Here is a 42,896-nt window from a genome sequence, read left to right on the forward strand (position 1 = left end):
GCGCGGCCGTTGGCGAGGACGTCGTCCGTCTCCGCGGCGAAGCCGACGATCACCTGTCCGGTGCGGGCCCGGTCCCCGGAGATCTCCGCGAGGATGTCCGGATTTCGCACCAGGGTGACCGGCTCCGGTTCCTGGCCGTCCTTCTTCTTGATCTTCCCCGCCGCGTACGCCGCCGGGCGGAAGTCCGCCACGGCGGCCGCCATCACCACGGCGTCGGCGTCGGGGGCGGCCCGCAGCACCGCCTCACGCAGCTCCACGGCGGTGCCGACCGGCACGACGTCGACGCCCGCCGGGGCCGGCAGGGTGCTGTTGGCCGCGATCAGTGTGACGCGGGCGCCGCGGGCGGCGGCGGTACGGGCAAGGGCGTAGCCCTGCTTCCCGGAGGAGCGGTTGCCGAGGAAGCGGACGGGGTCCAGGGGCTCACGGGTGCCACCGGCGCTGACCACGACATGCCGGCCCGCGAGGTCGGGCTCGGTGACGCCCCGGGCCAGCACGCGGCGGCAGACCTCGAAGATCTCGCCCGGGTCGGGCAGCCGCCCCTTGCCGGTGTCGACGCCGGTGAGGCGGCCCACGGCCGGCTCGAGGACGAGGGCGCCGCGGCGGCGCAGCGTCGCCACGTTCTTCTGGGTGGCCGGGTGCTCCCACATCTCCGTGTGCATGGCGGGGGCGAAGACGACCGGGCAGCGGGCGGTGAGCAGCGTGTTGGTCAGGAGGTCGTCGGCGAGGCCGTGGGCCGCCTTGGCGAGCAGGTCGGCGGTGGCCGGGGCGACGACGACCAGGTCCGCGTGCTGCCCGATGCGGACGTGCGGGACCTCGTGCACGTCGTCCCACACCTCGGTGGAGACCGGGTGGCCGGAGAGCGCGGACCAGGTCGCGGCGCCGACGAAGTGCAGCGCGGAGGCGGTGGGCACCACACGCACGTCGTGGCCCGACTCCGTCAGCCGCCGCAGCAGCTCACAGGCCTTGTACGCGGCGATGCCCCCGCTGACCCCCAGAACGACCTTCGGCTTGTCCACGTCTCTCCCCGGACCTCGGCAACCGGCACACCGTACGACTCCATGACACACCACAGGCCCGGCAGTCGGCCTGCCGGGCCTGTGGACAAGTCAGCGTCAAGCTGTAGATCCTACTTACTGCGCCGGGCCCTCGACGGCCTCGGACGTCAGGAGCCCCGCGTTGATCTCGCGGAGGGCGATCGAGAGCGGCTTCTCGTGGACGTGCGTGTCGACGAGGGGACCGACGTACTCGAGGAGACCCTCGCCGAGCTGCGAGTAGTACGCGTTGATCTGGCGGGCACGCTTGGCCGCGTAGATCACGAGGCTGTACTTCGAGTCGGTGGCCTCGAGGAGCTCGTCGATCGGCGGGTTGATGATGCCCTCGGGCGCGGAGATGGAAGAGGACACGCTCTACCTTCCGATGGATGGGAAAGAATCTGTCGGGCTGATCGGCCGACCGTAACGATCGGCGATGGTCACACGACGTCCATCAAGGCTAGCAGCTCGCGAGCCACGTCCTCGACGGAGGTGTTGACCAGGGTGGTGTCGAACTCCGGCTCGGCCGCGAGTTCGATCTTCGCCGCTTCCAGCCGGCGCTCGATCACCTCGGGCGGTTCGGTGCCCCGCCCGGTGAGTCGGCGCACGAGCTCCTCCCAGGAGGGAGGAGCCAGGAACACCAGCTGGGCCTCGGGCATCGACTCACGGACCAGGCGAGCGCCCTGGAGGTCGATCTCGAGAAGCACGGGCTCGCCGTTCTCCAGGCGCTCCTGCACGGCCGCTCGCGGCGTGCCGTAGCGATTGCCGGCGAACTCGGCCCACTCCAGCAGTTCCCCGTTGGCGATCAGCTTGTCCATCTCGTCGTCGGAGACGAAGAAGTAGTGGACTCCGTGCTGCTCGCCGGGCCGGGGCTTGCGTGTCGTCGCCGACACGGAGAGCCAGACCTCGGGGTGTTCCTTGCGCATATGGGCGACGACCGTGCTCTTGCCGACCCCGGAGGGGCCGGAGAGCACGGTCAGCCGCGGACGTACGTCCGGGGGTACGGGGGTCGTCCCCCGGGGTGTTGCAGCCATGCAGCGATTATCCAGCAATCGCGGAGTGCCCGGGACTCGCTTCCCCGCAGCGCCCGGTTCAGGAGCCGGTGCTGCCGAACTCACGCTCCAGGGAGGCGATCTGGTTGGAACCGAGGCCCCGCACGCGGCGGCTCTCGGAGATACCGAGTCGCTCCATGATCTGCTTGGCGCGGACCTTGCCCACGCCCGGCAGCGACTCGAGGAGGGCGGAGACCTTCATCTTGCCGATGACGTCGTTCTCCTGGCCCTGCTTGATGACCTCGTGAAGGGAGGCGCCGGAGTGCTTGAGTCGATTCTTGACCTCGGCCCGCTCCCGGCGAGCCGCGGCGGCCTTTTCGAGCGCGGCTGCGCGCTGTTCAGGGGTAAGGGGCGGAAGAGCCACGCCTACGTCACCTCGGATGTCGAACTGTCGGATACGGACCGGTGAGGAACCTAGTCGCCCCACACCTGGGGAGTCACGAGCAACACACGCTTGCCCGTTCTCTCGTCGGAGACTAGCGGGCAAGTCCGCCAGAGTCAGCGAGAACAGCGGGAAAGTCCTGGTCAGCCTTCATCTGGACGGACATTTAGGACATACTGCCCCGGATTTGAGGATGTATTCAGACTCAAGCGGGCCCCTGACCACTCATCGGAGGTCTCGCGGTAAGGTCTGGACCGCCTCACGAGCCCGTCACGGCGTGACGGATCTCCTCCGCGAAGCGCTCGGCGGCGTCACGCAGAGCGACCGTGTCGGGACCGTGGCGTAGCACTCCCCTACTGACGTTCGGCACGACGTTGCGCACCGCCGCCCCGAAGACCCCGGGAAGATCGGCCGGCGTGGCGCCCTGGGCGCCGATGCCGGGTGCGAGGAGCGGGCCGTTGACGTCCAGGTCGTACGTCGACAGATCACCGAGGGTGGCGCCGACGACCGCGCCGAAGGACCCCAGGGGCTCCTCCCCCGTGTTCTCGGCGGCCAGGTGCGCGAGCATCGTCGCTCCGACGTTCCGGCCGTCCGGCCGCACGGCGTGCTGGACCTCGCCGCCCTCCGGGTTGGAGGTCAGCGCCAGCACGAACAGTCCCGCGCCGCTCTCCCGGGCCAGCGCGACGGCCGGGCTGAGCGATCCGTAGCCGAGGTACGGCGAGACCGTCAGGGCGTCGGAGAACAGCGGTGCGTCCTTGTGCAGGAAGGACTCGGCGTACGCGGCCATGGTCGAGCCGATGTCGCCGCGCTTGGCGTCCATCACGACCAGCGCGCCCGCCGCCCGGGCCTCGGCGACCGACTTCTCCAGCACGGCGACGCCGCGCGAGCCGAACCGCTCGAAGAACGCGCTCTGCGGCTTGAGCACGGCGACCCGGTCGGCCACCGCCTCGACGACCGTGCGGCTGAACCGTTCCAGGCCCGCCACATCGTCGTTCAGGCCCCACTCGGCGAGCAGGGAGGCGTGCGGGTCGATGCCGACGCACAGCGGGCCGCGCTCGTCCATGGCGCGGCGCAGGCGCGCGCCGAAGGGTTCGAGACCACTCATGCCGTCTTCCTCACGTCGGCGCCCACCGCGTCGGCGAGCGTGGCGTAGGGGCTGGTGGCCAGGCGTGCGGCGAGCCCCTTGTGGATGGAGCGGCCCCAGAAGGGCCCCTCGTAGATGAACGCGCTGTAGCCCTGGACCAGCGTGGCACCGGCCAGGATGCGCTGCCAGGCGTCCTCGGCGTTCTCGATGCCGCCGACGCCCACCAGGGTGATCCGGTCGCCCACGCGCGCGTAGAGGCGGCGCAGGACCTCCAGGGAGCGTTCCTTCAGGGGTGCCCCGGACAGACCGCCGGTCTCCTTGACCAGCGTGGGGTCGGACTTCAGGCCGAGTCCCTCGCGCGCAATGGTGGTGTTGGTGGCGATGATCCCGTCCAGGCCGAGCTCCACGGCGAGGTCGGCGACGGCGTCGACGTCCTCATCGGCAAGGTCCGGCGCGATCTTGACCAGGAGCGGGACGCGCCGCGCGGACACCGTACGGTCGGCGGCCTCGCGGACGGCGCTCAGCAGGGGGCGGAGCGCTTCCGTCGCCTGGAGGTTGCGCAGACCCGGCGTGTTCGGCGAGGAGACGTTGACGACCAGGTAGTCGGCGTAGGGCGCGAGCCGCTCGGCGGACTTCACGTAGTCCGCCACGGCCTCCTCCTCGGGGACGACCTTGGTCTTGCCGATGTTGACGCCGACGACCGGCTTGAAGACGGGCGTCCGGGAGGCCAGGCGGGCGGCGACCCGGAGCGAGCCGTCGTTGTTGAAGCCCATGCGGTTGATCAGCGCGCGGTCCTGGACCAGGCGGAACAGCCGCTGCTTGGGGTTGCCGGGCTGCGGTTCGCCGGTCACGGTGCCGATCTCGACGTGGTCGAAGCCGAGCATGGCCATGCCGTCGATGCCGACGGCGTTCTTGTCGAAGCCCGCGGCGAGCCCGAAGGGGCCGTGCATGCGCAGCCCGAGGGCCTCGGTGCGCAGCTCCTTGTGGCGGGGCGCGAGGGCGGCCGCGAGGAAGGTCCGCAGCACGGGCACGCGGGCGGCCAGGCGGATCCAGCGGAAGGCCAGGTGGTGGGCCTGCTCCGGGTCCAGCCGCTTGAAGACGAGACGGAAGAAGATCTTGTACATGGTGTCCTCACGAAGACATGGCGTCCTCACGAAGAGGGGGACACCGTTTCCGGTGTCCCCCTCGGGGCTGCTAGTCGCGGGCCGCGGTCAGGTGTTCCGCGTGTTCCTGGAGCGATCGGACGCTCACGTCGCCGCGGTTGAGGGCGTCGATGCCCTGGACCGCCGCCGCGAGGGCCTGGACCGTCGTCAGGCAGGGCACGGAGCGCGCCACGGCCGCCGTACGGATGTCGTAGCCGTCGAGGCGGCCGCCGGTGCCGTACGGGGTGTTGACGATGAGGTCGACCTCGCCGTCGTGGATGAGCTGGACGATGGTCTTCTCGCCGTTCGGGCCGGTGCCCTCGGACTGCTTGCGCACGACGGTGGCGTTGATGCCGTTGCGCTTGAGGACCTCGGCGGTGCCGGACGTGGCGAGCAGCTCGAAGCCGTGCGCGACCAGCTCGCGGGCCGGGAAGATCATCGAGCGCTTGTCGCGGTTGGCGACCGAGATGAACGCGCGTCCCTTGGTGGGCAGCGGACCGTAGGCGCCGGCCTGCGACTTGGCGTACGCCGTGCCGAAGACGGAGTCGATGCCCATGACCTCGCCGGTGGAGCGCATCTCCGGGCCGAGGACCGTGTCGACGCCGCGGCCGTGGATGTCGCGGAAGCGCGACCACGGCATGACGGCCTCCTTGACGGAGATCGGCGCGTCGAGCGGCAGCTCACCGCCGTCGCCGTTGGCCGGGAGCAGGCCCTCGGCGCGCAGCTCGGCGATGGTCGCGCCGAGCGAGATGCGGGCGGCGGCCTTGGCCAGCGGTACCGCCGTCGCCTTCGAGGTGAAGGGGACGGTCCGGGACGCGCGCGGGTTGGCCTCCAGGACGTAGAGGATGTCGCCGGCGAGCGCGAACTGGATGTTGATCAGGCCGCGGACCCCGACGCCCTTGGCGATGCCCTCCGTGGAGGCGCGCAGGCGCTTGATGTCGAAGCCGCCGAGCGTGATCGGGGGCAGGGCGCACGCCGAGTCGCCGGAGTGGATGCCGGCCTCCTCGATGTGCTCCATGACGCCGCCGAGGTAGAGCTCCTCGCCGTCGTAGAGGGCGTCGACGTCGATCTCGATCGCGTCGTCGAGGAACCGGTCGACCAGGACCGGCCGCGAGGGGCTGATCTCGGTCGACTCGGCGATGTACGCCTCCAGGCGCGTCTCGTCGTAGACGATCTCCATGCCGCGCCCACCGAGCACGTACGACGGGCGGACCAGGACCGGGTAGCCGATCTCGTCGGCGATGGACTTGGCCTCGGTGAAGGTGGTGGCGGTGCCGTGCTTGGGGGCCGGGAGACCGGCCTCCGCCAGGACCCGGCCGAAGGCGCCCCGGTCCTCGGCGGCGTGGATGGCCTCCGGGGAGGTGCCGACGATCGGCACGCCGTTGTCCTTCAGTGCCTGCGACAGGCCCAGCGGGGTCTGCCCGCCGAGCTGCACGACGACGCCCGCGACCGGTCCGGCCTGCTGCTCGGCGTGCACGATCTCCAGCACGTCTTCCAGCGTCAGCGGCTCGAAGTACAGGCGGTCGGAGGTGTCGTAGTCCGTGGAGACGGTCTCCGGGTTGCAGTTGACCATCACGGTCTCGTAGCCCGCGTCGCTGAGCGCGAAGGAGGCGTGGACGCAGGAGTAGTCGAACTCGATGCCCTGGCCGATGCGGTTCGGGCCGGAGCCCAGGATGATGACGGCCGGCTTCTCGCGGGAGGCGACCTCCGTCTCCTCGTCGTAGGAGGAGTAGAAGTACGGCGTCTTCGCGGCGAACTCGGCGGCGCAGGTGTCGACCGTCTTGTAGACCGGGCGGATGCCGAGCGCGTGCCGGACCTCGCGGACGACGTCCTCGCGCAGGCCGCGGATCTCGCCGATCTGCGTGTCGGAGAAGCCGTGCCGCTTGGCCTCGCCGAGCAGGTCGGCGCTCAGCTCGGGGGCCTGGGCCAGCTCGTCGGCGATCTCCTTGATGAGGAAGAGCTGGTCGACGAACCAGGGGTCGATCTTCGTGTACTCGAAGATCTCCTCGGGCGTGGCGCCGGCGCGGATGGCCTGCATGACGGTGTTGATGCGGCCGTCGGTGGGGCGGACCGAGTCGCGCAGCAGCTGGTCCTTGTCGCCGGGCTCGCCGACGAAGGTGAACTGGCTGCCCTTCTTCTCCAGCGAGCGCAGCGCCTTCTGGAAGGCCTCGGTGAAGTTGCGGCCGATGGCCATGGCCTCGCCGACCGACTTCATGGTGGTGGTGAGGGTGGCGTCCGCGCTCGGGAACTTCTCGAAGGCGAAGCGCGGGGCCTTCACGACCACGTAGTCGAGCGTCGGCTCGAAGGAGGCCGGGGTCTCCTGCGTGATGTCGTTCGGGATCTCGTCCAGCGTGTAGCCGACGGCGAGCTTGGCGGCGATCTTGGCGATCGGGAAGCCGGTCGCCTTGGAGGCCAGCGCCGAGGAGCGGGACACGCGCGGGTTCATCTCGATGACGATGACCCGGCCGTCCTCGGGGTTCACCGCGAACTGGATGTTGCAACCGCCGGTGTCGACACCGACCTCGCGGATCACGGCGATGCCGATGTCGCGCAGGGTCTGGTACTCGCGGTCGGTCAGCGTCATGGCGGGCGCGACGGTGATCGAGTCGCCGGTGTGCACACCCATGGGGTCGAAGTTCTCGATGGAGCAGACGACCACGACGTTGTCGTGCTTGTCGCGCATCAGCTCCAGCTCGTACTCCTTCCAGCCGAGGATGGACTCCTCCAGGAGCACCTCGGTGGTCGGGGAGAGCGTGAGGCCCTGGCCTGCGATGCGGCGCAGCTCCTCCTCGTCGTGGGCGAAGCCGGAGCCGGCGCCGCCCATGGTGAAGGAGGGGCGGACGACGACGGGGTAGCCGCCGAGCGTGTCGACGCCGGCGAGGACGTCGTCCATGGAGTGGCAGATGACCGAGCGGGCGGACTCGCCGTGCCCGATCTTGGCGCGGACGGCCTCGACGACGTCCTTGAAGAGGTCGCGGTCCTCGCCCTTGTGGATGGCCTCGACGTTGGCGCCGATCAGCTCGACGCCGTACTTGTCGAGGGTCCCCGCCTCGTGCAGCGAGATGGCCGTGTTGAGGGCCGTCTGGCCGCCCAGGGTGGGCAGCAGCGCGTCGGGGCGCTCCTTGGCGATGATCTTCTCGACGAACTCGGGGGTGATCGGCTCGACGTAGGTGGCGTCGGCGATCTCCGGATCGGTCATGATCGTCGCCGGGTTGGAGTTCACCAGGACGACCCTGAGGCCCTCGGCGCGAAGGATGCGGCACGCCTGGGTGCCGGAGTAGTCGAACTCGGCGGCCTGGCCGATGACGATCGGGCCGGAGCCGATGACCAGGACGGACTGGATATCGGTGCGCTTAGGCACGCTGGCCCTCCATCAGGGAGACGAAGCGGTCGAACAGGTAGGCGGCGTCGTGCGGGCCGGCTGCCGCTTCGGGGTGGTACTGGACACTGAAGGCGGGGCGGTCGAGGAGCTGGAGCCCCTCCACCACGTTGTCGTTCAGGCAGACGTGCGACACCTCGGCGCGGCCGAACGGGGTCTCGGAGACCTGGTCGAGCGGGGCGTCGACGGCGAAGCCGTGGTTGTGCGCGGTGACCTCGACCTTGCCGGTCGTGCGGTCCTGCACCGGCTGGTTGATGCCGCGGTGGCCGTACTTCAGCTTGAAGGTGCCGAAGCCGAGCGCGCGGCCGAGGATCTGGTTGCCGAAGCAGATGCCGAACAGCGGCGTGCCGCGCTCCAGGACGCCTCGCATCACGGAGACGGGGTGGTCGGCGGTGGCCGGGTCGCCCGGGCCGTTGGAGAAGAACACGCCGTCCGGGTTCACCGCGTAGACGTCCTCGACGGTCGCGGTGGCCGGGAGGACGTGCACCTCGATGCCGCGCTCGGCCATGCGGTGCGGGGTCATGCCCTTGATGCCGAGGTCGACGGCGGCGACGGTGAACTTCTTCTCGCCGATGGCCGGGACGACGTACGGCTCGGTGGTGGCGACCTCGGCGGAGAGGTTCGCGCCCTTCATCTGCGGGGCTTCCTGGACGCGGGCCAGCAGTGCGGCGTCGTCCCGGACGGCGTCGCCGCTGAAGATGCCGACGCGCATGGCGCCGCGCTCGCGCAGGTGGCGGGTGAGGGCGCGGGTGTCGATGCCGCTGATGCCGACGACGCCCTGGGCGTCGAGCTCCTCGTCCAGCGTGCGCCGGGAGCGCCAGTTGGACGGCACGCGCGCGGGGTCGCGCACGACGTAGCCGGAGACCCAGATCTTCCTGGACTCCATGTCCTCGTCGTTCACGCCCGTGTTCCCGACGTGCGGGGCGGTCATCACCACGACCTGGCGGTGGTAGGAGGGGTCGGTGAGGGTCTCCTGGTAGCCGGTCATGCCGGTGGAGAACACCGCTTCGCCGAAGGTCTCCCCCACGGCCCCGTAGGCACGGCCGCGGAAGATCCGGCCGTCCTCCAGGACGAGTACGGCGGGAGTCCTGGCAGCTCCCCTGGTGGAGGTTGTCATCGTTCGACGCCTTCCCTGGTGTTCGTTTCGATCATGGAGTTGATGGCCTGGACCCACTCGTTGTGCTCGGCCGCGTGGTCGGAGCGGAACCCGGAGTCGATCAGCCGGTCGCCGTGCTCCCAGGTGACGATCAGCAGGCCGCCCTCGGTGAGGACCTTGCCGGCGATGCCCTTGTCGAGCCGGGCCTCACGCAGCTGTGCGGCCGGGACGAAGAAGTCGCTCGCCCCGGGCCGTACGACGTCGAGGCCCGCGTCCGTGAGGGTCAGCTCGGCACGGCTGCGGGTGCCCAGGCCCCGGGCGACGATGCGGTCGAGCCACTGACCGGCGGTGGTGGAGCCGTGGTAGCGGCCGCTGAGGCTGAGCTTCTCCGGGCCCGGGTCGGCCGGGGTGGTGGGCAGCTCGGGCAGGTCGCCCTGGAGGGTGCCGCGCCACTTCCAGCCCTCGCGCATCAGCCAGTAGACGAGCGTGACGAACAGGCCGAGGCCGACGACCCAGCCGATGCGGGCGGCCCAGTCGGTCACTTGCGCCGATTCCTTCTCGGCGGCCAGCAGGAGTACAGGTGTCACGTGAGCTTCCCGTCGACGAGCGTGGCCTTGCCCCGCAGCCACGTGTGCGTCACACGGCCCGGCAGCTCACGCCCCTCGTAGGGGGTGTTGCGGCTGCGCGAGGCGAAGCCCGCGGGTTCCACGAGCCCACGGTATGCCGTGTCGACCAGGGTGAGGTTGGCGGGCTCACCTGCCGAGACGGGGCGTCCGTGGCCCGTGGCCCGACCGATCTGCGCGGGCTTGACGGACATCCGGTCGGCGACGCCGGCCCAGTCCAGCAGGCCCGTGTCGACCATGGTCTCCTGCACCACCGACAGGGCCGTCTCCAGGCCGACCATGCCCATGGCGGCCGCGGCCCACTCGCAGTCCTTGTCCTCGTGCGGGTGCGGGGCGTGGTCGGTGGCGACGATGTCGATCGTGCCGTCGGCGAGGGCCTCGCGCAGGGCCATGACGTCGCGCTCGGTGCGCAGCGGCGGGTTGACCTTGTAGACGGGGTTGTAGGTGCGCACCAGCTCGTCCGTGAGGAGGAGGTGGTGCGGGGTGACCTCGGCGGTGACGGCGATGCCGCGGGACTTGGCCCAGCGGACGATCTCGACGGAGCCGGCGGTCGACAGGTGGCAGATGTGGACGCGGGAGCCGACGTGGTCGGCGAGCAGGACATCCCGGGCGATGATCGATTCTTCGGCCACCGCGGGCCAGCCCCCGAGGCCCAGCTCGGCGGAGACGATGCCCTCGTTCATCTCGGCGCCCTCGGTCAGCCGCGGCTCCTGCGCGTGCTGGGCGACGACACCGCCGAAGGCCTTCACGTACTCCAGGGCCCGGCGCATGATCACGGCGTCGTGGACGCACTTGCCGTCGTCGGAGAAGACGGTGACGCCGGCGGCGGACTCGTGCATGGCGCCCAGCTCGGCGAGCTTGCGGCCCTCCAGGCCGACGGTGACGGCACCGATCGGCTGGACGTCGCAGTAGCCGTGCTCCTTGCCGAGCCGCCAGACCTGCTCGACGACACCGGCGGTGTCGGCGACCGGGAAGGTGTTGGCCATGGCGAACACGGTGGTGTAGCCGCCGGAGGCCGCGGCCCGGGTGCCCGTGAGGACCGTCTCGGAGTCCTCGCGGCCGGGCTCGCGCAGATGGGTGTGCAGGTCGACCAGGCCCGGCAGCAGCACCTTGCCCTCGGCCTCGACGACCTCGGCGCCTTCGGCCGACAGCCCGCTGCCGACCCTCGCGATCGTCCCGCCGTCGATCAGCACGTCCTGCGGCTCGCCGCCGAGCACCTTGGCACCACGGATCAGGATCTTGCTCATCTGTCTTACTTCTCCTCGGTGCGGGGGTGGGTGACGGCGGGTTCGTTCCCACCGAGCAGCAGGTACAGGACGGCCATCCGGATGGACACTCCGTTTGCGACCTGCTCGACGACGGTGCAGCGGTCGGAGTCGGCGACCTCGGCGGTGATCTCCATGCCGCGGACCATCGGGCCGGGGTGCATCACGATGGCGTGCTCGGGCATCCGGGCCATGCGGTCGCCGTCGAGGCCGTAGCGCCGGGAGTACTCGCGCTCGGTCGGGAAGAAGGCGGCGTTCATGCGCTCGCGCTGGACGCGCAGCATCATCACCGCGTCGGACTTGGGCAGCGTGCTGTCGAGGTCGTAGGAGACCTCGCAGGGCCAGGTCTCGATGCCGACCGGCAGCAGGGTGGGCGGGGCGACGAGGGTGACCTCCGCGCCGAGGGTGTGCAGCAGGTCGACGTTGGAGCGGGCGACCCGGCTGTGCAGGACGTCGCCGACGAGCGTGATGCGCTTGCCCTCGAGGTCCCGGCCGAGTCCGGCGTCTCGCCCGATCAGGCGGCGGCGGATGGTGAAGGCGTCGAGCAGGGCCTGGGTGGGGTGCTGGTGGGTGCCGTCGCCGGCGTTGACGACGGCGGCGTCGATCCAGCCGGAGTTGGCGAGCCGGTACGGGGCTCCGGAGGCGCCGTGCCGGATGACCACGGCGTCGACGCCCATGGCCTCCAGGGTCTGGGCGGTGTCCTTCAGGGACTCGCCCTTGGAGACGCTGGAGCCCTTGGCGGTGAAGTTGATGACGTCCGCGGACAGCCGCTTCTCGGCTGCCTCGAAGGAGATCCGGGTCCGGGTGGAGTCCTCGAAGAAGAGGTTGACGATCGTGCGGCCGCGCAGGGTCGGCAGCTTCTTGATCGGCCGGTCGGCGACCCGGGCCATCTCCTCGGCGGTGTCGAGGATCAGGACGGCGTCGTCGCGGGTGAGGTCGGCGGCCGAGATGAGATGACGCTGCATCTGTCAGGCTCCGTAAGGCAGTTCATTCGGGAGAATTGGGGCAGACGGGCGCGCGAGGGCGCGACTAGCGGGCGTACGAAGGCGGCGTACGCCGGGAGCGCTACTGAGAGGTCGGCTTGGCACCGAGCAGCACGGTGTCGCGACCGTCCTCCTCGGCGAGCTGGACCTTGACCGTCTCCCGCAACGACGTGGGGAGGTTCTTGCCGACGTAGTCGGCGCGGATGGGCAGTTCGCGGTGTCCGCGGTCGACGAGGACGGCGAGCTGCACCGCGCGCGGGCGCCCGATGTCGTTCAGGGCGTCGAGGGCGGCGCGGATGGTGCGGCCGGAGAAGAGCACGTCGTCGACGAGGACGACGAGCTTGCCGTCGAGGCCGTCACCGGGGATCTCGGTGCGGGCCAGCGCACGCGGCGGGTGCATGCGCAGGTCGTCGCGGTACATGGTGATGTCGAGCGAGCCGCACGGGACCTTGCGCTCGGTGATCTGCTCAAGCTTTTCCGCGATCCGCCGGGCGAGGAAGACACCCCGGGTCGGAATGCCGAGGAGCACCACGTCGTCGGCGCCCTTGGCGCGCTCGACGATCTCGTGGGCGATGCGGGTCAGTACCCGCGCGATGTCGGGCCCTTCGAGAACGGGCCGGGCATCGGACTGCGTGTCGTGCGTGTCCATACGAAACGGACCTCCTTCTCCGCCTCACGGGACGGACCTTAAAGGACGTCGGGATTGCGCCATACACGGTAGCAGGTCCCCGCGATCGCCCGTATGGCCCCCTCGGATCACCCACTCGGCCCAACGGAACGCCGATACCACGGAAGAGCCGGTGCGGACCATTCGGCTTGACGCGGCAGAGTAACGCTGCGTAACCTCACAGTGAGTTACCAGCCGCGCGGCCTGGCACCCACGTCAGACGCGTCGACACAGTGCCGGGGAGCTATATGTCCAGCGAATACGCCAAACAGCTCGGGGCCAAGCTCCGGGCGATCCGCACCCAGCAGGGCCTTTCCCTCCACGGTGTCGAGGAGAAGTCCCAGGGCCGCTGGAAGGCGGTCGTGGTCGGTTCGTACGAGCGCGGCGACCGTGCCGTGACCGTACAGCGCCTTGCCGAGCTCGCGGACTTCTACGGCGTTCCGGTGCAGGAGCTGCTGCCGGGCACGACCCCGGGCGGTGCCGCCGAGCCGCCGCCGAAGCTGGTCCTGGACCTGGAGCGGCTGGCCACGGTGCCGGCCGAGAAGGCGGGCCCTCTTCAGCGCTACGCGGCCACGATCCAGTCGCAGCGCGGTGACTACAACGGCAAGGTGCTGTCGATCCGCCAGGACGACTTGCGCACACTCGCCGTCATCTACGACCAGTCGCCGTCCGTCCTCACGGAGCAGCTGATCAGCTGGGGTGTCCTGGACGCGGACGCGCGCCGCGCGGTGGCCTCCCACGAGGACGCCTGACCCGCTCGGCGGGTCCAGCAGAAACGTGCCGCCGGGGTGGCCGAAACCGTATGGTTCTCGGCCACCCCGGCGGCGTTGTGCGGCTCTGGCGTCCCTGCGCCGCACGAGGACGCACGGGAACGCACCCCGGCGTCGTCATGCGGCTCTGCCCCCTGCGCCGCACGAGGACGTAGCCCTCGGCGGACTTGTTGGTACGGGAACGCCGGAGGGCCCGCAGCGGTGACGCTGCGGGCCCTCCGGCATGTGGTCCGTCTCAGACCTCGTCGCGGCGGAGCGAGGGCTTGAGCTCCTTGAACCGGCCGAGCAGGCCGTTCACGAACGAGGGCGACTCGTCCGTGGAGAACTCCTTCGCCAGCTGCACCATCTCGTCGAGGACGACGGCGTCCGGCGTCGCGTCGACCCAGATCAGCTCGTAGGCGCCGAGCCGCAGGATGTTGCGGTCGACGACGGGCATCCGGTCGAGGGTCCAGCCGACGGCGTACTGAGCGATCAGCTCGTCGATGCGCTTCGCGTGCTCCGCGTAGCCCTCGACCAGCTCCATCGTGTACTCGCTGACCGGCGGCTGCCGGGTGTCCGCCCGGGACAGCCGGACCCAGTCCGCGAGGACGGTCAGCACCTCGACACCGCGCTGGTCCCCCTCGAAGAGGATCTGGAAGGCGCGCTTACGGGCCGTGTTGCGGGCAGCCACGGTTAGCTGTTCACCCGGCCGAGGTAGTCGCTGGTGCGGGTGTCGACCTTGATCTTCTCACCGGTGGTGATGAAGAGCGGGACGTTGATCTGGTGGCCGGTCTCCAGGGTGGCGGGCTTGGTGCCGCCGGTGGAGCGGTCGCCCTGGACGCCCGGCTCGGTCTCCTGGATGACGAGCTCGACGGCGGCCGGCAGCTCGACGAAGAGCACCTCGCCCTCGTGCTGCGCGACGGTGGCGGTGAAGCCCTCGATCAGGAAGTTCGCGGCGTCGCCGACGGCCTTCTTGTCGACGTGCAGCTGGTCGTAGGTCTCCATGTCCATGAAGACGAAGTACTCGCCGTCCATGTAGGAGAACTGCATGTCGCGCTTGTCGACGGTGGCCGTTTCGACCTTGACGCCGGCGTTGAAGGTCTTGTCGACGACCTTGCCGGAGAGCACGTTCTTGAGCTTGGTGCGCACGAAGGCCGGGCCCTTGCCGGGCTTGACGTGCTGGAACTCGACGACGGACCAGAGCTGGCCGCCTTCGAGCTTGAGCACCATGCCGTTCTTGAGGTCGTTCGTGGAAGCCACGGTTGCGGAATCTCCTGGACTGACGTACGACCCCGGGGCACGCACCTGCCTGGCTACAGGGCGAGCAGCTCCTTGGTCGTGATGGTGAGTAGCTCGGGTCCGCCGTCCGCCTCGGGGCGGACGACGAGCGTGTCATCGATCCGGACACCGCCCCGGCCCGGGAGGTGGACCCCCGGTTCGACGGTGACTGGCACGCAAGCGTCCAGTTTACCCATGGCCGCAGGACTCAATTGAGGGTCCTCGTCGATTTCGAGCCCTACACCGTGTCCGGTCAGGATCGTGAGGCCCTCCGTGTACCCCGCGGAGTCCAGCACCTGACGGGCCGCGCGGTCGACGTCCCGGCAGGCGGCGCCGGGTACCAGGCTCTCACGCCCGGCCCGCTGGGCCGCGAAGACCAGGTCGTACAGTTCGATCTGCCACTCCGCGGGAGCGGTGCCGATGACGAAGGTGCGGCCGATCTCGCAGCGGTACCCGCGGTACGTCGCGCCGAGGCAGACGGAGAGGAAGTCGCCCTCCTCGACCCGGCGGTCGGTGGGCCGGTGGCCGGGACGGCCGGCGTTCGGCCCGGTGCCGACGGACGTCGGGAAGGCCGGCCCGTCCGCCCCGTGGTCCACGAGTCGTCTTTCGAGTTCCAGGGCGAGATGGCGCTCGGTGCGGCCGACGAGGATCGACTCCAGCAGTTCGCCGAGGGCCTGGTCGGCGATCTCGGCGCCGATGCGCAGGCAGGAGATCTCCTCCTCGTCCTTGACGACCCTGAGCTGCTCGACGGCGCTGTTGAGGTTGGCCAGGCGCAGCCGGGGGGCGACCGAGCCGAGGGCGCGGTGCCGGGCCACGGTGAGGTGGTGCTCCTCCACGGCGAGGGAGTCGGCGCCCTGGCCCGCGGCGAGGCCGGCGGCCGCGACGGCCGGGTCACCACCGCCGACTCCGGGCAGGGTATGGACGCGCAGGGCCTCGTCGGGGCGCTCCTGCGTGGGACGGTCGGCCGCCGCTCCGGTACTGACCAGGAAGTCCTGCTCCTCGGTCCTGCCCAGCAGCAGAACGGCGCCCTGCGGGGCGGCGCCCGCGAGATAGCGCACGTTGGCGGGGCGGGAGACCAGCGCCGCCGCGCTGCCGCCCGCGTTGCAGCATTCCCTCAGACGCGTCCGGCGGGCCGCGTACACCTCTGACATGATCCGAGCGTATGAGCTCCGCCGGTTTTGCGCCGGTTGAGGGGGTCTGAGTGGGCGGCGCCTGAGATGTCCGGGTGGGCAGGGGTACCGTTCGGGGTTGTGTGACGCCCGTGTGTGTGGGGGGCTTGTCGCGCAGTTCCCCGCGCCCCTTTGGGGCACGCACCAAGGGGCGCTCACCACTGGGGTGGACTCGCGAGGGAGCGGGCCAGGACCTCATCCAGTACGCGCGCCGTCTTCGGGACGTCCAGCTGGGAGTTGTCGATGATCGGCAGCCCGGAGCCGTACCACCCGGCCATGCGGCCGTGGATGCGGGCGACCTCCTCGTCGGACAGCCGTCGGTTGCCCGAGCGCTCCGCGTTGCGTTCCAGGACGATCTCCAGGCCCGGCAGCAGCACGACCGGCAGCAGGCCGGGCCCCACATGGCGCTTCCAGCCGCCGAGGCCGACGACCGGGCGGTCGGGGAAGACCGCGTCGTCGAGGATGCACGAGATGCCGTTCGCCAGGAAGTTCCGGGCGGCGAAGCCGCAGGTGCGGCGGGCCAGGCGGTACTGCGCCTCGGAGTTGTCGTTCCACCCGGACTGGGGGTCGGCGAAGCCGGAGCGGACCCACTCGCGCACGTCGTCGAGGCTGATGTGGGCCGTGGGCACCCGGCGGTGGTCCGCCCAGTACTTGGCGACGCTGGTCTTGCCGGCACCCGCGGGGCCGATGAGCAGCACCGCGAGCGTCGTGCCGGCTGGGTCGGGAACGGTCGCGGCGGGCGGGGCCATCGGCATGGCGACCGGGCCGCCGGGCGGCAGCGGCACATGCCCGGTGGTCTCCGGCGTCGGCGGGGCGGAGGCCGCGGCCGGTCCCGGTCCGGGCGGGGGCGCCGGATATCCCGGCGCCGGGGGCGGCGGGGGCACGGGCACGGAGCCCTGGTGCGCGCCCGCGTGCTGCGGGCCCGGGTGATGTGCGGCCGGCGACCAGCCCGTGGCCGGTCCGTGCCCCGGCTGATGGGGCGGCGGCAGCGGAGAACCCACTGCGTGCTGCATCCGGTGCCACTCCGTCTCGTACAGGCGATGGGCGCTGACAGCGGGGGCGGAACCCGCTTTCCCCCACAGCCTAAAGGGCGTGGGGGGACCCCCGTCCGAACGGTACCGCCCCCGGTCGTCGATGTGTGAACGGCCGGGGGCGGCCCGAAGTGCCCGGCCCCGTAAGGCGATTTCGGGCGGAAGTCGCGCTGGAGGACTTACTGCCCGACTTCGCCGTACGCGGCGAGCAGCACGGCCGGGTCGGGTCCTTCCAGGACGGTGGGCTTGGCCAGACCGTCGAGGACGATGAAGCGCAGGAGGTTGCCGCGCGACTTCTTGTCGACCTTCATGGTCTCCAGCAGCTTGGGCCACTGGTCGTACCGGTAGTGCAGGGGCAGCCCGACCGCTTCGAGGATCGTGCGGTGACGGTCGGCCGTCGCGTCGTCCAGCCGGCCCGCCAGGCGCCCCAGTTCGGCGGCGAAGTGCATCCCGACCGAGACCGCCGCGCCGTGGCGCCACTTGTAGCGCTCGTTCTTCTCGATGGCGTGGCCCAGTGTGTGGCCGTAGTTGAGGATCTCGCGCAGGCCCGACTCCTTGAGGTCGGACGACACGACGTCGGCCTTGACCCGGATGGAGCGCTCGATGAGCTCGGCGGTGTGCGGGCCGGCCGGGGTGCGGGCGCCCTGTACGTCGGACTCGATGAGGTCCAGGATCACCGGGTCGGCGATGAAGCCGGCCTTGATGACCTCCGCGAGCCCGGAGACGTAGTCGTTGACCGGCAGGGAGTCCAGCGCGGCCAGGTCGCAGAGCACACCGGCGGGCGGGTGGAAGGCGCCGACGAGGTTCTTGCCCTCGGCGGTGTTGATGCCGGTCTTGCCGCCGACGGCCGCGTCCACCATGGCGAGCACGGTGGTGGGGATGGCGATCCAGCGCACCCCGCGCAGCCAGGTGGCGGCGACGAACCCGGCCAGGTCGGTGGTCGCACCGCCGCCGACACCGACGATGACGTCGCTGCGCGTGAATCCGGACTGGCCGAGCGCCTTCCAGCAGTAGGCGGCGACCTCGGCGGTCTTGGCCTCCTCCGCGTTGGGCACCTGCACGGCGACCACGTCGTAGCCCTGCTCGGCCAGGTCGGTACGCAGCGCGTCGCCGGTCTCGGCCAGCGCCTCGGGGTGGAGGATCGCGACCCGCTGGGCCTTCTCGCCGATCAGTCCGCCGAGTTCACCCAGCAACTGACGGCCCACCAGGACCTCGTACGGGTCGGTCCCCGCGGTGCCGCCGACCTGGATCCGCGTCACTGCCTCGCTCATGCTTCCTTCAACTCCAGTGCGTCCAGGGCGGCTTCGGTGACCTCTTCGGGGGTCCGGCCGTCGGTGGCGACCACGGCCGTGGCGACCTCCTCGTACAAGTGACGGCGGGCCTCCATGAGCTCGCGCCACTGCTTGCGCGGGTTGACCGCGAGCAGCGGGCGGGCCGTGTTGAGGCCGGTGCGCTTGACCGCCTCCTCGACGTCCATCGACAGGTACGCCACCCGCTGCCCGGCGAGCAGCGCGCGCGTGTCGCTGTCGAGGATCGCTCCGCCGCCCAGGGCCAGGACGCCGTCGTGTTCGGCGAGCGCCCGGTGCACGGCCGTCTTCTCGATCGCGCGGAAGGCGGACTCGCCCTCGTCGACGAAGATCTCGGCGATGGTCCGGCCCTGCTCGGCGACGATGTCGTCGTCGGTGTCCCGGTAGGAGACCCCGAGCCGCTCGGCCAGCAGCCGCCCCACGGTGGACTTGCCCACCCCCATCGGGCCGACCAGGACCACCAGCGGGCCGCTCATCGGATGGCGAGGTTGTCGAGGTACGACGTCACGTTGCGACGGGTCTCCGCCACACTGTCGCCGCCGAACTTCTCCGCCACCGCGTCCGCGAGCACCAGGGCCACCATGGCCTCGGCGACGATGCCGGCGGCCGGGACCGCGGACACGTCGGAGCGCTGGTGATGGGCCTGCGCGGCCTCGCCGGTGGTGACGTCCACGGTCTGCAGGGCGCGCGGCACGGTCGCGATCGGCTTCATCGCGGCGCGGACGCGCAGCAGCTCACCGGTGCTCAGACCGCCCTCGGTGCCACCGGAGCGGCCCGTGGTGCGCCGGATGCCGTCGTCGGTCTTCACGATCTCGTCGTGCGCCTTTGAGCCGGGCACCCGCGCCAGCTCGAAACCGTCACCGATCTCCACGCCCTTGATCGCCTGGATGCCCATGAGGGCACCGGCGAGCCGGGCGTCCAGCTTGCGGTCCCAGTGCACGTGCGAACCGAGGCCGACGGGCACGCCGTACGCCAGGATCTCGACCACACCCCCGAGGGTGTCACCGTCCTTGTGCGCCTGATCGATCTCCGCGACCATCGCCTTCGACGCATCCGCGTCCAGGCAGCGCACCGGATCCGCGTCCAGCTTCTCGACGTCGGCCGGGGTCGGGTACACACCCTTCGGCGCCTTCGCGGCGGCCAGTTCCACGACGTGGCTGACGATTTCGACGCCGGTGGTCTCCTTCAGGTACGAGCGGGCCACCGCGCCCAGGGCGACGCGGGCGGCCGTCTCACGCGCCGAAGCACGCTCCAGGATCGGCCGGGCCTCGTCGAACCCGTACTTCTGCATGCCCGCCAGGTCCGCGTGGCCGGGCCGGGGCCGGGTCAGCGGGGCGTTGCGGGCGAGCCCGTCGAGGATCTCGGGGGCGACCGGGTCGGCGGCCATGACCTGTTCCCACTTCGGCCACTCGGTGTTGCCCACCATGACCGCGACCGGGGAGCCGAGGGTCAGGCCGTGTCGGACGCCGCCGAGGAAGGTGACCTCGTCGCGCTCGAACTTCATCCGGGCACCGCGCCCATAGCCCAGGCGCCGCCTCGCGAGATGGTCCGCGACCATGTCCGTGGTGATCGGCACACCGGCGGGAAGACCCTCCAGCGTCGCCACGAGTGCGGGACCATGGGATTCCCCCGCGGTCAGCCAGCGCAACCTGCTCAACGGTGCTCCTCAGTACTCGCGCTCTGGTCCTGCCCTGCGTACGCGCCTCGTCGCGTACGGCGACGGCGCGACCGGGTGCGCGGCCCGGCCCGCCATCTCCGATCCTCCCACGCCGGGGCGGTTTGCCCGGCGGCCGGTCCATCAAGCGGACGCGTTCGCGGACGGGCCGTCGCCCTGACGCTGCTGCGGCGCGTACGCGCCGAGGAAGTCGGCACCGCTCGGCTGCTGCGCGGGCTCGGCCTGCCGCTGCGGGGCGTACGCGCCCAGGTGGTCGGCGCCGCTGCCCTGCTGCCCGTCCGGATGCGCCTGCCGCGGCGCGTACTGGCCGAGGTAGTCCGCGCCGCGTCCCTGCCCGTACTGGGCGGCGGCGTGGACCGACTGCCCGTTGCGCACCGCACGCCGGTGGGCGATCTTGCGCTTGATCCTGACGACCCAGGACGCCACGACGGCGAGCAGGATCAGGGCGAGCACCGTGATCTGCACCCAGTCGGGCAGGAACCCCAGCAGGGACTCGAATATCTGGGACTTGACAGACGCCTGAGGCAGACCTGCGGACATGACGGCCGTTCCCCTCCCCTGTTCCGCCCCCTGCGGAACCGAGAGCGGATCTTATCGGGCCGCGAGAGCCCGCTCGCCCGCTTTTCGCATGGCGTCCAGGGGGGGCGGTGCCAGCCCCGTCATCTGCTCGACCTGGAGCACGGCCTGGTGCACCAGCAGGTCGAGGCCGCTGACGACGGCACCGCCGTACGCCGACCAGCGGGCGGCGAGGTCGGTCGGCCAGGGGTCGTACAGGACGTCGAAGAGGGCCGCCGGGCGCTCCGGCACGGACCGGGCGAGGGCGTCGGTGACACCGGCCGGCGTCGTGCTGATCACCAGGGGGGCGCGCAGGGCCCGCTCGGCGTCGGCCCAGTCGGCGATACGGACGGCGACGCCGAGCCGCTCGGCCCATTGGCGCATCTCGGTGGCCCGGGCCTCGCTGCGCACGTACACGGCGATCTCGCCCGGGCAGATCCGGGACAGCGCGGCCAGCGCGGAGGAGGCGGTGGCACCCGCGCCGAGGACGGCGGCGGCGTCGACCTTGTCGATGCCGTGCTCACGCAGCGCTGCCACCATGCCGGGGATGTCGGTGTTGTCGCCGATCCTGCGGCCGTCCTCGGTGCGGACGACGGTGTTGACGGCGTCGACCGAGGCGGCGGTCTCGCTGATCTCGTCGAGCAGCGGGATCACGGCCCGCTTCAGCGGCATGGTCAGCGAGAGCCCGGCCCACTCGGGGCCGAGCGTCTCGAAGAACCCGGGCAGGCCGGCCTCGTCGACCTCGAACCTGTCGTACGTCCAGCCGGCCAGGCCCAACTCCTGGTAGGCGGTGCGGTGCAGGACCGGGGAGAGCGAGTGGGCGATCGGGGAGCCGAGTACGGCGGCCCGGCGTGGTGCGGCCATCAGGGATTCCTCAGTTGTTCCGCGAGGCGTTGAACTGGTCGACCAGCTTCTGGTGTTCGGCGTTCGTCTTCGTGAACTTGCTGGTCCTGCCGTCGAGCGAGATGAAGTAGTACCAGCCGTCGTCCGTCGGCTTGAGGGCGCCCGCGATCGCGTCCTCGCCCGGGTTGTCGATCGGACCGGGCGGCAGACCCTTGTGGAAGTACGTGTTGTACGGGTTGTCGTAGTTCCGCAGTTCGCTCAGGCTCAGGTCGATCTTGCTCTGGTTCTTGATGTAGTTGTAGGTGGAGTCGAACTCCAGCATGCCGTTGGTCTGCGGGTTGCCGGGCTTCATCCGGTTGTAGACGACCTCGGCCATCTTGCGGAAGTCGCTGTGGCTCGTGCCCTCGGCCTGGACCAGGCTGGCGATGGTGACCAGTTGCCACGGGTCCTCGAGTCCGAGGCTCGCGGCCTTCTTCTCGAGGCCGAGCTTCTCGTACGTCGCGGTGGCCCGCTTGACCATCTGCTTCAGGACGGCCTCGGGCTTCTGGCCCTCGCTGACGCCGTAGCTGGAGGGGTAGAGGAAGCCCTCCAACGGGTCCTTGACGTCGGCGTGGTTCTGCGCCCAGGCGGGCAGACCGAGCTGCTTGTAGTCCTTCTTGGCCACGGCGGCGGTGGTGCCCGCCTTGACCTTGAGGCGCTTGTCGATGAGCCGGTAGATGTCGGCGTTGCGACGGCCCTCGGCGATGATCAGGTTGTCGCGGCTCTTCGGACTGAGCATCAGTTCGACCGCACTCGCGGCCGACATTTGCTTCTGCAGCGTGTACACGCCGTCCTGGATGCCCTTGCCGTTCGGGTTGTCCTCCTGGGCGGCGACGAACGCGTCGACGCTCTTGACGACCCCCGCGCTTTTCAGCACCTGGCCGATCTTGTAGCCGAGCGCCCCCTCGGGGATCTCGACGGACACCTGCTGCCCGTTGCCGTCGCCCGCGAAGTCCGCGGGGTCGCCGAAACGATCCTGGTAGAACTGGTAGCCGAAGTAGCCGGCACCGCCCAGAGCGCCGCCGAGGCTCACGACGACCAGCAGGCAGGCCATGCCGTTGCGGCGCTTCTTCGGTTTGCCGCCGCCGCGCCCCCGCTTGCCCTCGCGTCCGCGGCGCTCCCCCGGCTCGTCGCCGTCGTCATCGTCGTCGCCCGCGAAGAAGGCGTGCTCGCCCTGATCGGGGCCGGGATCCCAGTCGGTCACCGCTTCCTGGGCGGGCTCCTGAGCGGGCGCGACCCCTCGCCGGCCGGGCGGCTCCGGGGGCGGATACGCGTCGGGGGTGCCGTAGTAGTCCTGCTGTCCCCCGCCGTACGCACCGGCCTGCTGACCGTAGGGGTCCGCCGGGTCACCGGGATAGGAGACCTGCTGGTGCGGGTCGTTGACCCAGCCGCCGGTGTCGTACTGCTGCTGGTGGTAGCCCTGGCCCTGCTGGTGTCCGGGGTCCTGCTGGCCGGGGTACTGCTGGTGGCCGTGGGCCTGTGCCGCGTAGTGCTGGTCGGACGGGTACTGCTGCTGCACCTGACCGTATCCGGCCTGGTCACCGGTGCCCCAGTCGCCGTACTGGGGCTGCTGCGACTGCTGCGGATAGTGCTGCGGCTGGCCGCCGTAGGGGGGCTGCTGACCCTGATGGGCCTGCTGCCCGTCCCATCCGCCGTCCCCGTACAACGGGTCCTCCGGATGCCACGGTTCGGAGCCCTGGCCCCGGCCATACTCAGTCATCGATCCCCTAGAGCCGCGAGGCGGCGGTCGCGCGGCTTCCGGCCCGCCTCCCGTCCCGCCTCTTGCTGTGCGGTGGCTGTTCGAACGCCGCCGCATCGCGCGGAACGTTACCGTATCGCGATCAGATGACCACTTCGACGCCTTCGCCGGGTGCTTTACCTGACACCCGTTCGGATTCGAGGGCTTGTTGCAGGATGACCACGGCTGCCGCCTGGTCGATGACGGACCGGCCCTTCTTGGATTTCACGCCCGAGGCGCGCAGTCCCTGGCTGGCCGTCACCGTCGTCATGCGTTCGTCGACGAGTCTCACCGGAACCGGTGAGATCATGCGGGCCAGTTCCCGGGTGAAGGCCCGGACCTTGACCGCGGCCGGGCCCTCGCCCCCCTTGAGGGAGCGCGGGAGACCGACGACGACCTCGAGGGGCTCGTACTCCTCGACGAGTTGTTTCAACCGTCGCTGAGCTGCGGGGATGTCACGCCCCGGGACCGTCTCCACCGGGGTGGCGAGGATCCCGTCGGGGTCGCATGAGGCGACCCCGATGCGGGCGTCCCCGACGTCGATCGCGAGTCGACGTCCTCTGCGCATGCTGTCCGACCCGTCTCTTACTTGGCCGTCTCGGTGACCAGACGCTCCACGGCGTCCACGGCGTCACCGATGGCGGCCGGGTTCTGGCCGCCGCCCTGGGCGACGTCCGGCTTGCCGCCACCGCCGCCGCCGAGGGTCTTGGCGGCCGTACGGACCAGTTCGCCGGCCTTCAGGCCGCGCTCGCGGGCGGCCTCGTTGGTGGCGATCACCGTGAGCGGCTTGCCGTTCGCCACCGTGAACAGGGCGACGACGGCGGCCCGCCCGCCCTGGATGCGTCCGCGCACGTCGAGGACCAGCTTGCGCAGGTCGTCGGCGGTCGTACCGTCCGGGACCTGACCGGTCACGACAGCAACGCCACGGATGTCCTTGGCCGACTCGGCGAGACCGGCGGCGGCCTGGAGGACCTTCTCGGCGCGGAACTTCTCGATCTCCTTCTCGGCGTCCTTCAGCTTGCCGAGCATGGCGGAGACCTTCTCCGGGAGCTCCTCCGGGCGGCCCTTGATCAGCTCCTGGAGCTGGGCGACGACCGTGTGCTCCCGGGCGAGGAAGTTGTAGGCGTCCACGCCGACGAGGGCCTCGATCCGGCGCACACCCGAGCCGATGGACGACTCGCCCAGCAGCTTCACCAGGCCGAGCTGGGCGGTGTTGTGCACGTGCGTGCCGCCGCACAGCTCCTTGGAGAAGTCGCCGATGGTGACCACGCGGACGCGCTCGCCGTACTTCTCGCCGAACTCGGCGATGGCGCCCTGCTTCTTGGCCTCGTCGATGCCCATGACGTCGGCGCGGACGTCGAGGTCGCGGGCGAGCACCTCGTTGATCTTCTGCTCGACGTCGGTCATCACGGCCGTCGGGACGGCGGACGGGGAGCCGAAGTCGAAACGGAAGCGGCCGGGCTGGTTCTCGGAACCGGCCTGGGCGGCCGTCGGGCCGAGGGCGTCGCGCAGGGCCTGGTGGGTCAGGTGCGTGGCCGAGTGGGCGCGGGCGATGGCCTTGCGGCGGCGGTCGTCGATCGAGGCGTGGGCCTTGGCACCGACGGTGACCTCGCCGACCTGGACGACGCCCTTGTGGACGTAGACCCCCGGGACCGGCTTCTGGCAGTCGCGGATCTCGATGACGGCACCGGTGTCGACCTTGATGCGGCCGGTGTCGCCGATCTGGCCGCCGCCCTCGGCGTAGAAGGGGGTGCGGTCGAGGACGATCTCGACCTCGTCGCCCTCGGTGGCGGCCGGGGAGGAGGCGCCGTCGACGAGGATGCCGACGATCGTGGACTCGCTCTCGGTGTCGGTGTAGCCGATGAAGTCGGTGGCACCGGCCTGGTCGGCGATCTCACGGTAGGCACCGGCGCCGGCGTGCCCGGTCTTCTTGGCCTGGGCGTCGGCCTTGGCGCGCTCCCGCTGCTCCTTCATCAGGCGGCGGAAACCGTCCTCGTCCACGGAGAGGCCCTGCTCGGCGGCCATCTCCAGGGTGAGGTCGATCGGGAAGCCCCAGGTGTCGTGGAGCAGGAAGGCCTTGTCGCCGGGCAGGACGGTGCCGCCGGCGGCCTTGGTGTCGGTGACGGCCGTGTCGAGGATGTTGGTGCCGGCCTTCAGCGTCTTGAGGAAGGCGTTCTCCTCGGCGAGGGCGACCTTCTCGATGCGCTCACGGTCGGTGATGAGCTCGGGGTACTGCTGGCCCATCATCTCGATCACGGTGTCGATCAGATCCTTCACGACCGGACCGGTGGCGCCGAGCAGGCGCATGTTGCGGATGGCGCGGCGCATGATACGGCGCAGCACGTAGCCGCGGCCCTCGTTGCCGGGGGTGACACCGTCGCCGATCAGCATCACCGAGGTGCGCATGTGGTCGGTGACCACGCGCAGGGAGACGTCCGAGTCGTGGGCGTCGCCGTAGCGGACGCCGGTCAGCTCGGTGGCCTTGTTGATGACGGCCATCGAGGTGTCGATCTCGTACATGTTCTGCACGCCCTGCAGAATCATGGCGAGACGCTCGAGGCCGAGGCCGGTGTCGATGTTCTTGCTGGGCAGTTCGCCGAGGATCTCGAAGTTGTCCTTGCCGATGCCCTCGCCCCGCTCGTACTGCATGAAGACGAGGTTCCAGATCTCCACGTACCGCTCGTCGTTGACGGCGGGGCCGCCCTCGACGCCGAAGTCGGGGCCGCGGTCGTAGTTGATCTCGGAACACGGGCCGCAGGGGCCGGGGACGCCCATGGACCAGTAGTTGTCCTTCATGCCGAGGCGCTGGATGCGCTCCTTCGGCACGCCGACGACCTCGTGCCAGATGCGCTCGGCCTCGTCGTCGTCCTTGTACACGGTGATCCACAGGCGCTCGGGGTCGAGGCCGTAGCCGCCCTTGTCCTGGGCGCTGGTGAGCAGCTCCCAGGCGTACTTGATGGCGCCTTCCTTGAAGTAGTCGCCGAAGGAGAAGTTGCCGCACATCTGGAAGAACGTGCCGTGCCGGGTGGTCTTGCCGACCTCTTCGATGTCCGGCGTGCGCACGCACTTCTGGACGCTGGTGGCGCGCGCGAAGGGCGGCTTGACCTCACCCAGGAAGTAGGGCTTGAAGGGCACCATGCCGGCCGGGACGAGGAGCAGAGTCGGGTCGTCCGCGATGAGCGACGCCGAAGGGACGACGGTGTGACCGCGCTCCTCGAAGAAGCTCAACCAGCGGCGGCGAATCTCAGCCGACTCCATCAGTGGTCCTCATTCCGGTTGTACGGGTGCGTCTGGTACGTCGAACCCTCGACGTACTTCGGGTTGTTGCGGTTCTCGATGGCGATGTGACGGCGGGGGCCGGGCAGCTCGGGATTCTCGTTGATCCCGAGGGCGTCGCCCAGTTCGGCCTCCCGCACGGCCATGTTGTCGCGGACGTCGAGCGCGAAGCCCACGGCACGGTCCTTGATGCGGTGACCGGCCTCGATCGCCTTGTTCCCGGCGGTTCTGGCGAGGCTCTCGGGGGTCAGCTGCTTCAGCTTGCGATTGACCTTGGTGGTGGCCCACACACCGGCGGCGACGCCCGTGGTGAACCAGAAGGTGCGGCGGAACATCGCTGGCTCTCAGTCCCTCTTCCCTCGGGCGCTGCGCCGGGTGACCGTACGGCCCACGATCACGGTACGCCTGGACGCCTTGGCGGGCACGTCCTCCTTGCGGCCGCCCAGGGCCCGGCGCACGCCGTAGCCGAAGGCCGCGACCTTGACCAGGGGGCCGCCGAAGGTGGAGGCGACGGTCGTCGACAGCGCCGAGGCGTTCGACGTGACCTCCTGGACGTCGGAGGCGATCGAGTCGACCCGGTCGATCTGGGTCTGCGCGGAGCGCACCGCCGTGGAGGCGTCGGCCAGCAGCGGGACGGCCTGGTCGGTCACGTCCGCCACGAGCTTGGTGGTCGCCTTGAGCGTCTGGGCCACCCTCGCCAGCGCGACGGCGAGGAAGGAGACCAGGATCGCCCAGAAGACGGCCACCAGGATCCCGGCAACCTCTCCACCGGACACTGTGTGCACCCGCTCCCTGAAACGTGCCTGAACATCGAAAAAGTCGTGCGACGAGCCTATCGCGACCGCGACGGCACTCCGTACCGGATTTGGCTCCGGCGGGCGCGGCGCCGGAAAGGGCCTGGGCGATCAGCGACTTCTGGTGGGCGACTTCGGCGCGGTACCGGATGCCGGTGACATCGGTGCGCGCCTTGCAGGCGACGTGGAGATCGGCACGCCAAGCGCATCCCGGGGCGAGTCGAGGAAGGGGAGGGGAACGAAAAACCCGCTGCCTCCCACCCTGACGGTGGGAGGCAGCGGGCTCGGCGCGAGGCCGGTGGTACCGCCGTCGCTGAGGAAGATCAGCGGGCGTAGTACTCGACGACGAGCTGCTCGTCGCAGATCACCGGGATCTCCTTGCGGTTCGGCTCGCGGTCCAGGCGGAACGCCAGGCCCTTGAGGTTCACCTGGAGGTAGCGCGGGGTCTCACCGTCGGGGGCGAAGCCACCCTCACGAGCGATCGTGAAGAGGGTCTTCTCCTTGGAGCGCTCGCGGACCTGCACCACGTCGTCCGGACGGACACGGAAGGAGGGCTTGTCGACCTTCTTGCCGTTGACCGCGATGTGGCCGTGCACGACCATCTGGCGGGCCTGGTAGATCGTGCGGGCAATGCCCGAACGCAGAACCAGGGCGTCGAGACGGCGCTCCAGCTCGATGATCAGGGCCTCACCGGTCTTGCCCTGGACCTTGGAGGCACGCTCGTAGGCGCGGACGAGCTGGCGCTCGGACACGTCGTACTGCGCGCGCAGACGCTGCTTCTCGAGCAGACGGACCTTGTAGTCCGAGTTCTGCTTGCGGCCGCGGCCGTGCTCACCCGGCGGGTAGGGGCGGGCCTCGAAGTACTTGACGGCCTTCGGGGTCAGCGCGATGCCGAGGGCACGCGACTTCTTGACCTTGGGGCGGGACTGGTTCGCCACTGTCTTTTTCTCTTTCCTGGTTTCCGGCTTGTCAGGGTTGAGGGAGGTCGCATCCGCAGCCGGGGAAACCCTCCTCGGTCCTGGTGGACCCCGGTGGGCAGCCGCTCCCCTGGTCTGGGCACATACGTGCAGCACGCGAGTGGCCCACCGACCGGTTCCGTCGTGCGACGGTGGTGGTGGGCTGCCCGCGACACCGTTCGACGGTGCGCAACGCTCCTGGAGCCGGTCCGGGGACCGGGCTCCGGCCGACTGTCCCGTTCTGACTGCACGAGACGCGGCACTCCGGCCGAGTCTACAGGGTGCTCAGGACCGCTTTCGACCGAGGTTCTTCCGGGTCCACTCCACCGCGTCCGCGTAGCGGGCCTCCGCGCCGTGCCGGGTCGGCTCGTAGTACTCGCGGCCCTTCAGTTCGTCGGGGGCGTACTGCTGGGCCGCGATGCCCTCGGGCAGGTCGTGGGGGTAGACGTAGCCCTGGCCGTGGCCGAGCTTGGTCGCGCCCTTGTAGTGGCTGTCGCGCAGATGGGCGGGGACGGGTCCGGCCAGGCCCTTGCGGACGTCTTCGAGGGCGGCGCCGATCGCGGTGGTCGCGGCGTTGGACTTGGGGGCCAGGGCGAGGGCGATCGTGGCGTGGCTGAGGGTGAGGGCGGCTTCGGGGAAGCCGATCATGGCCACGGCCTGGGCGGCGGCCACCGCCGTCGGCAGAGCGGTCGGATCGGCCAGGCCGATGTCCTCGCTGGCGGAGATCATCAGGCGGCGGGCGATGAAGCGGGGGTCCTCGCCGGCCTCGATCATCCGGGCCAGGTAGTGCAGCGCGGCGTCGACGTCGGAGCCGCGGATGGACTTGATCAGGGCGCTGGCCACGTCGTAGTGCTGGTCGCCGTCGCGGTCGTACTTCACGGCGGCCCGGTCGACCGTCTCCTCCAGGGTGGTCAGGCCGATCTCCGCCTCGCCCTTGTCGAGGGCGGCCCCGGCGGCCGCCTCCAGGGCGGTCAGGGCGCGGCGGGCGTCACCGCCCGCGATCCGCAGGAGGTGGTTCTCGGTCTCCTCGGGGAGGGTGACGGCGTCCTTGAGGCCGCGCTCGTCGCCGAGGGCACGGCGGATGAGGCTCCTGATGTCCTCGTCCGTGAGCGGTTCGAGGGTGAGCAGCAGGGAGCGGGACAGCAGGGGGGAGATCACCGAGAAGTACGGGTTCTCCGTCGTCGCCGCGATGAGCGTCACCCAGCGGTTCTCGACGGCCGGGAGCAGGGAGTCCTGCTGGGCCTTGCTGAAGCGGTGGATCTCGTCGAGGAAGAGGACGGTCTCCTTGCCGTAGCCGCCGGAGGCGCGGCGGGCGCCGTCGATGACCGCGCGGACCTCCTTGACGCCCGCGGTGATCGCGGACAGCTCCACGAAGCGGGCGTCGGTCGCCTTGGAGACGACGTAGGCCAGGGTGGTCTTGCCGGTGCCGGGCGGGCCCCACAGGAGCACCGAGGAGGGGCCGGCCGGGCCGGACGCCTCCCCGACCAGTCTGCGCAGGGGTGAGCCCGGCTTCAGCAGATGCTGCTGGCCCACGACCTCGTCGAGGGTGCGCGGGCGCATCCGGACCGCCAGGGGGCTGCTGGACGGCACCTTCTCCTGGCGTTCTTCGGCTGCGGCGGTGAACAGGTCGGGCTCCACGTCAGAAACCCTAAATCACGGCACTGACAATCCGGCCGGGCCCCGGATGCGGGGGCTCAGCTCAGCCAGAAGTCCCACCAGCGGGTCAGGACCAGCATGCCGATGATGCCGATGTGCAGCACGGGCATGACCCAGGTGAACTCGCCGAAGAAGCTCTTGAGCCAGGTCGGGGCGGGCAGGAAGCCCTTGCGGATGTTGAACGAGGTCACGTACCAGAACATCAGGATCGTGGCGACCCAGGCGAGGCTGCACCACAGGCAGAGCGCGTTGATCCGGTACAGGGACTGGAACATCAGCCAGGCGCAGAAGACCACGCCGAAGAGGCAGCCGGCGTTGAAGGTGAGCCAGTACCAGCGGGGGAAGCGAGCGCGGGCGAGCAGGGCCATGCCGACGCCGATGACGATGCCGTAGCAGACGAGGCCGAGCATCGGGTTCGGGAAGCCGAAGACGGCGGCCTGCTTGCTCTCCATGACGCTGCCGCAGGACACGACCGGGTTGAGGCTGCAGCCGGGCGTGTAGGTCTTGCCCTCGACCTTGGCCTCGAGGATCTTGAACTTGTCGATCGTGATGACCCACGCGGCGAGCAGTCCGGCCGCGCCGGTGATCACCAGCAGCAGGGCCAGGGCCCGGCTGCCGCCCTCCGCGCGCGGTGCGATCTCGGCGCGCTCCGGCTCGGACTCCGTGGAGACGTCCTTCGCTGTCGTCTTGCTCATCACGCCGATTCCGTCACTTGAGACCTGAACATCTTCGGGCAGGGCCATTGTGCCGCACAGGTGCCCCTGTCCGCCGTTCAGTGGACATAAGGATGTCCGCCCGGTCGTCCCTGAGGGGTGGGTTCCGGCCGACGCTCGTCGCATGACAGCACAGGGGTACGAACTCGCCGTGGACGTGCGGGGGCTGCGCAAGCGGTACGGGGGCCTGACCGCCGTCGACGGCATCGATCTCGGTATCCGGCGGGGCGAGGTGTTCGGCCTGCTCCGGGCCCGACGGCGCGGGCAAGAGCACCACGGTGGAGATCCTCCAGGGCAACCGGGACCGGGACGCGGGCGAGGTGTCCGTGCTCGGGTCGGACCCGGCGACCGGCACGCGCGCGTGGCGCTTTCGTGTCGGAATCGGCTGGCAGGACGAATCGGCACCCGCAGAGTCGACGGTCCGGGAGACCGTGCGGCACTTCGCCCGCTACTGCCCCCGGCCGCGGGACCCGGAGGAGGTCATCGGTCTGGTCGGTCTGGAGACGAAGGCGGACAGCCGGACCAAGGCGCTGTCGGGCGGCCAGCGCATGCGCCTGGACGTGCCGCTCGGCGTCATCGGGGGCCCTGACCTGCTGCTCCTGGACGAGCCGACGACCGGGTTCGGCCCGGCGGCCCGGCGGCGGTTCTGGTCGCTGATCCGCGCCTTGGCCGAGGAGGGCACGACCGTCGTGCTGACCACGCACTACCTGGAGGAGGCGGAGGCCCTCGCGCACCGGCCGGCCGTCGTCGCCAAGGGCCGGATCGTCGCCGAGGGCGAACCCGGAGCCCTGCGGGAGCGGTACGGCACCGGGGCCACCGTGGCGTGGACCGAGCCGGACGGCAGCCCGCGCGCGCTGCGCACCGGGACGCCGGCCCGGGCCTTCGCCGATCTCATGGGGCGCTGCGGCGGCGAGATCCCCGGGCTGACGGTGACCCGCCCCACGCTGGAGGACGTCTGCCTCCGGCTGACCGGGCAGTCCCAGGAGGACGCGCGATGACCACGACCGCCGTACGGGAGCGCGGTGACGTCGGCGTTCGGGCGGCTGCCTGGCGCGTGGGGGCTGGTGCGGCGGGGCGCCCTGGAGATCAGGCAGTTCATCCGCCAGCGCGACCAGGTGGTGTTCACCTTCGCCTTCCCGGTCGTCTTCCTGTTCCTGTTCGCGTCGATCTTCCGGGACGACGTGGAGGGCGCGTGCATCACCGCCTCGCAGGTGTAACTGCCGGCCATGATGGCCGCCGGGATCATGTCGACGAGCTTCCAGGCGCCCGGCATCTCGATCGCGGCGGCCCGGCTGGTCGACCAGCACCGCACGAAGCCGGAGCGGCCCCGGCTCTCGGAGCGCGAGACGGCGGTGCTGCGACTGGTGGCCGAGGGGTGCACGAACGCGGAGATCGGGCGGCGGTTGTTCATCGGGGAGTCGACGGTGAAGACGTGTCTGCTGCGGGTCTTCGGCAAGCCGGGGGTCGACGACCGGACCGCGGCCGTCACCAGCGCGATGCGGTTCGGGCTGCTGGACTGAGGGCTGCTGAGGGAACGGGAACGGCCTCGGCCTCCAGAGCCACGGGGGCTGTGAAGGCCGAGGCCGTTCCCGTCCGGGCGGCTGATCAGCCCAGCCGCGCTTCCAGCTCCGCCACGATCTCGTTCACGCCCACCGCCGTCTGCTCGCCGGACTCCATGTCCTTGAGCTGGACGACGCCCTCGGCGAGGTCGCGTTCGCCGGCGACGACCGTGTAGCGGGCGCCGCTGCGGTTGGCGTTCTTCATCGCGCCCTTGAGACCCTTGCCGCCGTAGGAGAAGTCGGCCGCGATGCCGTTCTTGCGGAGCTCGGTGACCTTGGCGAACAGGACGCGGCGGGCCTCCTCGCCGAGCGGGACGGCGAACACGCTGGTGGTGGCGGGCAGTTCCAGCTCGACGCCCTCCGCCTGCAGGGCGAGGACCGTGCGGTCGACGCCGAGGGCCCAGCCGACGGACGGCAGCGCGGGGCCGCCGATCATCTCGGAGAGGCCGTCGTAGCGGCCGCCGCCGCCCACCGCGGACTGCGAGCCCAGACCGTCGTGGACGAACTCGAAGGTCGTGCGGGTGTAGTAGTCCAGACCGCGGACCAGCTTCGGGTCGTCCTCGAAGGAGACGCCCGCCGCCGTGATCAGCTCGCGGACCTCCTCGTGGTAGGCCTTGCACGCGTCGCACAGGTAGTCCCGCAGCAGCGGCGCGTCCCCCAGCTGCTTCTGGACCGACTCGCGCTTGTCGTCCAGGACACGCAGCGGGTTGATCTCCGCGCGGCGCAGGGTGTCCTCGTCCAGGTCCAGGCCGCGCAGGAACTCCTGGAGCGCCGTCCGGTACACCGGGCGGCACTCCTGGTCTCCGAGGCTGTTGAGCAGGATCCGGAAGTTGCTCAGGCCCAGCGAGCGGTACGCCTGGTCGGCCAGGATGAGCAGCTCGGCGTCCAACGCCGGGTCCTCCGCGCCGATCGCCTCGGCACCGACCTGCGAGAAGTGGCGGTAACGGCCCTTCTGGGGGCGCTCGTAGCGGTAGTACGAGCCGGAGTACCAGAGCTTGACCGGGAGGTTGCCGGCCTTGTGCAGGTTGGCCTCCAGCGCCGCGCGCAGAACGGAGGCCGTGCCTTCGGGGCGCAGGGCGAGCCGGTCGCCGCCCTTGGTCTCGAAGGCGTACATCTCCTTGGTCACGATGTCGGTGGACTCACCGACCCCGCGCGCGAAGAGTTCGACGTTCTCGAAGCCCGGCGTCTCGATGTAGCCGTAGCCGGAGTTGCGCAGCGGGGCGGCGATCGCCTCACGGACGGCGAGGTAGACGGCGCTGTCCGGGGGGATCAGGTCGTACGTGCCCTTGGGGGCCTTGAAGGTGCTCACGGAAGGTCTCGTCACATTCCTCGTCGGGGAGCCCGAGCGGGTCCCTGGCCGGCGGCCACCTGCCGCAGATACGGGTTGGTGGAGCGCTCCTGGCCGATGGTCGTCTGGGGGCCGTGGCCGGACAGCACCACGGTCGAGTCGTCGAGCGGCAGGCACACGCGGGCCAGCGAGTCGAGCATCTCGGCCATGTCACCGCCGGGCAGGTCGGTACGTCCGATGGAGCCGGCGAACAGCAGGTCGCCCGAGAAGAGGACCGGCGGGATGTCCGCCGCCTCGGGCATGCCGAAGGTCACCGACCCCTTGGTATGGCCCGGCGCGTGCGCGACGGACAGCTCCAGGCCCGCCAGCTCCAGCTTCGCCCCGTCGGTCAGCTCCTTGACGTCGTCCGGCTCCCCCACGGTCAGCTCGCCCAGCAGCGGCATCCCGATGGAACGGCCGATCCCCTTCTCGGGGTCGCTCATCATGTACCGGTCGTCCGGGTGGATCCAGGCCGGCACGTCGTGCGCGCCGCACACCGGGGCGACCGACGCCACATGGTCGATGTGGCCGTGGGTGAGGACGACGGCGACGGGCTTGAGGCGATGCTTCCTGATCGCTTCCTCGACGCCGTCGGCGGCCTGATGGCCGGGGTCGATGATCACGCACTCCTCACCGGCGGCGGGGGCGACGAGGTAGCAGTTCGTCCCCCAGGCCCCGGCGGGGAACCCGGCAATGAGCACGATCGTCCTTCGTTGTGTCGACATACGGGCGGCTAAGGCTGCTCACAGAGCCTACCGGCGCTGCCGATTCCTCAGCGAACCCATATACGGTACGGGGCACACGCACGCGCTCGGCACACAGGACGCACGCGTACCGGTCGACGTATCAGACCCTTGAGGAGAGAACCCGGTGGTCAGCCAGGAACAGCGGCGGCGTCAGCTCGCCCGGGAGAAGTTCTTGCGGCAGCAGCAGCGACGCACTGACGCGCGACGCAAGGCCCGTATCCGCAACTCCGTGATCGCCTCGGCTCTCGGCGTGATCGTGGTCCTGTCGGTGACGGTCTTCCTGACCAAGCCGTTCGAGGACGACGGCAAGAAGGAGAACGCGAACGCGGAGGTCACGCCGAGCGCCACGCCCAGCAGGGCCCCGGACCCGTGCGAGAAGCCGGCCCCGGGCAAGGTCAAGTCGGAGACCTGGAAGAAGGAACCGGCGATGACCGTCGACGAGTCGGCGAAGTACACGATGAAGCTGGACACGACCTGCGGTGAGATTGACGTCGCGCTGAAGGCGTCGGCGGCGCCGCACACCGTCAACTCGTTCAACTTCCTTCTCGGCAAGGGCTACCTGGACCACAGCAAGTGCCACCGGCTCACGGACCAGGGCATCTACGTCCTGCAGTGCGGCGACCCGCAGGGCACCGGCATGGGCGGACCGGGCTACACCATCCCGGACGAGAACCTCAAGGACAAGAGCCTCAAGGGCGGGACGTACCCGGCGGGCACGGTCGCGATGGCGAACCAGTACAACGCGCAGACCAAGCAGGGCCGCAACAGCGGCGGCAGCCAGTTCTTCCTCGTCTACCAGGACAGTCAGCTGCCGCCCGACTACACACCGTTCGGCACGGTGTCCGAGGCGGGCATGAAGGTCCTCAAGAAAATCGCGGATGCCGGGGCGCAGGCTCCCGACCCTCAGACGGGCAATACGGCGCCCAACGCGACGGTCGTGATCAACAAGGCCACGATCACGAAATCCTGACCCCCAACTGCGAAATTTCGGTCGCGCGGGATGCGGACACGCCCCCCGCCGGTCGCCTATGTTGGCCGTGACGAAACTGTGGACGATGCCCGGGGGAGCTTCAGGCCCCTCGCAGGCATCATGTGGAGGAGGCGCTGTGAGCAGCGACCCGTGGGGCCGCGTCGACGAGACGGGGACCGTGTACGTGCGTACGGCCGACGGCGAGCAGGTCGTCGGTTCCTGGCAGGCAGGCTCCCCCGAGGAGGCGCTGGCCTATTTCGAGCGCAAGTACGAGGGCCTGGTTGTCGAGATCGGCCTCCTCGAGAAGCGAGTGAAGACCACCGACCTGTCGGCCAAGGACGCCCAGGCCGCCATCGACCACATCCGCGAGCAGGTCGACGCGCACCACGTGGTGGGCGACCTGGACGCCCTGCGGGTCCGGCTGGACAAGCTCGTGGAGCTGGTGGAGGCGCGCCGCGAGGAGCGCAAGGCGCAGCGGGCGAAGCAGTCCGACGAGGCCCGGCACGCCAAGGAGGCGCTGGTCGCCGAGGCGGAGGAGCTGTCGCAGTCCGACCAGTGGCGGGCGGCCGGTGAGCGGCTGCGGGCCCTGGTGGACACCTGGAAGGGTCTGCCGCGTCTGGACCGCAAGTCCGACGACGAGCTGTGGCACCGGTTCTCGCACGCGCGCTCGGCGTTCTCCAAGCGGCGCAAGCAGCACTTCGCGCAGCTGGACGCGCAGCGCGAGGAGGCCCGCAAGACCAAGGAGCGGCTGGTCTCCGAGGCCGAGGCGCTGTCGAACTCGACGGACTGGGGCGTGACGGCGGCGCGCTACCGCGAGCTGATGTCCGAGTGGAAGGCCGCGGGCCGCGCTCAGCGCGAGCACGAGGACGATTTGTGGAACCGCTTCCGCGGCGCCCAGGACGTCTTCTTCGCGGCCCGCAGCTCGGTCTTCGCCGAGCGGGACGCCGAGCAGTCGGAGAACCTCAAGCTCAAGGAGGAGCTGGCCGAGGAGGCCGAGAAGCTCCTGCCGATCGCGGACCTGAAGGCGGCCCGCGCCGCGTTCCGGAACGTGAACGAGCGCTGGGAGGCCATCGGCCATGTGCCGCGCGACGCCCGGCCGAAGGTCGAGGGCCGGATGCACGCGGTGGAGCGGGCCATCCAGGAGGCCGAGGAGGCCGAGTGGCGCCGGACGAACCCGGAGGCACGCGCGCGTGCCGAGGGTCTGACGGGCCAGCTCCAGGCAGCGGTGGACAAGCTGCGGGGCCAGATCGAGCAGGCGCGGGCGCAGGGCAACAACGCCAGGGCCGACAAGCTCCAGCGTGAGCTCGACGGCCGCCAGGCGCTGCTGGACCAGGCGCTGAAGGGCCTGCAGGAGTTCGGAGGCTGAGCAGTCCGTCGAAAGGGGCTCCCGTACGAGGTGTACGGGAGCCCCTTTCGTGTGGTCGGAGGTGACGACCGCTGACGAGCGGTTACGACCTGCTGCGCGCCGACGTCACCCGGTACACGTCGTAGACGCCCTCCACGCCCCGGACCGCCTTCAGCACATGGCCGAGGTGCTTCGGGTCGCCCATCTCGAAGGTGAAGCGGGAGGTGGCGACGCGGTCGCGGGAGGTCTGGACGGCCGCGGAGAGGATGTTGACGTGCTGGTCGGACAGCACGCGGGTGACGTCCGAGAGCAGCCGGGAGCGGTCCAGCGCCTCGACCTGGATGGCGACCAGGAAGACCGAGGACTGGGTGGGAGCCCACTCGACGTCGAGGATGCGCTCGGGCTCGCGGGACAGCGAGTCGACGTTCACGCAGTCGCTGCGGTGAACCGACACTCCGCTGCCGCGGGTGACGAAGCCGATGATGGGGTCGCCCGGGACGGGGGTGCAGCAGCGGGCCAGCTTGACCCACACGTCCTCGACGCCCTTGACGACGACGCCCGGGTCGGCGCTGGAGCGGCGCTTGCGGCTGCGGCCTCGGGCCGGCGGAACCGACTCGTCGATCTCCTCGGTGGCGGCCTCCTCGCCACCGAGGGCCTGCACCAGCTTCTGCACGATGTTCTGCGCGGAGACATGGCCCTCGCCGATCGCCGCGTACAGGGCGGAGATATCGGCGTAGCGCATCTCGTGTGCGAGCGTCACCAGGGAGTCGCCGGTCAGGATGCGCTGGATCGGCAGGTTCTGCTTGCGCATCGCGCGGACGATGGCGTCCTTGCCCTGCTCGATCGCCTCGTCGCGGCGTTCCTTGGAGAACCAGGCGCGGATCTTGTTGCGGGCGCGCGGTGACTTGACGAAGCCGAGCCAGTCGCGGGAGGGCCCGGCTCCGGCCGCCTTGGAGGTGAAGACCTCCACCAGGTCGCCGTTGTCAAGGGTGGACTCCAGCGGGACCAGCCGGCCGTTGACGCGGGCGCCTATGGTGCGGTGCCCGACCTCGGTGTGCACGGCGTACGCGAAGTCCACCGGGGTGGCCCCGGCGGGGAGCGCTATGACGTCGCCCTTGGGGGTGAAGACGAAGACCTCGTTGCGGGACAGGTCGAAGCGCAGGGACTCCAGGAACTCACCCGGGTCCTCGGTCTCCTTCTGCCAGTCCAGGAGCTGGCGCAGCCACGCCATGTCGTTGAGGTGGTCGTCCTTGCCCTTGCCGGACGACTTGGGGGCGTCGCTGCGCACCTTCGAGGCGCCGGCTACGGCCTCCTGCTTGTACTTCCAGTGCGCGGCGATGCCGTACTCGGCGCGGCGGTGCATGTCGAACGTGCGGATCTGCAGCTCGACCGGCTTGCCGCCGGGGCCGATGACCGTCGTGTGCAGCGACTGGTACATGTTGAACTTGGGCATCGCGATGTAGTCCTTGAACCGGCCGGGGACCGGATTCCATCGCGCGTGCACCGTGCCGAGGGCCGCGTAGCAGTCGCGGACGGTGTCCACGAGGACGCGGATGCCCACCAGGTCGTAGATCTCCGCGAAGTCCCGGCCGCGGACGATCATCTTCTGGTAGACGCTGTAGTAGTGCTTCGGGCGGCCGGTGACGGTCGCCTTGATGCGGGCCGCGCGCAGGTCCTGCTGGACCTCGTCGGTGACGATGGCCAGGTACTCGTCACGCTTCGGCGCCCGCTCGGCCACCAGCCGGACGATCTCGTCGTACATCTTGGGGTAGAGGATCGCGAAGGCGAGGTCCTCCAGCTCCCACTTGATGGTGTTCATGCCCAGGCGATGGGCGAGCGGCGCGTAGATCTCCAGGGTCTCGCGCGCCTTCTTCTCCTGCTTCTCGCGCTTGAGGTAGCGCATGGTGCGCATGTTGTGCAGGCGGTCGGCGAGCTTGATGACCAGGACACGCGGGTCCTTGGCCATGGCGACGACCATCTTGCGCACGGTCTCGGCCTGCGCGGCCTCGCCGAACTTGACCTTGTCCAGCTTGGTGACGCCGTCGACGAGCAGCGTGACGACGTCGCCGAAGTCGCGGCGCAGGTCGTCCAGGCCGTACTCGGTGTCCTCGACGGTGTCGTGCAGCAGGCCGGCCATCAGCGTGGCCGGATCCATGCCCAGCTCGGCGAGGATGGTGGTGACGGCGAGGGGGTGCGTGATGTACGGGTCGCCGCTCTTGCGCTTCTGGCCGCGGTGCCAGCGCTCGGCGACCTGGTAGGCGCGCTCGATCTGGCGGAGCGTGGCCGTCTCGATCTTCGGGTCGTTGCTGCGCACTATCCGCAGCAGCGGCTCCAGCACCGGGTTGTACGGGTTCGCGCGCTGCACACCGAGCCGGGCCAGACGGGCACGGACGCGGTTGGATGAGCCGGAGCGGGCCGGCTGTCCGGCTGCCTGACGTACCGCGGGCGGCGGGGTGGGCTTGGGCCGCGACTGATCGGCGGGCTTGTCGACCGGTGCCGCCTGGGCATGCTCGACCGGCCCGCGGGTGTCGTTCTTCGCGTGGGGCGCGCTCGGCGCGGGCTTCGCCGCGGCTGCCGAGGCGGACTCGGGCTTGGCGGCGGTCAGGTGCTGGGCCTCGTCTGGCAAGAGGGCTCCTCGTGCGCGATCCGGGTCCCCCGGTCAGGTTCCGGAGACCCCATGGTAGCGATCCTGAGCTCCAGGATCGCCTTCAGGCCAATGTGAGCACCGTCTACCCGGCACAACACGGGAGGCGGGCTCCGGATTCCTCCGGGCCCGCCTCCGCGGTGTCATGCCGGTGTCCGCGGGGACACCGTGGTCGCTAGACCGTGAGCAGCGCCTCCAGCGGGGCACCGTTCAGCGCCGGCTCCAGGCGGGCGCGGCCGCTCAGGAAGCCGAGCTCCATGAGGACGGCCAGTCCCGCGACCTCGGCGCCGGCCCGGCGGATGAGCTGGACCGAGGCCTCGGCGGTGCCGCCGGTGGCGAGGACGTCGTCGACGATCAGGACGCGGTCCTCGGCGGTGAGGTCCTCCGCGTGCACCTCGATCTCCGCCGAGCCGTACTCCAGGTCGTAGGCCTGGGCGAGGGTCGCTCCGGGGAGCTTGCCCGCCTTGCGTACGGGGATGAAGCCGAGCCCCGCGCGGACGGCGACCGGGGCGCCGAGGATGAAGCCGCGGGCCTCCAGGCCGATGACCTTGGTGGCACCGGTGCGCTCGGCGATCTCGGCGAGGGCGTCGGTCAGGGCCGTGAGCGCCGCCGGGTCCGCCAGGAGCGGGGTGATGTCCTTGAACATCACGCCCGGCTCCGGGTAGTCGGCCACGTCGCGGATGCGGCTGAGCAGCAGCTCCTTGATGTCGGTCATCGGCGCTTGCCCGAGGGGCGGCCGCGGCCACGCGTGCGCGAGGCCGGCTGGTTGCGCGGCCCGACCACCGCGGGTGCGGCGTCCTCGGGCTCGTCCGCGTACGCCTCGTCGTCACCCTGGACCTGCTGGGTCTCGCCCTTGGCGGCGGCCTGGGCCCGCTTGGCGAGGACGCGCTTCTTCAGGGCCTTCATCGCCGGCTCGCGCTCCTTGAGGTCGGCGACGAGCGGGGTGGCGATGAAGATCGAGGAGTACGCACCGGCGGCGAGGCCGACGAACAGCGACAGCGAGATGTCGTTCAGCATGCCGGCGCCGAGGACACCGCCACCGATGAACAGCAGGCCCGCGACCGGCAGCAGCGCGACCACCGTGGTGTTGATCGAGCGGACCAGAGTGCTGTTGATCGAGCGGTTGGCGACGTCGCTGTAGGTCCAGCGGGTCTGCTTGGTGAGGTCCTTCGTCTGTTCCTTGAGGCTGTCGAACACGACGACCGTGTCGTACAGCGAGTAACCGAGGATGGTCAGCAGACCGATCACCGTGCCCGGTGTGACCTCGAAGCCGACGAGGGCGTAGATACCGACGGTGATGGTGATGTCGTGGATCAGCGCGACGAACGCGGCGAGCGCCATGCGCCACTCGAACGCGATCGCCAGGTAGATCACCACGAGGATCAGGAAGATGCCGAGGCCCTGCCAGGCCTTGTCGGCGATCTGCTCACCCCAGCTGGGGCCGACCAGTTCGGCGTTGATCTGCTCCGAGTCGACCTTGAGGTCGTCCGAGAGCTGGTTCTTGATCTGGTTGGCCTTGTCGGTCTCGATGCCCGCGACCTGGATGCGCAGGCTTCCGTCGCCGAGTTCCTGGACGATCGCGTCGTGACCGGAGGCCGATTCCGCGTACTCCTCGGCCTGGGAAACCGAGACACTGACGTTCTTCGGGGTGGTGAAGACGGCACCGCCCTGGAACTCGATGCCCATGTTCAGGCCGCGCACCGCCAGGCCGACGATGGCCGTGATGGTGATCAGGATCGACAGGCCGTACCAGATCTTGCGGTTCTTGACGAAGTCGTAGCCGATCTCGCCACGGTGCAGCCGGGCGCCGAGGTTGCCGAGTTTCGACATCTCACGCCTCCTTCGTCTCGACGGGGGCGGAGGGACGGCGGGTGCGGCGCAGTGGCGGCTGGGCACCCAGGCTCTTCGGGTCGAGGCCGGACCACTTGTGGCCGCTCGCGAAGAAGGTGCGACGCGCCAGCAGGGTCAGCAGCGGCTTGGTGAAGAGGAAGACCACGACGACGTCGAGCAGCGTGGTCAGGCCGAGCGTGAAGGCGAAGCCGCGCACCTTGCCGACGGTGACGATGAAGAGCACCGCGGCGGCGAGGAACGACACGAAGTCGGAGACCAGGATGGTGCGCCGGGCGCGAGGCCAGGCCCGCTCCACGGCGGGACGCAGCGTACGGCCCTCGCGGATCTCGTCCCGGACGCGTTCGAAGTAGACGATGAACGAGTCCGCCGTGATGCCGATGGCGACGATGGCACCGCAGACGGCCGGCAGGTTCAGCGCGAAGCCGATGGCCGGGCCGAGCAGGGCCATCAGCGTGTAGGTGAGGGCGGCGGAGACCAGCAGCGACAGGATCGCGACGAACGACAGACCGCGGTAGTAGGCCAGCAGGTAGATGACGACCAGCGCGAGACCGATCGCGCCGGCGATCAGACCGGCCTGCAGCTGGTCACCGCCCAGCGCGGCGGTCACCGTCGTCATGCTGTCCACCTTGAAGGTCAGCGGCAGCGCGCCGTAGCTCAGCATGTTGGACAGGTCCTGGGCGGACTGCTGGTTGAAGTTGCCGGAGATCTCGGCGTTGCCGCCGGTCAGGGCCTGCCGGACGAACGGGTCGGAGACGACCTCGCCGTCCAGGACGATCGCGAACTGGTTTTGCGGGGACTGGTTCTGCGCCAGCTTGCCGGTGATGTCCGCGAACTTCTTGGCGCCGCCGTCGGTGAAGTCCATCGTGACGGTCCAGCCGGCACCGGTCTGCGTGTTCAGGACGGCCTGGGCCTTGTCGACGTCCGTGCCGTCGACCTCGGCGGGGCCGAGGATGTACTTCTGCCACTGGCCCTGCGCGTTCTTGCCGCAGGCCAGGGTGGGCTGGGATGCCTTGACGCCGTCGCCCACGGTGGAGCGGGTCTTGGTGTCCGTGCAGTCGAGCTTGGCGTACTTCGCCTGCAGCGCGTTCGCGTCGGCCTCCGCGGAGCCGCTGTCGGCCGACGGGGAGGGGCTGGCTCCGGGCTTGTCCGAGGCACTCGCGGACGGCGTGGCGTCGGCCTTCAGCCCGTCGGTGACCGCGCGGCCCTGGGTGGTGGGCGTGGCGGACGGCGAGGCGGAGTTCTTGTCGGTGGCCGCGGGCTTGTCGCTGGCCGCGCCGGACGGCTTGCCCGAGGGGCTGCCGGTGGGGCTCGGGGAGGGGCTGGCCGCGCCCTTGCCGCCGGAGACCTCGGTGGCGATGACCGGGCGGAAGTAGAGCTTGGCGGTGGTGCCGACCTGCTTGCGGGCCTGCTCGGAATTGGTCCCCTTGGGGATGTTCACGACGATGTTGTCGCGGCCCTGCGTCTGGACCTCGGCCTCCGAGACGCCCAGACCATTGACGCGGCGCTCCATGATGGAGACGGCCGTGTCCATGTTGGTCTTGTTGATCGCCGACTCGTTGCCGGCCTCGGGGACCGCGCGGAGCGTGATGCTCGTGCCGCCGGCAAGGTCGATGCCGAGTCGCGGCTTCGTGTGCCCCGAGGCGAACATCCCACCGGTGAGCGCCGCGATGGCGATCAGGATCAGGGCCAGCGAGCGACCCGGCTTGCTCTGGGCGCTCGCGCTCCGGCCCTTTTTAGGTGTGGCCACCTTCTCGTACTCCCTCTCGGGCCACCTCGCTCCGGATCGGCGGACGGGCGGCCATGACATGGTGTCGGGATTCCGTGCGAGCTGGGCGTGTCCCGGGGTGGGGGGGGGGCGGGCCCCCCCCCCCCCCCCCGGCCCCCACCCCCCCCCGGAGCCGGCGGGGGTATTTGGGGCGGACGCCCCGCTCGCCCCCGCCGCCCCCGCCGGCCCCGCGGCCGCCCCCGCCC

At 70.4% G+C, this 42,896-nt stretch carries 38 protein-coding genes and 3 pseudogenes (1 of these 41 cut by a window edge); 6 read left to right on the plus strand and 35 right to left on the minus strand.

What is annotated here, in order from left to right; translation table 11 throughout:
• The 12 genes from coaBC to pyrR form a co-directional block, all read right to left on the minus strand.
• On the minus strand, nt 1–1,016 hold the 5' portion of the coding sequence (gene coaBC / locus HDC93_RS09275) for a bifunctional phosphopantothenoylcysteine decarboxylase/phosphopantothenate--cysteine ligase CoaBC (RefSeq protein WP_185009077.1). The gene continues 187 nt to the left of window position 1, outside the view; the window shows 1,016 of its 1,203 coding nt (coding positions 1–1,016); the start codon lies at nt 1,014–1,016; its stop codon lies off the left edge, out of view.
• Between the two features lie 114 nt (nt 1,017–1,130).
• Complete coding sequence (rpoZ, locus tag HDC93_RS09280; protein ID WP_003988945.1) at nt 1,131–1,403, minus strand: DNA-directed RNA polymerase subunit omega; 273 nt, start codon at nt 1,401–1,403, stop codon at nt 1,131–1,133.
• Nucleotides 1,404–1,471: 68 nt separating this feature from the next.
• On the minus strand, nt 1,472–2,065 hold the full coding sequence (gene gmk / locus HDC93_RS09285; protein ID WP_097215518.1) for a guanylate kinase: 594 nt from the start codon (nt 2,063–2,065) through the stop codon (nt 1,472–1,474).
• A gap of 58 nt (nt 2,066–2,123) precedes the next feature.
• Nucleotides 2,124–2,447 carry an integration host factor gene (locus HDC93_RS09290; protein ID WP_003977346.1) on the minus strand — a complete coding sequence of 108 codons (324 nt, stop codon included), beginning with the start codon at nt 2,445–2,447 and terminating at the stop codon, nt 2,124–2,126.
• Between the two features lie 277 nt (nt 2,448–2,724).
• On the minus strand, nt 2,725–3,570 hold the full coding sequence (gene pyrF, locus HDC93_RS09295; RefSeq protein ID WP_185009079.1) for an orotidine-5'-phosphate decarboxylase: 846 nt from the start codon (nt 3,568–3,570) through the stop codon (nt 2,725–2,727).
• Complete coding sequence (locus HDC93_RS09300; RefSeq protein WP_185009082.1) at nt 3,567–4,673, minus strand: quinone-dependent dihydroorotate dehydrogenase; 1,107 nt, start codon at nt 4,671–4,673, stop codon at nt 3,567–3,569. The genes pyrF and HDC93_RS09300 overlap by 4 nt, the downstream gene beginning before the upstream one ends.
• 70 nt (nt 4,674–4,743) lie before the next feature.
• Nucleotides 4,744–8,052 (minus strand): carbamoyl-phosphate synthase large subunit, encoded by a 3,309-nt coding sequence (gene carB / locus HDC93_RS09305; protein WP_185009084.1) that lies wholly within the window; start codon nt 8,050–8,052, stop codon nt 4,744–4,746.
• Nucleotides 8,045–9,187 (minus strand): glutamine-hydrolyzing carbamoyl-phosphate synthase small subunit, encoded by a 1,143-nt coding sequence (gene carA, locus HDC93_RS09310; RefSeq protein ID WP_185009086.1) that lies wholly within the window; start codon nt 9,185–9,187, stop codon nt 8,045–8,047. The genes carB and carA overlap by 8 nt, the downstream gene beginning before the upstream one ends.
• The gene (locus tag HDC93_RS09315; RefSeq protein WP_185009088.1) at nt 9,184–9,753 is read right to left on the minus strand and encodes a hypothetical protein; all 570 of its coding nucleotides are present in this window, start codon (nt 9,751–9,753) and stop codon (nt 9,184–9,186) included. Before HDC93_RS09315 ends, carA begins: the two co-directional genes overlap by 4 nt.
• Nucleotides 9,750–11,036 (minus strand): dihydroorotase, encoded by a 1,287-nt coding sequence (locus HDC93_RS09320; protein ID WP_185009090.1) that lies wholly within the window; start codon nt 11,034–11,036, stop codon nt 9,750–9,752. Before HDC93_RS09320 ends, HDC93_RS09315 begins: the two co-directional genes overlap by 4 nt.
• A 5-nt stretch (nt 11,037–11,041) precedes the next feature.
• Nucleotides 11,042–12,019 carry an aspartate carbamoyltransferase catalytic subunit gene (locus HDC93_RS09325; protein WP_185009092.1) on the minus strand — a complete coding sequence of 326 codons (978 nt, stop codon included), beginning with the start codon at nt 12,017–12,019 and terminating at the stop codon, nt 11,042–11,044.
• 100 nt (nt 12,020–12,119) lie between these two features.
• The gene (gene pyrR, locus HDC93_RS09330; protein WP_185009094.1) at nt 12,120–12,686 is read right to left on the minus strand and encodes a bifunctional pyr operon transcriptional regulator/uracil phosphoribosyltransferase PyrR; all 567 of its coding nucleotides are present in this window, start codon (nt 12,684–12,686) and stop codon (nt 12,120–12,122) included.
• A 266-nt stretch (nt 12,687–12,952) separates the two neighbouring features.
• Here pyrR and bldD point away from each other — a divergent pair, with 266 nt between their 5' ends.
• Entirely contained in the window at nt 12,953–13,456 is a 504-nt protein-coding gene (bldD, locus tag HDC93_RS09335) for a transcriptional regulator BldD (protein WP_006131213.1), read from the plus strand.
• 253 nt (nt 13,457–13,709) lie between these two features.
• Here the strand turns inward: bldD and nusB are convergent, their stop codons facing one another.
• The 17 genes from nusB to HDC93_RS09420 all read right to left on the minus strand — a co-directional run bounded on the left by nusB (nt 13,710) and on the right by HDC93_RS09420 (nt 30,465).
• The gene (gene nusB, locus HDC93_RS09340) at nt 13,710–14,144 is read right to left on the minus strand and encodes a transcription antitermination factor NusB (protein WP_097215527.1); all 435 of its coding nucleotides are present in this window, start codon (nt 14,142–14,144) and stop codon (nt 13,710–13,712) included.
• Between the two features lie 2 nt (nt 14,145–14,146).
• Entirely contained in the window at nt 14,147–14,713 is a 567-nt protein-coding gene (gene efp, locus HDC93_RS09345) for an elongation factor P (protein WP_185009096.1), read from the minus strand.
• Between the two features lie 53 nt (nt 14,714–14,766).
• Complete coding sequence (locus tag HDC93_RS09350; protein WP_185009098.1) at nt 14,767–15,882, minus strand: aminopeptidase P family protein; 1,116 nt, start codon at nt 15,880–15,882, stop codon at nt 14,767–14,769.
• Between the two features lie 173 nt (nt 15,883–16,055).
• Nucleotides 16,056–16,913 carry a Pro-rich N-terminal domain-containing protein gene (locus HDC93_RS09355; protein WP_185009100.1) on the minus strand — a complete coding sequence of 286 codons (858 nt, stop codon included), beginning with the start codon at nt 16,911–16,913 and terminating at the stop codon, nt 16,056–16,058.
• 197 nt (nt 16,914–17,110) lie between these two features.
• Nucleotides 17,111–18,202: a 3-dehydroquinate synthase gene (aroB, locus tag HDC93_RS09360; RefSeq protein WP_185009102.1), complete on the minus strand. Its 1,092-nt coding sequence runs from the start codon at nt 18,200–18,202 to the stop codon at nt 17,111–17,113.
• Nucleotides 18,199–18,714 carry a shikimate kinase gene (locus tag HDC93_RS09365; protein WP_185009104.1) on the minus strand — a complete coding sequence of 172 codons (516 nt, stop codon included), beginning with the start codon at nt 18,712–18,714 and terminating at the stop codon, nt 18,199–18,201. Before HDC93_RS09365 ends, aroB begins: the two co-directional genes overlap by 4 nt.
• Nucleotides 18,711–19,895, minus strand: coding sequence for a chorismate synthase (gene aroC / locus HDC93_RS09370; RefSeq protein WP_185009106.1), 1,185 nt, complete (start codon nt 19,893–19,895; stop codon nt 18,711–18,713). Before aroC ends, HDC93_RS09365 begins: the two co-directional genes overlap by 4 nt.
• A 141-nt stretch (nt 19,896–20,036) precedes the next feature.
• Nucleotides 20,037–20,453, minus strand: coding sequence for a hypothetical protein (locus tag HDC93_RS09375; RefSeq protein WP_185009108.1), 417 nt, complete (start codon nt 20,451–20,453; stop codon nt 20,037–20,039).
• Nucleotides 20,454–20,504: 51 nt separating this feature from the next.
• Nucleotides 20,505–21,332, minus strand: coding sequence for a shikimate dehydrogenase (locus HDC93_RS09380; protein WP_185009110.1), 828 nt, complete (start codon nt 21,330–21,332; stop codon nt 20,505–20,507).
• 10 nt (nt 21,333–21,342) lie between these two features.
• Entirely contained in the window at nt 21,343–23,070 is a 1,728-nt protein-coding gene (gene mltG / locus HDC93_RS09385; protein WP_185009112.1) for an endolytic transglycosylase MltG, read from the minus strand.
• A gap of 121 nt (nt 23,071–23,191) precedes the next feature.
• Nucleotides 23,192–23,656 carry a Holliday junction resolvase RuvX gene (ruvX, locus tag HDC93_RS09390; protein ID WP_185009114.1) on the minus strand — a complete coding sequence of 155 codons (465 nt, stop codon included), beginning with the start codon at nt 23,654–23,656 and terminating at the stop codon, nt 23,192–23,194.
• Between the two features lie 17 nt (nt 23,657–23,673).
• Nucleotides 23,674–26,346 carry an alanine--tRNA ligase gene (alaS, locus tag HDC93_RS09395; RefSeq protein WP_185009116.1) on the minus strand — a complete coding sequence of 891 codons (2,673 nt, stop codon included), beginning with the start codon at nt 26,344–26,346 and terminating at the stop codon, nt 23,674–23,676.
• The gene (locus tag HDC93_RS09400; RefSeq protein ID WP_097215538.1) at nt 26,346–26,699 is read right to left on the minus strand and encodes a hypothetical protein; all 354 of its coding nucleotides are present in this window, start codon (nt 26,697–26,699) and stop codon (nt 26,346–26,348) included. Before HDC93_RS09400 ends, alaS begins: the two co-directional genes overlap by 1 nt.
• Before the next feature lie 9 nt (nt 26,700–26,708).
• Nucleotides 26,709–27,149 (minus strand): DUF948 domain-containing protein, encoded by a 441-nt coding sequence (locus HDC93_RS09405; RefSeq protein ID WP_051715496.1) that lies wholly within the window; start codon nt 27,147–27,149, stop codon nt 26,709–26,711.
• A gap of 332 nt (nt 27,150–27,481) precedes the next feature.
• Nucleotides 27,482–28,096 carry a 30S ribosomal protein S4 gene (gene rpsD, locus HDC93_RS09410; protein ID WP_031104240.1) on the minus strand — a complete coding sequence of 205 codons (615 nt, stop codon included), beginning with the start codon at nt 28,094–28,096 and terminating at the stop codon, nt 27,482–27,484.
• Between the two features lie 303 nt (nt 28,097–28,399).
• On the minus strand, nt 28,400–29,752 hold the full coding sequence (locus HDC93_RS09415; protein ID WP_185009119.1) for a replication-associated recombination protein A: 1,353 nt from the start codon (nt 29,750–29,752) through the stop codon (nt 28,400–28,402).
• Nucleotides 29,753–29,808: 56 nt separating this feature from the next.
• Nucleotides 29,809–30,465 carry a vitamin K epoxide reductase family protein gene (locus HDC93_RS09420; RefSeq protein WP_185009121.1) on the minus strand — a complete coding sequence of 219 codons (657 nt, stop codon included), beginning with the start codon at nt 30,463–30,465 and terminating at the stop codon, nt 29,809–29,811.
• 142 nt (nt 30,466–30,607) lie between these two features.
• Between HDC93_RS09420 and HDC93_RS09425 the strand changes: the two are divergent.
• The 3 pseudogenes from HDC93_RS09425 to HDC93_RS09435 form a co-directional block, all read left to right on the plus strand.
• Nucleotides 30,608–31,481, plus strand: a pseudogene (locus HDC93_RS09425) (ABC transporter ATP-binding protein).
• Nucleotides 31,478–31,775: pseudogene (locus HDC93_RS09430) on the plus strand (ABC transporter permease); the annotation flags it as partial. The pseudogenes HDC93_RS09425 and HDC93_RS09430, both read left to right, overlap by 4 nt.
• A pseudogene (locus HDC93_RS09435) lies at nt 31,767–32,003 on the plus strand (LuxR C-terminal-related transcriptional regulator); the annotation flags it as partial. The pseudogenes HDC93_RS09430 and HDC93_RS09435, both read left to right, overlap by 9 nt.
• A gap of 85 nt (nt 32,004–32,088) precedes the next feature.
• On the opposite strand, the gene hisS reads toward HDC93_RS09435, so the two are convergent.
• A complete protein-coding gene (gene hisS / locus HDC93_RS09440) occupies nt 32,089–33,351 on the minus strand; it encodes a histidine--tRNA ligase (RefSeq protein ID WP_185009123.1) in 1,263 nt (420 codons plus the stop codon).
• A gap of 11 nt (nt 33,352–33,362) precedes the next feature.
• Nucleotides 33,363–34,070 carry an MBL fold metallo-hydrolase gene (locus HDC93_RS09445; protein WP_185009125.1) on the minus strand — a complete coding sequence of 236 codons (708 nt, stop codon included), beginning with the start codon at nt 34,068–34,070 and terminating at the stop codon, nt 33,363–33,365.
• Nucleotides 34,071–34,239: 169 nt separating this feature from the next.
• Between HDC93_RS09445 and HDC93_RS09450 the strand changes: the two genes are divergently transcribed.
• Nucleotides 34,240–35,085: a peptidylprolyl isomerase gene (locus tag HDC93_RS09450; protein ID WP_185009127.1), complete on the plus strand. Its 846-nt coding sequence runs from the start codon at nt 34,240–34,242 to the stop codon at nt 35,083–35,085.
• 136 nt (nt 35,086–35,221) lie between these two features.
• Nucleotides 35,222–36,451, plus strand: coding sequence for a DUF349 domain-containing protein (locus HDC93_RS09455; RefSeq protein WP_185009129.1), 1,230 nt, complete (start codon nt 35,222–35,224; stop codon nt 36,449–36,451).
• Nucleotides 36,452–36,533: 82 nt separating this feature from the next.
• On the opposite strand, the gene relA is transcribed toward HDC93_RS09455, so the two are convergent.
• The 4 genes from relA to secD all read right to left on the minus strand — a co-directional run bounded on the left by relA (nt 36,534) and on the right by secD (nt 42,672).
• Entirely contained in the window at nt 36,534–39,056 is a 2,523-nt protein-coding gene (relA, locus tag HDC93_RS09460; RefSeq protein ID WP_185009131.1) for a GTP pyrophosphokinase, read from the minus strand.
• Nucleotides 39,057–39,249: 193 nt separating this feature from the next.
• Complete coding sequence (locus HDC93_RS09465) at nt 39,250–39,789, minus strand: adenine phosphoribosyltransferase (RefSeq protein WP_185009133.1); 540 nt, start codon at nt 39,787–39,789, stop codon at nt 39,250–39,252.
• Nucleotides 39,786–40,904, minus strand: coding sequence for a protein translocase subunit SecF (gene secF, locus HDC93_RS09470; RefSeq protein WP_185009135.1), 1,119 nt, complete (start codon nt 40,902–40,904; stop codon nt 39,786–39,788). The genes HDC93_RS09465 and secF overlap by 4 nt, the downstream gene beginning before the upstream one ends.
• A 1-nt stretch (nt 40,905) precedes the next feature.
• Entirely contained in the window at nt 40,906–42,672 is a 1,767-nt protein-coding gene (secD, locus tag HDC93_RS09475; protein WP_185009137.1) for a protein translocase subunit SecD, read from the minus strand.
• Between the last annotated feature and the right edge of the window lie 224 nt (nt 42,673–42,896).

The sequence above is a fragment of the Streptomyces sp. AK010 genome (assembly GCF_014207295.1).
GTDB lineage: Bacteria > Actinomycetota > Actinomycetes > Streptomycetales > Streptomycetaceae > Streptomyces > Streptomyces massasporeus.

What these genes read in the sequence shown, in the direction of transcription:
- HDC93_RS09320 (WP_185009090.1), bottom strand. Translation starts at nt 11,036, where the DNA reads ATGAGCAAGATCCTGATCCGTGGTGCCAAGGTGCTCGGCGGCGAGCCG.
- HDC93_RS09325 (WP_185009092.1), bottom strand. Translation starts at nt 12,019, where the DNA reads ATGCAGCGTCATCTCATCTCGGCCGCCGACCTCACCCGCGACGACGCC.
- HDC93_RS09465 (WP_185009133.1), bottom strand. Translation starts at nt 39,789, where the DNA reads ATGACCGACATCAAGGAGCTGCTGCTCAGCCGCATCCGCGACGTGGCC.
- bldD (WP_006131213.1), top strand. Translation starts at nt 12,953, where the DNA reads ATGTCCAGCGAATACGCCAAACAGCTCGGGGCCAAGCTCCGGGCGATC.
- pyrF (WP_185009079.1), bottom strand. Translation starts at nt 3,570, where the DNA reads ATGAGTGGTCTCGAACCCTTCGGCGCGCGCCTGCGCCGCGCCATGGAC.
- HDC93_RS09375 (WP_185009108.1), bottom strand. Translation starts at nt 20,453, where the DNA reads ATGTCCGCAGGTCTGCCTCAGGCGTCTGTCAAGTCCCAGATATTCGAG.
- gmk (WP_097215518.1), bottom strand. Translation starts at nt 2,065, where the DNA reads ATGGCTGCAACACCCCGGGGGACGACCCCCGTACCCCCGGACGTACGT.
- HDC93_RS09365 (WP_185009104.1), bottom strand. Translation starts at nt 18,714, where the DNA reads ATGAGCGGCCCGCTGGTGGTCCTGGTCGGCCCGATGGGGGTGGGCAAG.
- mltG (WP_185009112.1), bottom strand. Translation starts at nt 23,070, where the DNA reads ATGACTGAGTATGGCCGGGGCCAGGGCTCCGAACCGTGGCATCCGGAG.
- aroB (WP_185009102.1), bottom strand. Translation starts at nt 18,202, where the DNA reads ATGAGCGAGGCAGTGACGCGGATCCAGGTCGGCGGCACCGCGGGGACC.
- HDC93_RS09380 (WP_185009110.1), bottom strand. Translation starts at nt 21,332, where the DNA reads ATGGCCGCACCACGCCGGGCCGCCGTACTCGGCTCCCCGATCGCCCAC.
- HDC93_RS09400 (WP_097215538.1), bottom strand. Translation starts at nt 26,699, where the DNA reads ATGTTCCGCCGCACCTTCTGGTTCACCACGGGCGTCGCCGCCGGTGTG.
- HDC93_RS09300 (WP_185009082.1), bottom strand. Translation starts at nt 4,673, where the DNA reads ATGTACAAGATCTTCTTCCGTCTCGTCTTCAAGCGGCTGGACCCGGAG.
- HDC93_RS09350 (WP_185009098.1), bottom strand. Translation starts at nt 15,882, where the DNA reads ATGTCAGAGGTGTACGCGGCCCGCCGGACGCGTCTGAGGGAATGCTGC.
- HDC93_RS09420 (WP_185009121.1), bottom strand. Translation starts at nt 30,465, where the DNA reads ATGAGCAAGACGACAGCGAAGGACGTCTCCACGGAGTCCGAGCCGGAG.
- carA (WP_185009086.1), bottom strand. Translation starts at nt 9,187, where the DNA reads ATGACAACCTCCACCAGGGGAGCTGCCAGGACTCCCGCCGTACTCGTC.
- alaS (WP_185009116.1), bottom strand. Translation starts at nt 26,346, where the DNA reads ATGGAGTCGGCTGAGATTCGCCGCCGCTGGTTGAGCTTCTTCGAGGAG.
- HDC93_RS09355 (WP_185009100.1), bottom strand. Translation starts at nt 16,913, where the DNA reads ATGCAGCACGCAGTGGGTTCTCCGCTGCCGCCGCCCCATCAGCCGGGG.
- pyrR (WP_185009094.1), bottom strand. Translation starts at nt 12,686, where the DNA reads ATGGACACGCACGACACGCAGTCCGATGCCCGGCCCGTTCTCGAAGGG.
- secF (WP_185009135.1), bottom strand. Translation starts at nt 40,904, where the DNA reads ATGTCGAAACTCGGCAACCTCGGCGCCCGGCTGCACCGTGGCGAGATC.
- ruvX (WP_185009114.1), bottom strand. Translation starts at nt 23,656, where the DNA reads ATGCGCAGAGGACGTCGACTCGCGATCGACGTCGGGGACGCCCGCATC.